We start from the raw sequence: 57,671 nt of genomic DNA on the forward strand, positions 1-57,671 counted from the left end.
ATGGCTCGATAGGCTTGATTTGATCCAGTAATAGCAAGATTGTTACGGACAAACTCAAAAGCATACACAAAACACAATGTCTTGACTTGGAACAAGGCCCAACCGGAGAAAGACGGTTGGGCAATACCTGTCCTCATGACGCCGAGCGGCGTCAGGACAAACAAACGTCCTCAAGTCGCCGATAGGCGATAGGACACCTAATATGTCTCGAGGTTTTTTCCCGGTTTGGTGGTCATAGCACAAGCGAAACACCCGGTCCCATCCCGAACCCGGCCGTTAAGCGCTGTCGCGCCAATGGTACTGCGTCTTAAGACGTGGGAGAGTAGGTCGCTGCCAAACCTGGTAAAAACCTCAAGACATCAAACTGTATCTCTCGACCACGATAAAACGCCCCACATCAAAACAATGCTGGGGCATACTATAGGCCCAACGCGATCAATATCGCCCAAAGCCAAAACAATCGCCCAATTCCACACACGGAAAACAGGCAAAATACTGTCGCGGGATGGAGCAGCCCGGTAGCTCGTCAGGCTCATAACCTGAAGGTCGTAGGTTCAAATCCTACTCCCGCAACCAACAAGAACGTACCGCCACCCTCAGGGGTGGCGTTCTTGTTTGTACCAAGCGCCAAAATCCCTGCCAATGCCCCCACCAGCGTCACGTCTGTCTCACCCCGCTTGATACCAGCGCGCACCTCGATGCGGTCAACGAGACTGCGGATGGATGTCATCGCCTCCTCGCGGGTGTCTTCGCCTGACAGCAGCAGCGCCAGTTCACTGACCTTCTTCCGGTACAGCTCCGCATAATTAGGATGAAAATCCACGACCGGTGAAATTGCCGTCCGTTTCTGCTGGGCGAGAATGTGCGCCTTGCGGTCCTCCAGCTTCGTGAGTTCTGAACGGACGGATTCTGGTGCCCCATCTCCCGAGGTTATGAAGGAGATAAGGCGAGCGATGCCGCGCTCCACGTCCGCCAACTCTTTTGTGAAATCCCGCTGTGTGCTCTGCCGGGCCTTCTTCAGGCGTCCAAGTTCGGCCTTCAGTTCGGTCGTGAACTCAGCGATCAAAGCGTCATTGCCGACAAGGATTCGACGCAAGCCGTCCAGCACGCGGTTCTCGACCTCTGCCGCGGCGATGCCAAAGGCCGCCTCGCAGGTGCCTTTCTCGCGGCGTGCCGCGCAATAGTAGCGATCCTTGCGGGCGATGGTCATATTGCCGCCGCAGCAGCCGCATTTTACCAGTCCAGTGAGCAGGCGTTTCTTTGTTTGACGCTTGTTCCCGGCGTGGCTGGCATACCGTGACTTGAGCGCTTGTGCCTTTTGCCAAGTATCGTCGTCAATGATCCGAAGATCAGGCACATCCGTGGTTATCCAGTCTCCGGCTGGGTTCACTCGCGACCGTCTTTTGCCGCTATCGGGGTCTTTTACGAAGCGTTGCCGGTTCCAGACGAGACGCCCGATATACATCTCGTTGTTAAGGATGCCGTTGCGCCGCTGTCGGCTACCGTGAATCGTCGAGGCATTCCAGTCCCCTCCGCGTGGGCTCGGAAAGCCATCCCGGTTTAACCCGGCTGCGATCTTTCGGGCTGACCGCCCCGAAACATACTCCAAGAAAATACGTGCGATGACTTCGGCTTCCGCGGGTACAATCTCACGTTCCCCAGTAGCGGCAGTGCCATCAGCCAGCAGGCGGCGCACCACACGATAGCCATAGGAATTTCCGCCGCCAGAGAGGCCTTGCTCTACACGACCGCGTAGTCCGCGCCGCGTCTTCTGGGCCAGGTCTTTCAGAAACAGGGCATTCATTGTGCCCTTAAGGCCGATGTGTAACTCGCTGACAACGCCCTCAGCCAGGGTGACGAGCTGAACGTCGGCATACTGCAACCGCTTATAGATCCCGGCGATGTCTTCCTGGTCCCGACTGACCCGGTCGAGCGCCTCAGCTATGACCGTGTCGAACCGCCCCTGACTAGCATCTGCAAGAAGCGCTTGAAGCCCCGGGCGGGTCTTCATCGAGCCGCCGCTGATGGCCGCATCCGTATAGATTTGAACGGTCGTTCCACCCGTTCCTCTGATCTGCTCTTCGCAGATGCGGATTTGGTCCTCGATCGAGGCCGGGTTCTGCAGATCCGTTGAATAGCGTGCGTAGATGGCGGCTCTCATGTGTCTGAGTCCTCATGGTCTGATGGCCGATATTGAAACGGCGCATGCTGTTTACGCAAGCTCTGAAGAGATGCCTGCAATTTGCTGCCTGCTGCGATCTGCTGCGCCTGGATGTAGTGTTTCTCGGTCGTCCGGGGATCGGCGTGGCCCAGAATAGGTGCTGCAATGCCGATATGTTTGGGATCGCTCAGGGCGACGCTGGTCACGGCGCAATCTCGAAACAGATGCGGGTTGATGTGTTTTCCAAAGGCACGTTTGGTTGTGCTGGATATGCCGGACTGCACCGCCCTGCATGTCATTGGCCGACCATAGCGGGTGATCCAGAGCCGATCCGAGATGGCGTGACCCAGAAGCAGGGGGCGAACAACCTCAAGATATCGGTCCAGAAAAGGCGCCAAAATGGCCGGGATGGGCATCTCCACCGGGCGGCGGCCCTTCATCTCAGGACCGCTGAACCGCAAGTCCCGCCCTTCTGAGTGCTTAACGAGATGTCGACCGATCTCGATCATGCTCAGGTTCCGCACGCGCATCGTTGGACAGCTGATCAACAAGCCGACCATCAGCGCATTCCTATAATCTGTAAGGATATCCTTCCTCGGGACCTCTCGCTCGATACTGGTCATGCGTGCAATGGCCCAGTCCAGGATCTCGTCGGCGGGGCGCAGTCGGCTGTGTTTGTCCCGGCTGTCCCTGGCGGTTGCCTCAAGCTTGCCAGTGAGGCGCCGCAACCACGTCCAGTCACCCTCCGGATCGAAGGCCTGCGCTACGATCTTTAATCCTCTTATGTATCCGCAAACTGTCATAGGAGAGACTTGGCTTTGCAGTTCCGAGAGGTAGGAGCGGACGGCCTCACGGGTGATCCTTGATGCCGGCTTTGCCAGGGGATCAAACCCACCGGCCCTGATCCGAGACGTCAGCCAGCGGCCATAATTGTTGCGGCATATGGTTTGGGTCGCCAGAGACCAGTGATGTCCGGGACCCATCGTGCCATCGAGCAGGTCGCCTGGTGCGAGAGCCGCCTCCCAGGCCGCGCGATCGCCGTCCGGCCAGTCTTTGAGCTTCAGTTGCCGACGTGCGGGATCCTCAAGGGGGTGTTTCATGCTGCACCCCCTTTGCGGACCTGCTGGAGCGACGCCTGGTAATGCTCTATCGAGGCTTGTTGTTCAAACTGGGCATAGGCCTTCATGGCCGTTCGCAACTCATTGTTCAGCACATGGCTCAGCGTTACGAAATCCCCGGGCTGAACCAAGCTATGGATCTTGCCGGCAATACTCCGGAAGAGATGGGCGTTAATGTCCAGCCCGATATGCTCCCGGATCGTCACTTTGATCAGGTCAGACAGGCTGTTTGGGGTTTTTGGGCCCCCGTTCTGGGCTGGAAAGAGATATGCTGAAGGGCTGCCCTCCAGCACAGGCCGTGCGGTCGCAAGATAGATCTCGACCAAGGTGTTTACCCTTGGAGGCAGAATGTAATTAAGGGCCTTCTCGTTCTTCACTTCTGTCGCGGGCACATGGATGTGGATCTCGCGCGCGCGGCCACGTCCAATCGGGCGCAGATGCCGGTCGATATGCAGCGCGGAGAGATTGCCGATGCGCATCGGGGCATTCAGCAAGATCTCGATCGCCAGTCCAGCTTGCAGTGTCAAGGCTGCTCTGCGGGGATTGCGCATCTGGTGAGCCTTTTTGACTAGTGCGGCGGGTAGATGCAGGAGCTTGGCCATGTTCTGAGGATCATCGAGCTGAAGCAGCCGCAGACGGTTCTTCTCGCGCAGACCATCCGCATCGCGACCCAGACGCTTCACCAACCCACTGAAGGCCTTCAATTGTGCCACATCGCCTTTCAAATGATGTCGGGCGACTGCCTGAAGGCACACGGCTACGCCCTTGATGGCTTCCGTCGGTTTGTCGTCGAACCGCGCCATCATCCAGCGCAGCGCGCGTTTGACGTTGTCGAAATCAACCAGCACCGCGAGACTGGTGACCTGCTCGATCGGCATGCCCGAGTGCACCAGAGCGGATGCGGCTTCGCGCAGCTGAAACCTGCGATGCTTGATGGTCGCCGGCCGCAGCGGTTTGGCCGGACTGTCGTCATCGAGAAGATCCGGCTTGGCAAGTCGATCAATCCAGCGTGCGACATCTTCTTGGAAACTCAGCGAGAACTGCTCAATAGGAATTGTCCACGGGACTTTCGTCGGCGGCAGGGGGCTCAGTGTTGCCGCGGGCCAGCCAGTGATCTCGTTGCGCATGCGGTTCCAGGCTCGTATTGCGTCAGCCACTTTGCGTCTGGGGTTCACTTGAAAACTTTCCTCGATGAGGGTGGTCAGCAGACCCTGCACCTGAGCATCGCTGACGGCTTCGGGCTCAATGCCGAGGGCGCTGCAGTATCGCGCGAGTTGTGCCAGGCGCCACCGGTCGTGCTGGTCGGGGATCTGGTCAATAAGGGTTTGCCAAGGTAGACTTGGCGAGCGCAGCCAATCGGCTCTAGCGCGGGAACACCCGACCAGTTCAAGGGCCTTGATGGCGTCGCTCTTGATGTTCGACAGGCGCTTGGGCGTGATGTTGTGGACCTTTGGCGCCACCTTGAGCAACCGGGTGTGCAGCCAGTTGATGTTTGCAGGAACACGCTCAGGGGGCCGACCCACCAGACGTGCAACTGTGCGCAGGGCGGACTTCATGTCCCGTAGGCGTGACGGCTTCAGCTCCGCAACAGAGTCCAAGCGCAGGATGGCCTCGCTGAGCATCGGTGTGGTCTCTGCGACAAAGGGGCTGGTGGTCGGGATCTTTGTTGTACTCTGTTGCATCGGGAGGCCTTTCATCTGGTCTGGTTTGGTCACGGGTGGTCTCGGGTGGACAACAGGTCCGTTTCGGGAAAGAGTAGCACAATAATCCCAGCTGGATTGTGCGGGCACGCTGTCCCGACATTCCCGTAAGGCGTTGACAGATAACGACAATGCTGGACAAATGTGGTCATCGGCTCATCCGGTCGATAACGAAGGCGTCGAGGTCGCGATGACGGATCCGCCACTGACCTCCAAGCTTCGCCGCAGGCAAATCACCAGCCTCAATCCAGCGCCGAACTGTCTTGTCAGAGACCCCGCAGAACGCCGCGACTTCCATGATGTCGAGCAGCGGCTCGCGCTTGAAGTTGGGTTTACTCGGCATGATCGTCCCCTTCGCTTGACAGAGGAGCCTGATGCTCCTCGCCCGATTGGGGAGTGGCTGCTAAAGCCTCAACGGCAGCTGCACGTGCCAACAGCCGGACCAGCCCACGCAGTGTCTCATCTGCGCGATCTGTGCTCTGTTGGTGTGAAACTTCCCGGCGCATCGGCCACTCCATGTTTTTGCTCGTCGTGGAGCAAATTTATGGCGTGACGTCCTCGTGGTCGCGGATAGACGATTTTCCGTTTTGGAAAATTGCCTATATTGCCTATCTAGGGGTCATCTGATTGTGAACCGAATAGTTCTGAGAAGCGCCTTCCGATGCGATCGATCTTCTTCTTTCGATCCTCTATGTCTCGCAATCGATCCTTTAGAGACTTGTATGATGCTCCCGTTGGTTGTGGCACGCCCGGAAGACAGAACACTTCATTGGCGACGTACATAAATGGCGTCGGCGGCGGGAACCCTTCAATTCCTTCCTCGATTTTAGGCTCCTCCCCGGTCGAACGGCGCCACCAGTAAACAAAAAACTCCACCAGGTACTCTCGAGATGTATCCACCAGAAAGGGTTCATCGCGTGGCTTGGTCGTCAGGTTTTGGACCAGAGCCTCCAGGCCGCTCCGAAGGTCATCCAGAGCGAAAAAATCGTCATTCAAAGGGTTTCCTCTCAAGGCATGCTCGACAATCAGTGTCAGTCCGGCCTCGTCTGCTTCTTGCAGCGCGGCAAGGAGTTTTTGCGTTCTCTCGGAGATCCGACGAAGCTTGGTGACTTGACCCTTGTTTACAAAGCCGCGCAAAAACTCGGCCTTTCTCTTGTAAGCGGCAAGGATCGGTTTGAGTTTTTGCCAACTCTCGGCGTCAATCTCCGGCGCCGCCTCTTTGAAGTGTTTCCTGAGGCCGCTTTGAACACGGCTTTGAAACTCTTGAGTCAAGCTGGGGAATACGTCTTGTGTCATATCAATTATACCTAGTGAACTTGGGCGTCGGGGAGAAGCCATGACTGGTCGAGGTGCTACAGCCTATTGTAACAATACCGCCTCCACTGTAATGTCATACCTGCATCAAGAGTGGGCGCTGAGCCTGCACCAACCTGCTGACCCAGCAAGGTGGTTCCCCTCTAGGGAGATGCGGCCGAAGATTAGGCAACGAAAGGGTCTCCCATGAGACACGCCATTCAATACAAGACTCGTGTCGCTAGGATGCGCACGATGCCGATCTTTGGTCTTTCTGTTAATTTTGCAGGAGGCGAAGACACATGGCACAGAACCATCCCCCGAGATTTGATCAGACCACGCGAACCTTATTCCTGAGGCTGACGATTGCGCGTGCGATGACGCCACGCATGCAGAAACGGCTTTATGCCCTACGCGAGCTTGAACGCCTGCTTGCCATCGCGGCCGACGGTCATCAACTTGGCGTGCGCGGCTTTCTTCTGAACTCTCTTGGGAAAGATTACCCCGTCAGCAAGAGGGCTATGGATCTCGAGCTACGCGGGTACGGACCTCAGCGCTTGGTCGAGGCCGCCGAACAGATAGAACTCAAACTCTGGGTGCAGCCTCATGCGCATCGCAAGGGCTAGCTACAGTGGCGCGGTCGGCGCAAGAAGAAGTGAGAAAACGATGAGACTACGAGACCTTTGGTGCGAGCAGGATGGGCCCGCGCAGCCAATCGATGAGGGCGTCTGGACACGCCAGAGAGATCGAGCGGAGATGAGAAGCATCAAGAAGAGTCTGCGGGCGCTCCGCAAATCACATGCAATGCAGACCCGACTGCACGGTGGTGCTGCGCGGGAGCGATGAACTGCGTACCAAAAAAACTAAATACAAAGGGTCTCGGAGAGTGTCCGGTCTCCTGTGTAAGCAGATGATTGCGGCGCACTGCGTGCTTGAATGCTGGTCAAGGAACCCGATCAGCAAGTGCAAATAGTAGCTTAATTTACGCCAGATCCTGTCGAACTAATGGGGAGTAGCTCAGGTTGAGCGTTTTGGCGGTGGCCCGCCTCGCGGCACGAACGGCTGCTTCTGCGGCACGTCAGCCAGTAACGCCAATCAGGCCGTGTTCTTCGACCTTGACGCTGCCGACTCTGTCGATCTGCTGGCCGCCGCCGATGCCACAATCTTTGCCGAGGTGGACGCAACGCCGAAGATCATCCGCTCTCTCGCCATCAACAAGTCGCCCGCGCTTCTCGCCGTACCCAACCCGAGCCCCCTGCACATCCAGCGTGCAGAGGTCATCGCGCAGTCGCCTGATTTCAGAAGCCGCGTGTGCAAGGCGCTGGCCGCGCGCTTCCCAAAGGATCCAGCAGCCCCACTGACCCCAGTTGAAAAGCAGATCTTCGGCGGGTTCTACAGCCACGCTGACAAAGCCCTGCTGACTGAGTTCCAGCGCGCGGACTGGCGGCGGCGTCAGGAGATTACTGCGAGCCTCACCGACGCGCGCCTGCTCCAGCTGGGTCGACGTCTTGTCGCGTTCCATGCACCTGCGCTGCTCTCTCCGGAAGAGCATGGCCAATTCGACGCGTGGCTTCGTGAGCGCAGGTCTGCGCCCAATGCGCCGGACACCGAATGGACGGGCTTGGCGAAAGCGCGGGATGCTCTGGGTGAATTGCGCGCAAAGGCAGGGGTTGATCAGGGATTGGTCGTGGAAATTGAAGCTTATCTGCAACATTTCGAACCTTGAGCGCTCTCGGGCAGAGCCGGCTTCCCGGGCAGCGCGTGGTCGTAAGGTGCAGGCAAGGCGTGATTTTCAGGATGTTGGAACAAGGCTGAAGTTGTGCCTATAGTTTCCTACTGAATAAATATGGTATGTGCCGCGCTCGGGCATAATCAGACCCCCACGGCAGAGCGGAACATCTGCTGTTGGAAAAAATATAATTTCTGGAAGGACGACACTGCATGGCGAGGTTTAATCCACATCATAACAACAGCAAACTCTATCCCGCGATGCGCGAGTTTGCGGCGGAATGTCTGTTGCGCGATGGATCACTGTTGCAGCCTGGGCTAACGCTCTGGACGTCCGAGAACCTGGAAGAGCTTGATCGTTCATTCGTCCAGAACCCAGATGCAGGTGACGGCACATACTATGTCAAACTTGGGCAGCAGGTTGGGGCTGGCTCGCCTGATAGTCGCAAACTCATGGCCGAGCTGCACTGGCTGCTGTTCGTTTTCCCCAGCGACATGAATGCCTCGACGAAAGTCGAGCGGATCAAAGAGATGTGGGCTTGGTCCGGCGAAGACCTGCCCGATGACGTCGCTTTCCTGAATCATAACATTCTCGAAGGTCTCGGCCATACGGGGCAGGCCTACAAGAACCACAGATGGCGCGAATTGAGCTTTCTGATCGGAGCGCTTCAGCTCTGGAAGAAGCTGCCGCCGGATCAACGCGAGGAAAATCTCGCGCAGTCAAACCGGTTCACCGCGTTCCTTGACGCCGCGCCGGGGGTAGAAGGGCGGCAATTGCGCCATATCCTGCCGCATCTTCTGTTTCCTGACGAATTTGAGCGCATTTCCAGCCCGCGTCACAAGCGAGAAATCCTTGAAGGCTTCGGCGTGGTCACCCGTCGGGATGCCAACAAGATGGACACGGCCTCACTCGATGCAGCCATTGAGGAGCTGCGAAAGAAGCTCGACTCTGAGCATGGCCGGGCGATCGACTTCTATGAGCCAGATATTGAAAGCAAGTGGCGGGACCGCGGGGCGACCTATCTGGTCAGTTGGAACCCCGCAAAGTGGGACTGGCAGTCCTTCGCGGAAGACCGCGCTACCACGGTTGCGGGCGAGACTGTCACGCATCCCTGGCGGACCAGCTCGAAGAAACCGAAGGTTGATGACCGGGTATACCTCCTCCGAACGGGGCAGGATCCACGCGGGGTGATCGCCCGCGGCAGGGTGGCTAAAGCGCCTTACCCCGACACCCATTGGGACAAGGCGCGCGCGGAAGCTGGCGAAACTGCTGATTTCATCGATGTTGAATTCGAGGATATCCGAGATCCAGCGCAGGATGCCTTCGTGCCGTTGGACATGTTGACCAGCAAGATCGCGGGTCAGGACTGGACCCCGCAATCCTCGGGTATCCTGATCAAACCTGCTGCGGCCCGAGCTTTGGCACGCCTATGGGAAGCGGCCGAACCGGCCGAGACGGTTATCGAGACAACAGCTAGGGTTGGCGCAGCTATGGCACAAAATCTCATTCTCTATGGCCCGCCCGGCACTGGAAAAACCTACAGCACGACAGCCGAAGCCGTCCGCCTGTGTGGTGAGCCGGTGCCAGCTGACCGCGGCGCGTTGATGGATGTGTATCAGCGCCTGTTGGCGGCGGGGCGGATCGAATTTGTGACCTTTCACCAGTCAATGGCCTATGAGGATTTCGTCGAGGGTCGGCAACCTATGACTGGGGCCGACGATGGAGAGAGCACGGCTTCAGCCGGGTTCAGGCTCGAAGCCGTGCCCGGAACATTTCGACGTATCGCAAAGCGGGCTGAGACCAGTCGAGGGCGCGCATCAACTGCAGACAGTGTCCAGATCGCCGGACGGCAGGTGTTCAAAATGTCGATCGGCGAGGCGAACAATCCAGAGGATGCCCATCTATTCGAGGATGCGATCAAGGGCGGGTACGCGGTGCTCGGATTTGAGGATATCGACTGGAGCGACGAAAAATATGCCAGCCGGGAGGCCATTCTTGATGCTTGCAAGGCGAACAGTGCGCAGAGCGGTGAGATCGATGGCCGTTCCGGCGCAGTTCAGATGCCGTTTCGGTTTCGTAACTGGATCCGCACCGGCGACGTCGTCATCGTGTCGAAGGGCAATTCTAAGTTTCGTGCGATCGGCCTGTTCACAGGCGGATACGAGTTCGCGCCGCGACCGGAAGGTGACTATGCCCATCGTCGCGCGGTTCAGTGGCTCTGGGTGGATTGCGAGGGTGTCCCGATCGATGAAATCTACTCGCGCCGGTTCATGCAGCAATCGATCTATCTACTCTATGACAGCGAACTGAACGTGCCAGCTCTCGAACGCTACATGAACAGCCAGCACGTCGAAGGGCCAGCTGATCCAGAACCCTTCGTCCTGATCATCGACGAGATCAACCGCGCCAATATCTCGAAGGTCTTCGGGGAGTTGATCACGCTGCTGGAACCCGACAAGCGACTCGGTGAGCCGAACCAGATCAAGGTGCGTTTGCCGTATTCGGGGGATGAATTTGGGGTTCCATCGAACCTGCACATCCTCGGCACGATGAACACAGCCGACCGGTCGATTGCGCTGCTGGACATGGCATTGCGGCGGCGTTTCATATTCCACGAGTTGATGCCCAAACCTTCAGTTCTCAAGGATGCGGCGAAGCGCACCGGGATCGACCTGCCGCTCTTACTGACCACGATCAATGATCGCATCGAGTACCTCTACGACCGCGAGCACCAGATCGGGCACGCCTATTTCACCGGCTGCGCAACACCCGCCGATGTCGACGAGGTCATGCGCCACAAGGTGATCCCGCTTCTGGCCGAATATTTCTTCGAGGATTGGGCCAAGATCGCTGCTGTGCTGGGCGATCTGGAAACGCATGACCACGACATCAGCGGCGGGTTTCTGAACCGCTCGGCGCTCAAAGCACCGCCGGGGCTCGATAATGGTGAGGCTCTGCCCCGGTTTCGTTGGTCGGTTCGCAGCGTGGATCAGGGTTTCGATTATGCGCGGCTGCTGGCACAATGATCCGGCGCACCCTGCGTGAATGGCAGCGCATCGGCTACGGGAACGATGATGAGGATTCGATCCCCGAGGTGCTGGCCGACAGGATCGCGACCATCGCGCAGCGGTCTGCCTTCGCGGGCCGTGGAGGTGAAGGCGTGCTGGAGCACGGCCGCAAGAGCCTGCGCGCCCGTGGCGTGGTGGGTGTCATCGCAGCGCAGGGGTGCCAGCTCGAGATTTTGCCGAAGATCGAAGGGCCAGGTGAACGCAAACCCCATGACACCGACCTGCGCACACGGCTCATCCACATGCTGGGGGTCGTGCACCACCTGCCCATCGATGCGGGGTCCATGGCGCAGCTTGGCTGGCAACGGGACACCGTATTGGAATTGCTGATCCGGCTGTTCTGTAGACGGCTTGCGGATGCTGTGCGCCAAGGCATGCCCCGGCGATATCTGGAGCATGACGATGACCTGCCTTCGCTGCGCGGGCGGCTGGACGTCACGCGGCAATTCTCGCGACACGCCGTTGCGCCCCAAAAGCTGGCTTGCCGTTTCGATGACCTATCCCCTGATATCGCACTGAACCGAGTGATGCGCGCTGCCATCACACGCCTGCAGCGCCTGGCTCAAGCACCAGACAATCAGCAGACGCTGCGCGAGCTCAGCTTCGCCTATGCCGATGTTACCGATGTGCCGGTCAAGGCTTTGCGCTGGGACCTGATCACGCTTGATCGAACCAATCAACGCTGGCGCGATCTTGTGTCCTTCGCACGGCTGTTCCTGTCGGACCGGCATCAGCAGACCAGCGCAGGATCGGTCGATGGTCACGCGCTGCTCTTCGAGATGAACACCCTGTTCGAAAACTATGTCGCCCGTCTGTTGCCCCGCGCATTAGCCGGCAGTGGTCTGCGGGTCGTAGCACAAGGCGGCCATCGAGACTGTCTGTTCGAAGGAGAGGCAGGCCGATTTCGGACGAAGCCCGATGTGATCATCCGGCAGGGTGAGCGGGTTGTGATGGTCATCGACACCAAATGGAAGCGGATGACCCCGCAGATCGACGATCCGAAACAGGGTGTCAGCCAAGGGGATGTCTATCAGCTGATGGCCTACAGCCAGCTTTACAATTGCCCGAATGTCATGCTGCTTTATCCACACCATGGTGAACTACCGCCCGATCCGATCTGCACGCTCTATGCAATCGGGGCGAAAGATTCCGAGGCGATCCTGTCCGTGGCGACATTGAACGTGACCGGCCCGTCGAGCAAACACGTGAAGGATTTGAAGTGCTTGACGAAGCAATGCCTTTCCCAATTCATGCCCGCGTGACCCATGCCCGGCCGTCCTGCCATGAACACCCGCACTTGCAGGGTTCATCGAGCCTTATAGAGAAGCTTCGCGCTGCTGCTGATTGTCCTCGGATCTATCTCCGGCTCGTGCCATTTGTCTGCAACGGCCATCCATCGCTCGATCTGCGCCTGAAGCTTGGGTTCGTTTGCATATAGGTGAAACGTATAGAGGCGGTTGACGATGTCGCGCATCAGCGAGCGCATTTCATCTTCATCGATGCGCGAGACTTCGGTCCATGAGATGCGGCGACCATCGGCATCCAGAACAAAGACGTCCGAATAGTCACCGGTCCGGGTGATGGGGGTCAGGCCGGCATGCAGCGCTTCCAGCTGCGTGTTGCGCACGCAAAGCACGGCCATGATCTTGGCCAGCTTTGTTGCAATGCGCCTCTCGTCGTGTTTCATGTGGCCAGAATAGTGCGCGCTGGGCCGTCCGGCTAAGACGATTTTGATGTGTCGAGTGTTGATTTTTGTGTCGGAGTGACCCATTCTTCTATTTAGCGCTGACCATTCTGAAATATGATAATCTTATGAAAAGTCGGCGGAATTATTGAAGCCAGTGGGGCAAGGCGTTTCGAAAAACTGGTTCAAATTCTCACAGAATTCAACACTCCTCAGCCATGAACGCCCGCGTCATGGGTAAGTGAGGCAGGATCAGTTCACTGGGAAAAGTCTGGACGGTGATCAGCCGTAGGTCAACTAGATGATACATGGGTGGCAGCGGCCAACAGTTTAGCACAGCCCATGGGACGTCTTACAAGGCCAGCCTGGACGGGGTTTTGTGTCATGGATGTCCCAGGCATGCCCGACGTGGGTGCCGATCCCGCGAGGCGTTCGCCTTTTCACAATTCAAATCAAAGCAAGGAATAGTGCAGCCGCAATCTTCGCGGGAAACGATGTGCCGTTCAGCGTTGTCCCGTGGCTGCAAAACTGATTAAGTCCTTGAGTAACGACGACGATAGAGTTCTTCCCTTAATTTGGGGGCATGCATCAAGGTTGTGACGGTTTGGATAAACGATCCCTGAGCGAGCGTGACATTTGCACGAAGTTTATCACGCCGGCCCTGCGTGCCGCCGGGTGGGACGAGATGACCCAGCTTCGCGAAGAGGTCAGCTTTACCAAGGGACGGATCATCGTGCGCGGCAGGCTGGTGAGCCGGGGTAAGGGCAAGCGGGCTGATTACATCCTGTCGGTAAAGCCGAACATCCCGTTGGCGATTATTGAAGCCAAAGAGAACAAAGAGGCAGTTGGGGCTGGGCTGCAACAGGCTCTGGACTATGCTGAAACCTTGGACATCCCGTTTGTGTTTTCGTCGAACGGCGATGGCTTTGTTTTCCATGATCGAACTGGTGCCAGCCCGACACCCGAGGTCACACTGACGCTGGATCAGTTCCCGTCGCCTGCCGAGTTGTGGGCGCGGTATCAGGCGGCAAAGGGGCTGTCGGACGTGGCTGCGGCGGTGGCTCTGCAAGATTATTTCGACGATGGCAGCGGCAAGACCCCGCGCTACTATCAGGTGAACGCCGTCAACTCTGCGATTGAGGCCATCGCTAAGGGCCAGGACCGCGTGCTGCTGGTGATGGCTACCGGCACCGGCAAAACCTACACGGCGTTCCAGATCATCTGGCGCCTTTGGAAGGCGGGTCAGAAGAAGCGCATCCTGTTTCTGGCGGACCGGAATGTGCTGATTGACCAGACCATGGTGAACGACTTCCGGCCCTTCGCGGGCAATATGGCAAAGCTGTCGACCCAGTCCAAGACCATTGAGCGGGCTGATGGCACATCAACCGATCTGACGCTGGCCTTGGATAAGAAGCGGCGTATCGACACATCCTATGAGATTTACCTCGGACTCTATCAGGCCATCACCGGCCCCGATGAAAGTCAGAAGCTCTACCGCGAGTTCTCACCAGACTTTTTCGATCTGATTGTGATTGACGAGTGCCATCGGGGCAGCGCCGCCGACGATTCCGCTTGGCGCGAAATTCTGGCGCATTTCTCAACGGCGACGCAGATCGGTCTGACGGCCACGCCAAAGGAAACCGAATACGCTTCGAACATCGATTATTTCGGCGCGCCGGTTTACAGTTATTCGCTCAAGCAGGGCATCCGCGACGGCTTCCTTGCACCCTACAAGGTGATCAAGGTTCACATTGACCGCGATGTGCAGGGCTATCGGCCCGTCCAAGGTCAGTTGGATCGCGACGGTGAAGAAGTTGAAGATCGCATCTACAACACCAAAGATTTCGACCGGACATTGGTGCTCGACGATCGCACCAAACTGGTGGCCCAGAAGATCACGGAGTTCCTCAAACAAAGCGGCGACAGGATGGCCAAGACCATCGTCTTTTGTGTCGATCAGGAGCACGCCGCCCGCATGCGTCAGGCGCTGATCAATGAGAATGCCGATTTGGTGGCGCAGAACCATCGCTATGTCATGCGGATCACGGGCAATGACAAAGACGGCCTCGATCAGCTTGGGAACTTCATCGACCCCGAGGCCGCCTATCCGGTAATCGTGACGACCTCGCGCCTTTTGTCCACCGGAGTTGATGCCCAGACATGCCGGCTGATCGTGTTGGACCGCGAAGTGGGGTCGATGACCGAATTTAAGCAAATCGTCGGTCGCGGCACCCGGGTGCATGAAGACACGCAGAAGCTTTACTTCACCGTGATGGATTTTCGCGGATCAACCAGCCATTTCGCCGATCCTGACTTCGACGGTGAGCCGGTGCAGATCTATGAACCCGGTGCGAATGATCCCGTCACGCCACCCGATGATGCGCCGCAAACGGGCGAGGATGGCCAGCCTCTTGCCCCCACGCCCGGCGATGATGAAACGGTGCTGACCAATCCGGATGATCCGATGGGGGCGGCCATGAGTGGTAACCCCAGCCGCAAGATTTATGTCGACGGCGTTGGCGCGTTGATCGTGGCGGAACGTGTCGAATATCTAGATGAAAGCGGAAAACTGGTCACCGAGTCATTGCGGGACTACACCCGCAAGGCCTTGCAAAAGCAATTCGTCAGCCTCGATGCTTTCCTGAAGCGCTGGAACAGTGAGCAGCGCAAAGCGGCGGTGGTTGAGGAATTGGAAGCCGAAGGCTTGCCGCTGGATATGATCGCCGCCGAACTTGGCCGCGACCTCGATCCCTTTGACCTGATCTGCCACATCGCCTTTGACGCCAAACCGCTGACCCGCCAAGAACGTGCGGATAACGTCAAGAAGCGCGATGTCTTCACCAAATTCGGCCCCCAGGCCCGCGCCGTCCTCGAAGCGCTTCTGGCCAAATACGCCGATGAAGGGGTATTGAACCTCGACGACCTCGGCGTGCTGAAAATCTCCCCCTTCAGCGGCATGGGAAGCGTGGTTGAACTCATCCGCGCTTTCGGGGGAAAACCGGAATTCGAACAGGCCGTCCGTGACCTGCAATCTGCCATTTACGAAGAAAGCGCCTAACAAATGTCCGTCCGCACCCTCGTCAAATCCATCCAAGACATCATGCGCAAGGACACTGGGGTTGATGGTGATGCGCAGCGCATCAGCCAGCTGTGCTGGATGTTCTTCCTGAAAATCATCGACGATCAGGATCAGGAACTGGAGCTGACCAAAGACAATTACACCTCGCCTATCCCGCCTGATCTGCAATGGCGCGCTTGGGCGGCCGACCCCGAAGGCATCACCGGCGATGCGCTGTTGGATTTCGTCAACCTGAACCTGTTCCCGAAACTCAAGTCCCTGCCGCCCGCCGCTGGCCCCCGTGCCAAGGTCGTGCGCGATGTATTTGAGGACGCGAACAATTACATGAAGAAAGGGACCCTCCTTCGCCAAGTTATCAACAAGATCAACGAGGTCGATTTCAACAACCTGACCGAACGCCAGCACTTTGGCGACATCTACGAGCAGATTCTGAACGACCTGCAGAACGCCGGTAACGCGGGCGAATACTACACCCCCCGCGCCGTCACCGCCTTTATGGTCCAGCAGATCGACCCTAAGCCGGGCGAGACCCTGTTCGACCCCGCCTGCGGCACTGGTGGTTTTTTGACCTGCGCCATGCGCCACATGCGCGACGCTTACGTCAAGCGCCCCGAACATGAGGCGCTGATGCAGGCCTCGCTTCGCGCGGTGGAAAAGAAGCCGCTGCCCCACATGCTGTGCGTCACCAACATGCTGCTGAACGGGGTCGAGGAGCCGAACTTCGTCCGCCACGACAACACCCTTGCGCGTCCGCTGGTCAGCTGGACCAAGGATGAACGTGTCGACATCGTCCTGACCAACCCCCCCTTCGGCGGAAAAGAAGAGGATGGGATCGAATCCAACTTCCCCACATTCCGGACCCGCGAAACCGCCGATCTGTTCCTCGCCTTGATCATCCGCCTGCTCAAGCCCGGTGGCCGCGCCGCCGTGGTGCTGCCAGACGGCTCGCTATTCGGCGAGGGGATCAAGACCCGGCTCAAGGAACACCTGATGGAGGAATGCAACCTGCACACCATCGTGCGGCTGCCCAACTCGGTCTTCAAACCCTATGCCTCTATCGGCACCAACTTGCTATTCTTTGAAAAGGGCACGCCCACCCGCGACATCTGGTATTGGGAACACCGCGTGCCCGAGGGGCAAAAGGCCTATTCGATGACCAAACCGATCCGGCTGGATCACCTGAATGACTGCGCCGCATGGTGGGGCGGGGCCGCGCGGGCTGGCAGGGTGGAAGGCCCGCAGGCGTGGAAGGTGACGGCGGAGGAGGTCAAGGCCCGCAGCTATAACCTTGATATCAAGAACCCCCATACTGTCGCCGAGGATCATGGCGACCCCGAAACCCTGCTGGCTGATTTGGCAAAGGCCGAGGCACAGGTGACGTCCCTGCGCGATCAGCTGAAGGCGATCCTGACCGAGGCGTTGGTGCGATGAAGGACACCCCCCTAACCGCCGCCCGCCTGCTGGCGCTGTATGATCAGGTGGCCGGGGCCGAGGACGCCATCCCCCGCCTGCGCCGCTTTGTGCTGGACCTTGCAGTGCGGGGCAAACTGGTGCCGCAGGATGCAGGGGAACACGTGCCTGCGGAACGGGTAGCCGCGCCAAAAGGGGCGACGCCGTATGATCTGCCGAGTAACTGGCGCTGGATGCAGATCGGCGATCAGTTGGACCTTCTGAACGGAATGGCATTCAAGCCAACCGACTGGAAAACAACCGGTCTTCGCATTGTTCGCATTCAGAATTTGAACAACGAGAGCGCACCGTTCAATTTTTGCGACCCTGAGATGGCCCGAGATCGCTCCATCATCGATGATGGTTCATTCTTGATCAGTTGGTCGGGGACCCCCGGCACGTCCTTCGGAGCATTCATCTGGAATCGCGGGCGCGCGGTGTTGAACCAGCATATCTTCCGCTGTGACTTCAAAACACCGGCATTTGATCAGGCCTATCTTCGTCTGGCTATCAACGGGCGCTTGGACGAGATGATCGCGAAAGCCCACGGCGGTGTTGGACTTCAGCATATTACCAAAGGGAAGTTGGAAAGCATGCTGATCGCCCTCCCACCCCTCGCCGAGCAGCGGCGGATTGTGGGGCGGGTGGAGGAGCTTATGGCGCTGTGTGATCAGTTGCAGGCGGCGCGGGCGGGGGAAAGGGCGGTGCGCGACCGTCTGACCACCGCCACCCTGTCGCGCCTGACCGACCCCGATCAGTCTGCCGAAGCCGCCCCCCAAAACGCCCGCTTCGCCCTGCACTCCCTGCCCACCCTCACCACCCACCCCGCCCAAATCAAAACCCTCCGCCAAACCATCCTGAACCTCGCCGTGCGAGGAAAGTTGGTGGAGCAAGACCCGACCGACGAACCGGCGGCGGAGTTGTTGAAGCGGATTGCTATAGAGCGGAACGTCGCCGCTAAGGCGAAGAAGGTGCGGCGAAACGGTGTGCAAGAGGTATCAAGCCTGAGTTCCGATGTGCCGCTTCCAGATGGCTGGCTTTGGACCGATGTTGATGAAATTGCCCTTTCAATGAGGTATGGCACATCCACCAAATGCGAATATGCGACGAAGGGTGTCCCAGTCCTACGAATTCCCAACGTTTCTGGCGGACAGATTTCGTTGGCTGATATGAAGTTCGGCCCGCTATCACCATCTGAGATTTCAGATTTGGCGTTGTCGGCTGGCGACATCCTGATGATCCGCTCAAATGGCAGTCTTGATATCGTCGGGCGCTCTGCGGTTGTGACACCAGAAGCTACTGGGATGGCTTTCGCCGGTTATTTGGTGAGACTCCGTCTAAGCTCGGCAAATCTGAGCGCGACTTACTTGTGGTTGGTTTTGAATTCATCCGACATTCGGAATCAAATTGAAAAGCCAATCCGCTCCGCAGTTGGCTTGAAAAACGTCAACCTCACAGAGTTTGGCGCATTGACCATCCCCCTCCCACCCCTAGCCGAACAACACCGCATCGTGGCCCGCGTCGATGCCCTGATGGCGCTTTGCGATCAGCTGGAATCCAGCCTCACCACCGCCACCACCACCCGCTCCCGCCTGCTCGAAGCCCTCTTGCACGAGGCATTAAACGGGGCGCTTGGCGCTCAAGCCGAGGCCGCCGCATGACAGCACCTCCTTGCCTTGATACGGTTTTTCCGTTCCGCTTGTGACCATCATTTGAAGAAAGACTTTGCCTAGCCATGCTGACCCCAACAGACCGACTGACGACAAAAGTTCTGGATGCCGCGCGGCGAAAGCTGTTGGAAACCGGCACCCGAAACCGGTTAATCCACGTTAACCGCGCGAACCAGCGGGCCAATACGCTGAACATCATCAACGAGCGGTCGGATGATACCTTTGGCATCCTACGCGATCAGGCCAAGCGGATGCGGTTCAAGCCAACGGGCAAGGATCGCAAGCCCGGCGAAGATGAAGAGGCCAGCCAGTTCACCCTGTTGCCGATGGAGATGGAGGGGGCGGGTTCCGCAGGCCCCGAGCGGTTCACCGACCAGTTCCTTGAAACCCCGCTTGGCCCCGAAGCGCAGGCCCGCCGATTGTTGCGGCTGGCCTCTGACGCCCGCACCGCCGAAGAAGAGCAGGGTTTGAACATCCTTTACCTTGCCATCGGGTTCCTGAAATGGCGTGAAAGCAGCAGTTCGGATGTGTGGCGGGAGGCCCCTTTGGTGCTGCTGCCGGTGGAATTGGTGCGCAATGAGCGGACCTCGACCTATGACATCCGCGCGCGGGAGGATGACATCACCACCAACCTGCCACTGCAAGAACGGTTGCGCACCGATTTCGGTATTGTGCTGCCCGAGATTGACGAGGCCGAAGGTTGGACGCCGTCAGGGTATTTTGCCCAAGTGGCGGATGCGGTGTCGGGCCAACCGGGGTGGACGGTTGATGCCGATGGGATGCAGCTTGGGTTTTTCTCCTTCGCCAAGCTGTTGATGCACCGGGATTTGGACCCTGCTGCATGGCCGGACGGCGGGCTGACGGAAAGTGCGCTGCTGGGGGGGCTTTTGGCTGAAGGGTTCGATGGGGGCACGTCGATTTTCGGGCCAGAGGACAAGCTGGATGTGCTGCTGGACCCGGCGGATATCATTCAGGTGGTCGATGCGGATGCGTCGCAAACCAAGGTGATCGAAGAGGTGCGGCGGGGGGCGAACCTTGTGGTTCAGGGGCCGCCGGGAACTGGCAAATCGCAGACCATCACCAACCTGATCGCCGCCGCCGCGCATGACGGCAAAACGGTGCTGTTCGTGGCCGAAAAGATGGCGGCGTTGTCGGTTGTGCATCACCGGCTGGTGAAGGCGGGTCTGCGCGATGTCTGTCTGGAACTGCATTCGCGCAGTGCAAACAAAAAGGCGCTGGCGCAAGAGCTTGGCCGGACGTTGAGCGCCAGTGCGGCGGCAGTGCCTGGGGTGTCCGATGCCTCGGATCTGCGTCAGAACCGGGACAAGTTGAACAGGATTTCAGACCTGCTGCACAAGCCCGTGGGCGCATCGGGTGACACGCCATTCCGGGCCATGTCCGAGATTATTGGCCTGATTGGGAAGGGCGCGCAGCCGCCATCCATCCCCCTGGAAGGGCTTGAACGGCTGGGTGCGCCCGAGCGTCAGGCCGCACTGGCGGCCATCGCCCGGTTTGTCGAGGCGCTGAGGGATGTTGGCGCGCCAGATAGCCATCCCTATCGCGGTGTCTCCAACTACGACCTTCAGCCAACCGATCTGTCGCGCTTGGGCGGTGAACTAGCCGCCGCAAGCACCGCGCTGACACATCTTTCGGCAGAGGCGGCGCGCCTTGCACCAACCCTGCTGCGGCCTGCGCCTTTGTCACTGACGGATGCCACGGCACTGGTGGCTAGTTTGGACATCTTGTCCTCCGCCCCTGAGCATGCACAGCTTTTCGTCACACAAAGTTTGCTTGATCGCGTCGACCAGCCCCGCCTGAGTGAGGCTTTGACGTCGGGTATCGAATGGGCAGAGGCGCGCCATGAGGCCGAAGGCCGGTTTGCGGCAACTGCGTGGTCGGCGGAGGTTGCATCGCTGCGGACCGCCATTGCAGGTGGGCAATCATCCTTCTTTGCGCGAATTTTCGGGCCATACCGCAAGGCATCGGCCGTTCTGGCAGGGCTGTTGTCGGGGCCGCTTCCTAAGCCCGCCGCGGAGCGTTTGGCGCTCGTTGACCAACTGGTTGACGTGCAGGCTCGCAGGCAGCGCCTTGCCGATGAGGAGGCGTGGCTGCAATCGGCTTTGGGCGAGAATTGGCGTGGTGAGCGCACGGACTTTGCCGGGATCAAGACGACCTCAACCTGGCTTGCAACGGCAAAGGCGGCCGGTTTTGGCTCGGCGCCCGACCTTCTCGCCGCTCTGACGAAAATCCAAGCGCCATCGCAAGCGGCGCTTACCTTGGCCACACTGGCGCGGGACGCGCAAGAAAAGGCGGAAAAACCGATTGCCCGGTTGGGGCTTGATCTTGAACAGGCTGGGTTTTCGTCTGAATTGGAAAAGGCCGACCTGACCGAGCTGGCAGCCGCATTTGAACAAATGCGAGCGGATAGTGGGCGCTATGTCGACTGGGCGGCCCTTGCCCGCGCGACGGCGCAGACGGTGGAAAACGGGGCAGGAGGCGTGATTGACGCGGTTGCAGATGGTCGGGTTGAACCCGCTGCCGCCGGGGACGAGTTTACCTATGCCTGTGCCGAGGCGCGCTGGAATACAGCGCGCAGGGTGCTGCCCGAACTTGGGCAACTTGCCGGTTTGGACCGGCATGAGCTTGTGCAGATGTTTCAGAAAAATGAACGCGCGCGCCTGAATGAGGCCCAAGCGCTGATCCTTGCGCGACATTTTGCCCAGATCCCCAAGGGCAGCATGGGGGAAATGGGCGTAATTCGCGGTGAGATTGGTCGCAAAAGCCGGCATAAGCCGATCCGCTGGGTGATGAAAAACGCGGGCTCGATGGTGCAGCGTATCAAGCCCGTCATGCTGATGAGCCCGATTTCCGTGGCGCAGTTTCTGCCGCCCGGCACGGTGACCTTTGATTTGCTGGTGATTGATGAGGCGTCGCAGATCCGGCCTGAGGATGCGTTGGGCGTGATTGCCCGCGCGGGCCAGATCGTGGTGGTTGGGGACCAAAAGCAACTGCCGCCGACGTCGTTCTTTGATCGTCTTGTGGACGATGTCGAAGACAACGAAGAGGACGACGAAATGCCCGCAGGCGCAACGGCGGCAGATATGGAAAGTATCCTGTCGCTTTGCGAAGCCCGTGGCTTGCGGTCGCGCATGCTGGAATGGCATTATCGGTCCCGCGATCCGTCCTTGATCCGGGTGTCGAACGCGGAATTCTATGATGACAATCTGGTTCTGCCGCCATCGCCACTGCAGCTCGATCCCAATTATGGGATGAAGTTCCGGCGCGTGCCGGGCGTTTATGCCCGCGGGAAAACTACGTCAGCCCGGGCTGGAACCAACAAGATCGAGGCGCAGCATGTGGTCAAAGCCGTTGCTGAACATGCCCGCAAAAGCCCTGACCTGTCGCTTGGCGTTGTGGCCTTTTCCAAAGCGCAGTCTGATACATTGACCGAGGCGTTGGAATATGAACGCCGCCACGATCCGGTTCTGGACGCGTTCCTGCGCGAAGGTCGGGCCGAGGATGTTTTCGTGAAGAACATCGAAAACGTGCAAGGCGATGAGCGTGATGTGATCCTGATTTCGGTCGGCTACGGTCCGCAAGAGCCAAACGGCCGGTTGGCGGCCATGTCTTTTGGTCCGGTGAATGGTGAAGGCGGTGAACGCCGCTTGAACGTGTTGTTTTCGCGGGCAAGGGTGCGTTGCGAGATTTTCGCCTCATTCGATCCTGGTGATATCGACCCAAGCCGGTCATCGCGCGTGGGGCCGCGCGTGTTGAAACGCTTCCTTGATTTCGCGAAAACCGGGATCATTGAAGAGCAGGTGGCAACGGGTCTTGATTCGGATAGCCCTTTTGAAGAGGATGTCGCCCGCGTCATTCGTGAGCTTGGTTATGAGGCCGACCCGCAGGTTGGCACCGCAGGTTTCCGTATCGACATCGGGGTGCGCCATCCGGACCGTCCAGGGCAGTATATCGTCGCGGTTGAATGCGATGGGGCCGCCTATCACTCAGCACTTTGGGCGCGCGAGCGTGACCGCTTGCGGCAGGATGTGCTCGAAGGCCTTGGCTGGCGTTTCCACCGGATCTGGAGCACGGATTGGTTCCATCGCCGTGACCATGAGATCCGCCGTCTTGCCGAAGCCCTTATGGCCGCGAAGGAAACGGCCGCTGATGGCATCGTTGTGCGGGGCGCGAATACGGGCGGACTTCTGCAAGTGGTTGATGTGGAGCAGAATACTCCGGGACCGATCGAAATCGGCCATCTGGAACTAACAGCCCCACCCTATCAGCGTGTGGGCTTGTCGGTCAGAAGCACCGTCGAACCACATGAGGCGCCTCAGGGGCAGATCGGCGATCTGATCATCAAGATTGTCGAGATTGAAGGTCCGATTCATGTCGATGAAATTGCAAGACGGGTCGCGACAGCTTTTGGTAAGCTCAAGGCGGGTAGCCGGATCGTTGATGCGACAATGCGTGCTTTGAAGGCGGTGCAGAGACGCAGCGACAATCGTCTGACAACGGTGGGACATTTTGTCATGACCGCAGATCAAGCCACTGCTCCGCCGGTTCGAGACCGGAGGGCCGAGACGGGCGGTGTGCTGAAGGCGGAATATCTGCCTCCCATGGAAATTTCCGCTGCAGTTGCGCGGATAAGCGCAGAAAGCGGCATCATGCCACCCGAAGAAATGACGAAAGCCGTGGCGCGTTTACTTGGTTTTCAGCGTGTTGGGCCGGATTTGTCGGAGGGTATCATGGCGGTCGTGGTGAAAGACTGAGGGTAGAACAGGAACTTGGAGCAAGAATGACGCACTCGGCCCAAGGACGAAGCCGCGGCATTGGTGCTTACCGCTGACGGCGTGAGACGCCCATAACGGTGTGTATTTTGCGATCTGACTGATCTGCCTGACGACTGGGGTCTTCTCAATCATCAGACAGGAGTTTCCCATGACAGAGGAGAGAGTAACCCCGCTGCGTCAGCGGATGATCGAAGACATGCGCATCCGTGGGATGGGCGACAAGGCACAGAAGTCGCACATCCGGGCGATCAAGGATTTCGCGGCCTTTTTTGGGCGACCACCCGACACGGCCACGCCGGATGACCTGCGCGGTTATCAGCTCCATATGACAGACACAACCGCCTCTACACTTTCCCCATATGTCTATCCAAGACCCCCGCGGCTTCCTCCTTGGGAGGTTTTCTAACGCGGGTCGTGGTAGCGCCAGTGCGCAGCGTATCGCCGCGACCCACATCAGAAAACCTTCACCAAAGCCGACACTCGTCAGTAGTCATCATTCTGCAGCGCAACCTCCTCAAAGTAGACCTTTGCACGCTGAATCTGCAGTTGTGAAGCAAGACTTCTCAGACTACCCTAACCAATGGGAACCTGAGAATTTTTTCAACGCCGTAGGAAACGAGTACTCTTGAACAATTGCCCTCACGCAGGATCAATTTCGGTTTTTCAAACCCTATGTTTGTTGGATAGTTACTTTCCCGAGTTTGCACAGGGTGTTGCAGACGGCCGATATGCTTTTTGGTTGGGGTCCGGAATATCGCGCTCGCGGTTCCCTATGCTCGGCGACCTTGTGATCAAAGTGTTGGAGTACCTAAGGTCGCGTATCAATCATGACAACCCCAACTGCCCTTTCAAGGAAGCCCTTGAGAGAGCTTTCAATATTGCGGGGCTCAACGATGACGAACGAAATCAAGTCACCTTGGATACAGTAGTTGCGGAGTGGCAGATAGCAGGCATTTTGAAGCAAAGACTTTCAAATCTATATGCTCAATTCCTTAACATCGATGTTGCAGGTGAAGCCGATGACCTACTTGTATGGAACGGCATCGACGTAGTCAGCACTTATGCAGATCCAAACGTAGAGCCCTCCGCAGAACACTTTGCTTTGGCCGCTCTCATAAAAGAAGGCATGGTTTCTGAACTTGCATCAGCGAACTGGGACGCATTGGTTGAGAAAGCGGTGCAACTAACAAGCGCAGGTGCTTGTGCGATCGATGTATGCGTTAGGTCCCAAGATCTGCAAGCAGGTGAGTTCCGTGCGAAACTCTTAAAGTTTCATGGATGTGCAGTTCGGGCCGCTCAGGATGAGGAAACCTATCGTAAGCACATTGTCGGCAGACAAGTTCAAATCGATACTTGGCGCGACGAACCTAGAAACCAGGGCATGGTCCAGCATTTGGTAACGACGATTATGGAGAACCCAACCCTTATGCTAGGATTGTCCGCACAAGACTTCAACATTCGCGGTCTCTTTTCGCAAGCGCAGAATCAACTGGCTTGGGACTGGCCCGGGGAGCGCCCAGCTTGCGTTTTCTCGAATGACGAGATTGGAGAAGATCAGCGCGCGCTTTTAGCTAACGTGTTTCGGCAGCACTACACTGGGCAAACACGGAGTGAAATCCAAAGCCATGTGCTTGTCCGATCTTATGCATCCCAACTGCTGCCCGCGCTTCTTTTGTACGGTTTGGCGAGAAAGCTCACCCGAATTTCTTCGATGCTACCTATGGATATTCCTGAAGAATTAAGAGAGTGGGTTAAGGCGAAGATTCATGATTTGAGAAATTCAATTGCAGCAGGTTGCACCACAGATACCCTCAGTTTTATTTTGCATTTGATGCGCCAGATAACTAAGTGCAAAAGCCTTTTGATTGAGGGGCGATCACCTGAAGACCCAGCATGTTTTGAGCCAATTACTGAAACTGCCGTAAGAAACATTGAAGACTCGCAGATTATGAGGAATAGCGGATTGCCCGAAGCAGCTATCGCGGCTGCGATCTTGAGTTCCGGCTCTGCAAATGGTCTCTGGGAAATCGCTACGACGCCTGGAGACGGGATTGGTACTGGTATGATTGCTCTGGTTAAGGGCGACCGCAGAACACCGTTGTATGTCGTGACAGATGCGAGTGCAGAACATCATTTGTTCGCGTCTGGCCATCTACAGGAATCGAGGGATGCCATTGTCGTACACGCGAAACCAATACATGATAGGTTGCAGAGGTCCCCGAGCCGATCCTTTGCAGGAACGTCAGCAGACCGCATCAGGCGTACTAGTATTCGGACATTGCTCGACGATGTAACAAATGGAGAAGGGTTAACCGAAAGATTTACTTTGGAAGCGATGCCATGACCATTTTGGGACCAGTCGAAAAGGTGGTTGCACTGCTCGAACAGAATGGGTACCGCCGCCTGCCCACACCCTTGGCTATCAACCGGATCAAGTTTGACTTTCCCGCTGTTTTGGACAAGCAAGGGGTATCAAACGACTTGATACTGGTCGTAGATACCGCAATGCGCGAAGATCAAGATATAGTTGTCAACGTCCTGGGTGTTGCGCGAGCGCTAGATGTTTCACGAGCAAGCAATTCGATCACCACAGTTATCGTCGGTCCACGCCCATCGGTTCGTCACTTAGATGAACTAAAGTCCGTCTGCCGCGTGTTGCCTGTAGGTTCGATTGCTGATGAATCTGGCGGAAACAACTTGTCAAACTGGTTGGCAGTGTTGCTTCCTTTGGGCGAATTCGACACTGCCCAGGCTCTTGGCGATCCGGCTATTGCTCTGGACACAAAAATTGAACAACTACCCTTAGAAGTGCGGAAACTAACTAAGGCAGCCAAACAAGGCCGGAAGTCGGTAGAAGCCATGGCGCGCGATCTCGTAAGCGACGCCTTAGAACCAATCTGGGAGGAGCAAAAGTGACTTCTCGCATAACGAAGCTTCGTGCGTCAGATTTTAGGAGCCTGAACGGTCTCATCGATTTAGATCTGGATGCATCGGTCGTACTAATCCATGGGCCGAACGGCAGCGGCAAAACCAGCTTTCTGTCTGCGTTAGAATTCGCTCTGACCGGAAGCGTGGACGCAATGAGCCGCGTCGAGAGGAACTACAAGCAAGATCTCGTTCATTATGATGCCACGATGGCTAGTGTTTCCGTCGAATGCCGACATCAAGATACCTACAGCAACCCTGCCAACCTGACGATTTCATCATCTGGTGCCGTCGAAGGCACCCATCTATTAGATTCAGTTCATTCGCGGTTCTTCTCCGAGCGGTCGTTTCTTGCTCAAGCAACACTAAGTCGTTTGCTTGAAATCTATGAGATAAGTGACACTAGAGATGGTGAAAACGCACTGACCAGATTCGTAAAGGAAATCTTGGGCTTAGAAGTCCTGGACAATGTAATTGAGGGATTGAAACCTACCGGACACAAAGCCCGCCTTAGAAAATCTGTGCCGGAGTTTTCCGATGCCGAAGATGAGGTGGAAAGGCTTTTAGTAAGCAAAGAACGACAGCAAAAAACGCTAGACGAACTTCTAAACGCCAGCATCACTGCATCTAACAGTCTCAAGGAGAGTTTGGAGGCGTTCAATCTCGATAAAGATATGGAGCTACAAGCCCTCCTGCATACTCTTGAAAATTCCCTGAGCCAGGAAAACGAGTTCACGCGCCTTTTGGAAATTGACCGTGAGCTTATATCAGCCCGATCATTGCTAGGGCGTCTTTCCAAGATCAGTGTTGCTGCCATCGCAGAGGCAGAACAAATACTTATGAATGCAAGAGCCGAACTTGATGAATGGAAGACCACTCATGAGCCGCGATTTCAGCAATTAGTAGAGCTTGTGACTTCATTTCTGGTTAACTCACCGAGCCCAGCTCGCGTTGGACGAGAGACCTTCCGTGCGGCTTCTCTAAACGAGATTTCTGCTGAACTTTCAAGGGTCGAAGCCAGATTGGCGAGGGATGAGATTGCCCGTGCGGAGACCGTTTCGGCGCAATCTTCACTAAACAAAGCTACTGAAAGGTCAGCACGACTAGGTGACAGGCTGGAAGGCCTTTCTTCGAGCACAAGCGACTTAGCAAGGGCCTTGTCCGCTGTCTCGCCATTTGTAAAAGACGATGAATGCCCGGTTTGCCATAGAGACTTTCGCGAGATTTCAAAGGGTCCTCTACAGTCGCATCTTTCCGCGCACATTTCAGTCCTAACTTCCGCTGCTTCTGAGCTTCAATCGGTATCGATGGAGCGGCAGAAAGCGCGAAGCGAGGTTAAGAAGGCAACCGATCTTCTAGAGGCACACACGGCTAATACACTCTCAATCGTCGATAGGAATTCACTGGTGTCGCGTGCAGGGCGATTAAGAGATGCCAAAAGCCAACTCGAAGATGCGGAGAACGTTGCCAAAGCCGGAGATCATTGCAATGAACGAGTCAGAGACGCGTCAGAAAAACTTTCGGAGCTTCGACAAGATCTTGAAACGGTCGAAGGCATCAGACGGTCTAGCCAAAAATTTGTCACTGATTTGAAGCTGTCGGGCATAGACCCTGAAGACTCTACGCCCAGCATTTTGGAGCTCTGCAAACGGGCAGTGGATGAACAGCTAAGTAAGATGAGGAGCAGAGAAGAGCATCGCCAGAATGCAATGAGATATACACAAGAAATGCAAAGCTTGGCTGACAGGATAAACGCTGAAAAGGCCAGTTTGGAGCAGATCAAGAAGCGAGTTGAGAAGGCCCAAGCCTCCTTTAAGGAGGTCGATGTTCTACGCCAGAACTTCAAGCGCCTTTCTGATAGTGCTATCGCCGTAAGGACTGAGATCGTTCAACAGGTCTTTAACGAGTCCCTAAACTCAATCTGGAAAGACCTTTTTGTTCGCCTGGCTCCGGAGGAGCCTTTCGTTCCGGTTTTTGCGCTTCCTGACACAGCTTCTGGACCGGTAAAGGCTGAGCTAAAAACAAGCTACCGAGGGAAGAGCGACGGCGGAAATCCCAAGGCGATGTTGAGTGCGGGAAACCTCAATACAGCGGCACTCACGTTGTTTCTTTCGCTTCACCTTTCCGCCCCACCAACGCTGCCTTGGCTGGTTCTGGATGACCCAGTTCAAAACATGGATGACATTCACATTGCCCAGTTTGCGGGTCTCCTGAAGACCTTAACTAGGCAAAAGAAACGACAGGTCATTATCGCTGTTCACGAGAAGCCACTCTTTGACTATTTGGCTCTCGAACTTAGTCCTGCATCCGAAAGCGACAGCTTGATCACCGTAGAGCTTGCCCGAGGTGCTACAGGACAAACCACCTACAGCACACATCTAATGACTTGGGACCCAAAGCGATTGTTTTACGCAGCAGGATAGATGTCCGCTTTTTAAGGGAGATTTGACTGGCCCGGAAGCAGCCCGCGTCGTTGTAATTGCTAGAGCGGGTTAAGCCTCGAGCCCGGCCAGAAATCCCTCGTAAACCGCTTCTTCTGCGGTGCGTGGTGAGAGGCAGTCTCCAGCACGCGATATGCGTATGTTGAGGCCGCTCAATGTATCTTCAAGGCGCGTGTCAGGCAGATAGGGTCCGGAAATCACTAGATCATCCACGCCCTCAAACAATATCGGCGCGCCGGTCACACTTTGGCTGAAATAGGCGGTATCTGCATCCATCCCGAAAGCCCTCGCGTAGGGAATAACCTCGACTCCGAGCGCATGCAGCCGGCCCGCCCAGTAATCGCGCACATAAGTCGGCAGGTTTTGCCCGGCGCAAACCCCATCAACCGCCAAGCGCACGTGGTGCCCTTTGGCGGCTAAATGCGCAGCGGTGCCGATGCCCACCCAATCGCAACGCCAATCCGCGATCACAACTCGTCCACGAACCTGCGCAGTGCCTTGCAATACCTCTACGGCAAGGACCGGGGACCGATCGTCCTCAATTTCTATTTCCAACGGGGCTGGGCGGGCTCCTGTGGCGAGGATGAGCGCGTCCGGTGCCTCAGCCTCGATCATTGCACGATCAACAAACTGGCGCATGCGAATTTCTACGTTTGCCGAGGCCAGTTCCATTTCAAGGTTGGTTATCAGCCCACCGAACTCGGCCCGCTCTGGTAACCGCTGGGCCAACAGCGCTTGTCCTCCTAGCATCGGCGCAGCCTCCATCAAGAGCACATTGTGACCACGCTGTGCTGCGGTGACGGCGGCGCGCATGCCCGCCGGGCCGCCTCCGACCACCAGTATTCGACCTGGTATTCGGGCTGGCTCTGCTAGAGCCGGGGCGAAGCGCGCCTCACGGCCAGAAAGCGGACTTTGAATGCAGGAAATGCCAACGCCCTTATGGAGATGTCCAATACAGGCCTGATTACAGCCGATGCAGGCTTTGATACTCTCGCCTCTCCCACTTCGGGCCTTGGAAGCCAGTTCCGGGTCGGTGATCATTGCACGAGTCATACCGCAGATATCAGCATAGTTGCCGGCCAGCACTTGTTCGGCTTCCTGGGGTTGATTGATGCGTCCGGCCACTAATATCGGCAAGCTGGTGGCTGCGCGCAGACGTCCGGCGTGAGAGGCTAGGTAGGCCGAAGCGATCTCCATCGGTGGGACCACGTGGATCGAGCCACCGAGTCCAGCCATGGACCCGGCGGTAACGTTGAGATAATCGATCGCTCCGGTTTTAGCCAAGTAAGAGCAAGCGGATTCAATCACGTCGGGCTCAGTGCCATCCGCTTCAAAGTCCTCGGCCGAAATGCGCAGTCCGATAACCATGCCAATCCGTATTTTGCGGCGCACCTCCGCCAAGCTTTCGCACAAAAAGCGCATCCGGTTATCAAGCGTACCACCATAGGCATCGGTGCGCCGATTGGCATCAGGATTTAGAAACTGGGCGAAGAGCAACCCGTGGCTCGCCATCAGTTCAACCCCATCATAGCCGGCCTCGGCATAGCGCTGAGCGCCGGTGCCGATGGTGCTGACCAGTTCTTCTATCAGTTCGGTAGACATCTGCCTTGGTACGGTCTGATAGCGCCGATCAGGCACGGGGGAGGGAGCAAAGGCTACGCCGCGATGACCCTCGCGCATCCGATGGGAAACCCGTCCAGAATGCGAGAGTTGGCCGATGATGCGCGCGCCATGGCCCTGAACCACTTTTGCTAGTCTTGCATAGGCCGGTATGGCGGAGTCTTCCACAAGATGCAGTTCGCGCGGTGCGGCAAAGGCGCTCTCGTGAAAGCGCGCTGCTTCAGTGATAATTAGCCCCGCACCGCCACGCGCACGGGCCTCATGATAGGCCACCAAGGCGCCGCCAGGTAGATTGTTCTCCGCCAGAAAGGTTTGATGCCCTGTCGATGCAATGCGGTTCCGGATTTCGAAACCCCCTAGCGTCAGTGGGGCGAATAGCCTTGGATAAAAAGGGGCATTGGGCATTGGGGGTCTCAGACTCTGCATGACTAAAAGGCAACATGCTGGAACGTAGATCTTCAGGTGGGCTACGTCGGCTTAAACGGTCCGAGCAGAGCGTTTCTCGCGCCACGCGATCGCTGCTTTCAAGCCTTCCTCTCTGCGGATCCGGTTGAATGCCTCTCGTTCCGGACCACCGTTCGCCTCTATATAGATATCCAGCTCGAGGGCCTGCCGAAGGGCGGCACGCATGCCCATCACTTCGTAGCTGCGATTTATGGCCTGTTTGGACATCCTCACAGAAGCGCCAGCAGCGCTTGAAATCGCACTGGCGAGACTAAGGGCCGCTTCTTCAAGCTCGGCATGCGGGACGACGCGGTTGAGCAGGCCGATCTCATAGGCGCGTTGGCTGGTGAGCTTGTCTAGGCCCGTGAGCACAATCTCTTTAGCCATCTTAGGCCCTGTGAGCCAAGGTAATAGCAGTGCCACCACACCCGAGCCAAACTTGACTTCTGGTTCACCGAGCATGGCAGTATCGCTAGCAACAGTCAGATCGCAGGCCATCGCCAACTCGAAGCCACCGCCTAGGCAATGGCCGTGCACCGACGCTACAGTGGGCTTCGGGCAATCCCAGAACCGCATGATGAGATCGAAATCCACCTGAAGGAACTGTCGCCATTGTGCTAGGGTCACTTCACCGCGTGCGGCGGATTCCTTGAGGTCGAAGCCGGCGGAAAAGGCGCGTCCGTGTCCCGACAGCAAAATTACATTTACCTCCGGGTCGGCCTCAGCGAGGTCCAAAGCCCGATCCAGCTCCGTCAGCATCGTGCCGTTAATGGCGTTCAGAACTTCAGGGCGATTAAGACTGATCTCGGCTATTCGGTTGCAAGTCTCATAGGTAATGGCGGTGAACGCAGGTGCGTCGATCAATTGACTTTCCTTCTGATAAGGGAGCCGAGGTCCGCAAGTGCGGGCCTCGGGGTGTAAGTTGTTAGCCGAGCAGGAATTTCTGCCAGCGTTCTTCCCATTCCGTCCAGTAGCGCGCCACTTCCTTGTCGTTGAACAAGATGGTGTCCTTGGCATTATCTGGGTGGGTCACCATAAACTGGGCCTGCTGCTCATCCGCAGTTGCAGCTGCTGAGGCGAGTGACGGACCATAAGTGCCCAACGGTACCAGTCGCTCTTGGGCTTCCTGAGTGATGCAGTAGTTGATGAGTTCCATCGCCACGTCTCGATAGGGCGTACCTTTAGGCACCACGTAGGCGTTGCCCCACGCGATTGCGTCCTTGAAGGTCATCGATACGGGGCTGCCCTCTGCCATCGCATCGAAGATCCGCCCACTCCAGGCTAGGGCCATAGTGACTTCTCCGGTTGAGAGCAGCTGCGGCGGCTGCGCGCCGGAATTCCACCAGACCGCAATATGCGGACGGATCTCCTCGAGTTTGGCCAAAGCCATCTCAATCTTCTCGTCTGTAGCTGGATATATCTCGTCGCGTGGAACACCAGCTGCTGAAAGTGCAGCTTCGTAGTTATAGTACATTCGGGTGTAGAGGCTGCGCGGGCCGGGGAAATCCTTGACGTTCCAGAAGTCTTCCCATGATTGGGGCTCTTGGCCTGAGGGGAAGGCATCAGTGTTGAAAGCCAGCACAGATGCGCCGGTGCTGGTGTAGACACCGTATTCAGTGCGCCAGCTCGGATCAAGGTGATCAGCCTTGACGATCGAGTAATCGATCGGCTCTAGGACCCCGGCCTCGGAGCCTTGATAGATGAATTGACCACCCACATTAACCAAGTCCCATTCGACTGCGTTGGCCTCCACCATCGCCTTGATCTTTGCGTAGTTGGTGGGGGATACGTTCAAGATCTCCTGCCCAGTCATCTCGCTGAACGGGGTCATGAAGGCCTTCTCCTCAGTTTCCGACAGCGCGCCGCCGAAGGAGCAGAAGATAAAGGGCCGGTTTTGGGCCATGGCGCGTTGCGCCTGACCAAGCGACGTGGCGCTCAGCAGACCCATCGCCGTAGCGGACTTGAGTAGTTCTCTTCGGTTGAACATAAGTTTCCCTCCTCTGTTCTAGTTGGCCGCCTCGTCCTTTGCGGGAAGCAGGCGGGAGTCCTCCGGTGCCCAGGTGACCCGGATGACATCCCCTGGTTGGTGCGCCGGGGATTTCATTGCGCGCAGCCAGCCTTCTTGGCCGTCTGCAAAGCGCAGTTTCGTGGCGGTAAGCTCGCCTAGATAAACGACCTCTTCCACCACCACGCGAAGGCTGTTGTCGTCTGTTTGCGAGACGCGCAGCACTTCGGGCCGTATCAGAAGCTGCGCCTCGCCAGGCGTAGTTTCCGCTTGGCCTTTCGCCGGTGCGGAAAATCTGCCTTCGTAGCCGCGGATACTGTAAGCGATGCTGTCCTTCTCGGCGCCCAGCACTTTCACGGGCAGAAGATTGGATTCGCCTAGAAAACGAGCGATGTAGGCGCTGTCAGGTTTGTCGTAGAGCTCGCCAGGCGTGCCAATCTGGACGATCCGACCATTGCGCATAATCGCCACACGGTCGGACATCACGAGCGCCTCCTCTTGGTCGTGCGTCACGTAGATAGTTGTGCGTGGCGATTTCGTATGGAGACGGCGAATTTCGAGCTGAACATGCTTGCGCAATTGCCGGTCGAGCGCCCCGAGCGGTTCGTCCATCAGCAAAAGATCCGGCTCGATGACCATCGCACGCGCCAATGCAACACGCTGTTGCTGACCGCCAGAAAGCTGGTCTATGGCGCGCTCGCCGTAGCCGTCGAGTTGGACCATCTCGAGCGCTTCGGTGACTTGACGCTGGAGTTCCATGCCCTTCACACCGCGGACTTTTAGGCCGTAGGCTACGTTTTCAGCCACGCTCATATGCGGAAAGAGTGCATAATTCTGGAATACCATTCCGATGTTGCGCGCGCGGGGGGGCAGGGCCGTGACATCCTGTCCACCCAAAATCAGACGACCTCCGTCCGGGTCAAGAAAGCCAGCGACGATGTTGAGCAAAGTCGTCTTGCCCGAGCCGCTCGGGCCCAGCAGGGTCAGGAACTCCCCCGGTTTAATCTCTAGACTGAGTGGGCGCAGAGCCTTTATTTCTCCGAAGGATTTGCAGATTTGTTCGAAGCGAACTCCATGTGTTTCTCTAGCGGCCATGCTTATTGGCTCCCTTCTGCGGAGGAGTTGCGTTTGCGGGCGCTCAGCCGCGTTAGGATGAACAGCACGACGGTGAACGTGAGAATTAGGGTGGAGCCAACGGCAGCGACTGGAGTGAATTCCACCCGGATTTGTTCCCAAAGCTTGACCGGCAGTGTTTTGGCGCCGTAGCCAGCGATGAACAAAGAGATTACCACCTCGTCGAACGAAAGAACGAAGGCAAAAGCCCCACCGCTAGCAACGCCCGGCCAGATCGCGGGTAAGGTTACTGTGCGAAAAACATAGCCCGGGCGAGCACCCAGGCCTGAGGCGGCCCTTGCGAGATTGGGGTCAAGCCTTTGAAGGGAAACGCTCACATTGAGCAGCACAAAGGGTACGCAGATCAGTGCATGGCTAAGCGCAAGCCCCGGAACCGTCCCGTAAAGGCCGACGCTGCGGGTTACATAGTAGAGCGCGATACTGATCATGATTACGGGTACGATCAGCGGCGATAGTACCGCCCCAATGACTATTGGGCGTATCCGCTTGGGCAGGCGCTCCACACCCAGAGCCGTTAGGGTGCCAATGACCAGCGCGATTGCCGTGGTAAGCAGTGCCACCCGGACGCTATTGAAGAGCGAGGTCATCCAACCGCGGTCTTCAAGGAAGGCGGCATACCATTGCAGGCTTAGCTCCTCAGGCGGGATTTTTATGAAGGATGCTTGGTTGAATGAAGCCGGGACCACTGCGAAGATCGGCATCACCAAGAAGGCGAGCACTATGGCGCCGAAGATCTGAGTGAGAGCCTGCGGAGAGGGTTTGTACCGTTTCATTTAACCACCACCGAAGAGCCGAGAGAGACGAAGCGCGCGGTCACCGCCAGAACAACAAGCACAATAACCAACAGGATCACTGAGGCCGCCGCCGCCAGCGGCCAGACCAGCCGTTCATTAACAAAACTGTCGATCAGCATTGCCGCCGTGAGGTTGTGTGGTCCTCCAAGCAGGGCTGGGGTGATGTAGAAACCCAGCGCCAGCAGAAAAACAAAGGTCGCCCCAGCGGTGACGCCGGGCAGGGTGAGGGGCAGGAAAATCTTGAAAAAGGTTGTGTGCCCTGAGGCACCAAGGCTGTCGCTTGCCAAAAGTAGCCGCTGGTCGATCTTGAGCATCGAGGAATAGATCGGCAGTACCGCGTAAGGCAGCAGGACGTGTACCATTCCGATGTAGACGCCGAAATCATTGAAAAGCAACTTAAGTGGCTGGTCGGTGACGCCGAGGGTAATCAGAAAATTGTTGACCGGCCCGCTGCGCTCTAGCAGCAGCATCCAGCTAAAGGTTCGCACCAGTATACTGATCCAAAAAGGCACGAGGATGCAGTAGAGTGCTATGCTGAACCAAAACCCTTTCACTCGCGTGAGCAGCCAGGCGGCAGGATAAGCGAGGATGGTGCAGATGATCGTGACGAAGACGGCCAGCTTGAGAGTGTTGAAGAAAACAATGCGGAACACTTCGCTTGTCAAAATTTCTTGGTAAGCGGCAAAGGCACCGCCCTCGGCCTGAAAACTCAGGAGAATAAGTTGACCTAACGGCCAGACGAACCAAACCCCAAGAAAGATCAATGCTGGGAGAAAAAGCAAAAATGTCATCGCAGCCCGGCCGAGTCTTTGGTCGTGTCCCCGCCAGGCCTGCGTGGTTTCAACCCGGGTCATGTTTCAAATGCCTCCGAGTAAATGCGCATGCCGTGCTTGCGGATGCGGCCACCCACTACGCTTCTTTGTATCTCCGAGGTGCCCTCCCATATCCGGTCCACCCTGATATCGCGGTAGAGGCGTTCCACAGGGTTCTCGCGCATATAGCCGCGCCCCCCGAGTATCTGCACCGCCTTGTCAATTACGCGCCCAGAAGCCTCTGAGCAGAACAGTTTGAGCGCGCTGGCATGGGCGTGCACGCGTGAGCGGCCCGCACCCGCGTCAATTTCTGCGGCAACTCGATACAGCATCGACTTGGCGGCGAAGATATCTACCGCCATGTCCGCCAGCATAAATTCGATCCCTTGGAAATCACGAATTGCGCGGTCGAATTGGTGGCGTGAGGTCGCGAACTCATTCGCGATTTCTGCCGCGCGGGTGGCCGCGCCGATGGAATGCGCCGCGATCTGAAGTCGGGCTTCTACAAACCAGTCCTTCGTCAGTTCGAACCCTTGGCCGATCTCGCCAAGTTGGCGATCAGCCGCTACGGGCGTTTCATCGAAAATAAGCTCTGCATGGTCAAATGCGAAATTGTGCATGAACTTGGGAGAGCGCACATGGGTCATGTTGAGCACCGGCTTGTCCACGAGGAAGAGGGTCGGCTTGTCCGGATCATCATCCACATGAGCGTGCACGATGATAAAATCGCTGGCATTGTAGGAGGTGACGAACCATTTCTCGCCGCTCAAATACCATTGCCCGTCGCGCATCACGGCTTTGGTTTTGACCCGACGGGGGTCGGAGCCGGCATCCGCCTCGGTGATGGCAAAGCAACCGCGCCGCTCGCCGCGGGCAGAGGGGATGAGATAGTCATTGATTTGTGCTTGTGTGCCGAACTTGAGACTCACGGGTGGGCGCCAGACGCAGCTCCATAAACCGTTTGTTGCTCTGCCGAGCTGTTCCTCGACCAAGGTTTGCTCAACCATCGTAAGTCCCAGCCCGCCATGCTCGTGGCCGAGATTGATGCCGGCCAGTCCCCAGTCGCGCACTGCTTGACGGACGTCGGCACGCTTATTCTCGGGCAACTCACCATGCTCATCCGTCACCTGCTCAAGCGGCTGCAAGACTTGCTCCACGAAATCCCGACCCAATTTCGAAAGTGCCTTTTGGCGGGGGTTGAACTCGAAATCCATGAGTGGTTGTCCTTGTCAGATGTTAGGCGCGCGCGTGGCACGAACGTTCAAAAGAGCATCAACGGCGCGTATCCCGTCCGCCCTTGCGAAAAGAGGGTTCACATCCATCTCGGCAATCAAGTCGCCTAGGTCGGCGGCAAGCTGCGAGAAGCGCGAGAAGGCAAGAGCGATAGCGTCCAGGTCGGCGGAGGGGATGCCACGGCCGCCACCCAGCTGTCGGCGGATTCGCAGTCCGTCGATCATGCTGCGCGCCTCGGCATGGTCAAAGGGCGGCAACGCAACCACCCGGTCCTCGAGCGCCTCGATCCAGATGCCGCCAGCGGCCACCATCACGAACGGGCCGAATGTCTCGTCTTGCACCAACCCAAATGCGAGCTCAATGCCACTCGGCACCATTTCCTCGAGAACCGCTTGCGGTCCCAATCGCGTGGCGATTTCATGATAGGCGACTTCGACACTATGCATGTCTGTTAGTCCGAGAAACACCCCGCCGACATCACTCTTGTGCTTGATGCCGAGTGCCGCCGTCTTGAGTACGAGGGGCAAGCCGACTTCGGGTACGGCGTTGCGCAGCGCCTCAAGCGTGTCCACTTCGATAACGCGCGGCGTGGCAATGCCGTAATCCGCAAGAAGCGCCAGTGCTTCCGCTTCGCTCAAATCATTGGGTTCCGACAACCGGGTGCGCCAGCGGCTGACGATTTCTGGTGAGGTGGCTGGGGGAGATCCCCGGGATACCTTTTGACGGTCGCGGAAGGCGAACAATTCGCGAATAGCCTTGAGCCCTTCCTGCGAGCCCTCAATCACTGGCAGCCCGGCCTCAACGGCTTCGAGTGCAATTGTGCCGTGCCGCACCCCGGCATAGTTAGAGACGATAATTGCGGGCTTATTGCTGCTCTTACTGACCCGGCGCAGTGCAGACAGAAAGCCGGTGGCTACGTAAGAGCCGTCGCGAATGTCCTGGAACAGCGCAAGTGCCCCAGTGGCTGGGTCGTCAATCAGCGCCGTCATGCAGTTCTCTACTTTGCGCTCGAACTCATGCCCGGAACCCCATACATCAAGCGGGTTTTCAGGCTTGAGGCCGCTGTCCAGGTTGGCGCTCAGCTTGGTTTTGGTGGTCTCTGAAATGTTGGCGTAGCGTACACCCTCACGCTCAGCCAGATCCACTACCATCTCCCGCTCGCCGCCGGAATCGTGAACCCCAGCAAGCAGGCCGTCGGGGAGGTGCGCTGGATCAACCTTGGAGAAAAGCTGCAAGCAAGCACCGAACTCGTCGAGGGTGGCAGTTTCCACCACGCCGTAGCTGTGGAAGACCGCCTCATAGGCCGCCGCGTTGCCTGCGATGGCCCCGCTGTGGCTGGAGGCGAAATGCGCGCTTAGCTCGGTCTTGCCGACCTTGAGTACCACAACTGGGACGGATCGTTCTCTCGCGCGTTCCAACGCGGTAATGAACCGGGCGGGGTCACGCGCAGTTTCCTGAAACAGGCCGATCACTTTCGTCTCGGGCTGCTCCAGCGCCCAGAGCATGTAATCTTCACTGCGCGTGGCTAGTTCTCGTCCTGTCGATACGCAGAACGAAAAGCGCAACCTAGAGTGATTGTAGGCAAGTGCGCTGAAGGCGGAGCCTGATTGCAGGATCAGCGCGATATTACCCGGCTTCAGAGGGACCGGTGAGGCATAACCATTGAGCCGCAACCCAATTTTAGGGTTTAAGAGCCCCATGCTGTTGGGACCGCATATGTGCAATCCTGCTTCTCGGGCCATGTCCGAGAGGCGATATAACAACTTGTCATCGCCCTGGTCCGACATGTCGCAACCGGTGAAAATGGTAGCGGCGCGCACGCCTTTTTCGATGGCCTCATGCAGGGCCTGCTCTACGCGCTGATCGGCCAACCCGATCACTACATGTTCCACCGCTCCGGGAATGCTGGCGATATCTGGGAAGCAGGGTAGCCCTGAAATCATAGATTCTTTGGGGTTTACCGGGTATAATGCGCCGAGATACCCATCCACCGCTGCAGTGCTCACCATGATATTACCGAGGGTTTGCGGACGGTTTGATGCGCCGATGAAAGCAACAGAGGTTGGTCGTAACAGCGGGTCTAAAGGGTGCGGATGACCTGCAAGCGGCGCCGATGCTGAACCTATCGCATTTACATTGTAGAGATTTGAAGACTCTTGCATCAATGGGCCTTTCCGGGTCCAATTGTCGTCTGTCCTAGGATTGAGGTTACGGGGGAGATTTTAATCTGTAACGTCACGAATACTCATTGCCCTATTACTCTGAGTTATGGGGTCAACTGGTCCGACCGAGGTTGTCATGTCGTTAAGAGCGAAAGTGCCGAGCGCTGGTGCGCTGTTCGTCTTTGAGGCGGCAGCTCGAAAGTTGAGCTTTTCGGAAGCCAGTCGGGAGTTCAACGTTACCCAACCTGCGGTGAGCAAGACGATCCGCCAACTTGAAGAGCAGCTCGGCGTGCCTCTGTTTAATCGCACTTCGGGCGGTGTGGAATTGACACGTCATGGCCAGATTTTAGCCGACGCAGTTTCTGGTGGCTTCCGTCAGGTGGAAGCAGCGTTGGATGAGATCGAGCGAATGCGCGAAAGCCCGACTTCGGTTACCGTTTCTGTAACTTCTGCGTTCGCGTTGCACTGGTTCATGCCGCGGTTGGATTGTTACCGTCAGGCACTTCCTGATATCCCAATTCGATTTCAGATCATACATGGGGAGCCAATTGGTCCATTAAATGGGGCTGATCTTGGGGTGCGCCACGACGAGGAAAAGAAACAGGCGTTCGACCGATGGTTCCTCCAGGAAGAGGTCGTGATTCCTGTGGCAAGTCCAGGGTATGTGGCGGCTCATGGGGTGCTGGATGGCTGCAATACTCTGAAGGGCCACACGCTTGGACATCTCAACGAGCCACTGCGACTGCCTTGGCGTAAGTACCTGGCGGAGATGGGATATGCTCCACCCGGCGACGCCTCCGAAATGCTATTCTCAGACTACGCGCTATTGTTGCAGGCTGTGATCAAGGGGCAGTGCATTGGTCTCGGTTGGCGCTATGTAATCGCCCATGAGCTGGAGCAAAAAGGCTTGGTTCGCGCGGCTTCCAGGGAATACGTGACCGGGATGAACTATTACATCGTCACCCCTTCGGACCGTCCGTTGCGACCAGAAGTGGCCGCGGTGCGGGATTGGTTGCTGACGGAAGTTGGCTCCGACTTGCAGTAGCCCCTAACGACCAATGCGAAAATCCGCACATATCGCTTGATATTTTCAGTGAAACGTAAAAAAGCTGCATTTCATTGCTAGAGGTGGTCGCGGAAATTCGGACCAGTTGTTAAGGTGGATCGCATGACGAGAGAGACGATCCGAAATGGCAAAGAGAAAGACGCATACGCCTGATTTCAAGGCGAAGGTCGCGCTTGAAGCGATCCGCGAAGAGATGACGCTGGCCGAGCTGTCGAAGAAGTATGGCGTGCATCCGAACCAGATCAGCACATGGAAGCGGGCGGCGATTGAGAACATGGCCACGGCGTTCACCCGGCGGGGTGCTGATCCCGGGAAGGTTAACGAGGCGGAGATCGAGAAGCTGCATTCGAAGATCGGGCAGCTGGTGGTGGAACGGGATTTTTTAGCAAATGCCTCGGTTCAGCTGCTCGGGACGCGAGGCAAAAAATGGTGAGCAAGGATCATGAGCTGAGCCAGCGGCGGCAATGCGCGCTGCTGCAATTGTCGCGCTCTACGCTGTATTATCGTCCCAAGGGTGAAAGCGCTGAGAACCTACGTTTCATGGAGATCATCGACAAGCAGTTTCTGGAGACCCCGTGGTATGGCTCTCGCCAGATGGCGCGTCACATGAAGCGGCAGGGTCACAAGTGCGGCCGTCATCGTGTGCGGCGCCTGATGCGTCTGATGCGGTTGGTGCCGATCTACCAGGAGCCCAACACCAGCAAGAAACGCCCGGCGCACAAGATCTACCCCTACCTGCTCAAGGGGCTGGCGATCACCCGACCCAATCAGGTCTGGTGCGCCGATATCACCTATATCCGGATGGAGCGGGGGTTCCTGTATCTGGTCGCCATCATGGATTGGTATAGCCGCAAGGTTCTGGCCTGGCGTCTGTCGAACACCTTGGAGGCAGACTTCTGTGTCGCGGCGCTGAAAGAGGCGCTGGCCACCTATGGCCCGCCAGAGATCTTCAACACCGATCAGGGATCGCAGTTCACCAGCAGCGACTGGATCGATGAACTGAAGGAGGCCAAGGTGAAGATATCGATGGATGGCAAGGGCCGCTGGATCGACAATCGCATGATCGAGCGCCTTTGGCGGTCGCTGAAATACGAGTGCGTTTACCTGCGTGCCTTCGAGACCGGGTCACAAGCCAGGGAGGGTATCGGTCGATGGCTGGCCTATTACAACGCCGAGCGGCCCCACTCGACCCATGGCATCTTGACCCCGGATGAGGTCCATGCAAACCGAACTGAACCCATGAGAATTGCAGCCTGATAGGAAACCCTGATCCACCTTAACAACTGGTCCGAATTTCCGCGACCACCTCTGCTCTCTTGAACACTTCGGATCATCAGGTAGTTTCATCTCGCTTGACCGTGCTTTAGCAGGCTGCTGGAAAAGGCCGGTCTCGACGCGGTTTCGAGAACATGTTTCACTTCCGGCACTTTAGCGGCGGTGTCCCCTGTGCGTATTCATTGAGATAAAGGGTACGAGTAGCCCATACTTGAAGATGAGTTGTAGGGAATCTGACCAAAGATCAGACTGAGATGAAAATTGCCTTCGTTGTACGAACTTGTGCAAAGCCCCCTCCCGCAACCATAAATACTATACTTTGCATAACCTCCTGTTCAAGGGAGGTTTTTGGCTGTCCGGACTTCCCCGCACCCCCAAGGCTCAACGCCAGAATACCCGCAAGCGCGCCGTGAAGGTCCAGCCGTGGCTCCATGCGCTTGCCGCCCGTGGGCACAGGCGTGACCACGATCTTCTCGATCAGCCCACGGATCGCCTCGCGGGCCTCGCCCGCGCCATCCGGCGCGAACAGCTGCTTGATGAGCGCCTTGATGCGGACATGATAGGTCTCGGCCATCTTGGGGTGAATGCGCAGGGCGGTGTCCTTGGCGGGGGTCGCGGCAAGGTCGGCCTCCAGCTGCTTTTGTTGTGCCTCCAGCTGCGCCATGCGGTCCTTGATGCGCTCGGCGGGTAATCCCTCATTTTTAACGGGGTGCGGTCGTAGAATTCACGCGGCCATTTTCAGCTTCTGAACGGGCAAAGCCCAGGGATACCCCGCCGACGCCCATGATCGGGCTTTCGTTGTTGCAAGTCCAGAGCCATTGCGTTGCGTGATCTTGGGCCTAGTCGATGGTTTCGATGATGTATCGGTCCAGCCATTCATGCCGGACGGTGCGGTTGTAGCGCTCGATGTAGGCGTTTTGCCGCGGCTGACCGGGTTGGATGGTGATGCTCCGTTTTTCGGCCCATATCAGCAGCTTGCCACTGATGTATCCCGTGCCGTTGTCGACCCTGATTGTGCCGGGTTTGCCGCGCCATTCGATGATCTTGTCCAGGCTGCAAATCACCCGTTCTGCGGGCAAGGAGAAGTCGATCTCGATACCCAGCCCTTCAGGTTGCGAAGGTGCAGGAAACACAGCCCAAAACCCCAGGTCTTGCGGGCATCCGTCAGCCCGACCAGCAGATCGGCGATCTCTTCGTTCTCGGCCCGCAGCTTCGGGCCATAGCAAAAGCAGGTCTCGCTGACCCCGAAGGCTCGGCAAGCGAGGGCGATGCTTGCCCCACGTCGTGACACGGCATTCTCGGCCATCTCGCGGCGTTGAGATGGCCCAGTCACTTTTTCCAAGGGCTTCGAGTAAATTCGCCTGCATGCTCAGATCCGCATACATCCGCTTCAGGCGACGGTTCTCGTCTTCCATCGCTTTCATCTGGCTGATCAGCGATGCATCCATGCCGCCATACTTCACCCGTCACTTGTAGAACGACGCATTGCTCATCCCGTGCTCGCGGCACAACTCGGCCACCGGCACACCACCTTCCGCCTGACGCAGGATCGCAATGATCTGCACCTCCTTGCGCAGCGATACATCCATCTCTCAAGCTGAGTGGGCGTGGGCGCCTTCGACATGGGTCTGTCAGGAAGGTAAGGATTGGGTGGGCGACGAGTTCCATCTATATACTGATTTTCTTGTGGTTTCAGAGCTATACCAGATATCGTGCGAGTGAGAAGCTTGTTTGCTTTGAGGAGCAGTGACCCAAACTGAACGGCGGCGGCATGACTGATCTGACCGGGGTGGTGAGATCCACAGCTGCGGGAACGTTATGAGGCTCGTTCTCGACTGCCCGGGCGCATTCGCCTTTTTAACACATCGGATTCTATTGTATTTGATAGCAGTACGGACAGAAACCGAAGACTATCAACCAAAGGACTCTCATTATGAGTGAGGGGCGACCGAGGGGTAGGTCACGATTTGTGCAACAGAGCCCGGTTGAAATGCCATACCTAGAGCAAGATTGGCAATTCCTTCGACGAGTGTAGTAGAAACAAATGCCTCTCTGTGACCTTTCAATTTAACTGACTAATACATAAGTTTTAAAATATTGCTTGAATTATAGGTACTGCGTATCTTTAGTCAGAATTCATACTCGCCAGCTTCCAGTTAGGACAGGACTACCAATCTGGTTGCCTGCACATCGTTGCGGGGAGGTAAATGGAGCACTGACAACGGGGTGCAGCTCCATCCCGCATAGCTAGACACACTAGGAGGACTGCCAAAGTGCAAAAGATCGGATTGATTGGTGTTGGTCTGATGGGGCATGGCATCGGGAAGAATATTGCAGCCAAAGGCTGGGAACTCCATTTCCTGTACCATGTCGGCAACCAGCCAACGGACGACCTGATCGACCTGGGTGCAACCCGTCATGACACGGCGGCGGATCTTGCGAAGGCGTGCGACATCCTGATTCTGTGTGTGACCGGCAGCCCGCAGGTCGAGGACGTGCTGATCGGCTCTGGTGCCGTGCTTGAAGCCCTGCGGCCCGGCACGATCGTCGTCGACTGTTCCACCGCGATCCCCAGTTCCACCCGCGCCCTTGCCGCAAAGGTCCGCAAGGTCGGTTCCGAACTGGTAGATGCAGCAATGACCCGAACGCCAAAGGAAGCCGAAGAAGGTCGCCTCAACCTGCTGGTCGGAGGCGAGAGCGACCCAATTGCCAAGGTACGGCCAGTGCTGGAGACGTTTGCGGAGAACATTTTTGTCGCTGGCGGCCCCGGCAGCGGCCACCAGTTGAAGCTGATCCACAACATCATCTCGCTCGGCACTGTCACCCTGATCGCCGAAGTTGCCGCCTGTGCGATTTCGGACGGGATGGACGTCGAAGCAATGGTGGACTGCCTGCGCAAGGGCGGCGCCGGTGGTGCGGCTCTTGAACGGGTCGCACCCTACATTCTTGAAGGCAATTCCGATCTGCTGCGGTTCACCATCGCGAACGCCTACAAGGACGCCAGCTACTACACCGAGATGGCAAACGAACTGGGCGCCACCCGACAAGTGGCTGATGCGGTTCACAAAACACTGGGCAATCTGGTCGAAAAAGGCGCAGGCGATGCCTTTGTGCCTGAACAGGTAAAGCTGCTCCAATCACCCCAAGCTTGAAGCCTGTCCGGGTGCCCTGACGCCAATCAAACATTTAGCAACTCTTGAACGCGGTGTTGATTTGCCCGATTTGTTTCGGAGCGCCACTACCGCATTGTTCACCCCTCCCTTGGGCGTCAACTTGTTCGCTGCGGCACAGGTCGCCGAGATTCCCTTACAAAGGTTGTTCAAATCCCTGATCATTCCGGTATCGACAGTGATCGCGGCGCTCTTGGTCATAACTGACGTTCCGCAAGTGTCATTGTTTCTGCGGGACATTTTGAACTGACCTGCCGCTGCCACAATCACTGAATTCAGTTCAAACTCTTTGCGTCGACATTATTACTCAGGCAATCTGCATAATAGTTAAGATTATGCAGATTGTTTGAAGCAAGAGCCCGCCATAGACTACAGTGAACTCACCAAAACATCCGCTGAGATACTGACAACATTCGAGAAAGCACAACAATGATCGAACCTTATGTAGAATTGGCAGTGCACGACAGTATCGCCACCATCACGCTGAACAACCCGCCACTGAACGTGTTCAAGATCGAGATGACCGGACAGCTTGATCGCATTCTTGAAGGTCTGCGCCGGAATGACGAGGTGCGTGCCATCGTTCTGAAGGGCGCTGGCCGCGCCTTCTGCGCCGGGTCTGATATTTCCGAGTTCGACGCCTTTCACGAACCGGGCAAGGTCGTTGAATTGAAATTGCTGCGACAGAACGCGGTTTTTGAGAAACTGGCCACTTTCCCCAAACCCGTCGTGGCAGCGATCCACGGTCTCGCCTATGGCGGGGGGGTGGAAATAGCCATGTGCTGCGACCTGATCGTCGCCGAAGAGGACTGCCGCTTTGCCATGCCGGAAATGCGCCTTGGGGTATTCCCCAGCAGCGGTGGCCCCTATCGGACCGTGCGCCGCATCGGTCCTGCCAGGACGAAACAACTGATCTTCCTGACTGAGCCAGTGGATGCCCAAACTGCATTCGCCTGGGGTCTGATTGATCGTGTTGTGCCGAAAGACGATGTTGTCAATTCGGCACAGGCCCTTGCGGCGGAGATGTCGAAGCGCCCGTCCCAGGCGCTTAGCCTGTGCAAAGCCCTGATCGGAGAGGCTACGCGGTTGTCTACCGCCGAGTTGATCTCCCGCTCGCTCGACGCCAGCGACCAGGTCTTTGCCTCCGCCGACTGCGAGGAGGGCGTGCGCGCCTTCTTTGCCAAGCAAGAGCCCAACTTCGGAATGAACTGAAGCCGCCGAAATCGGCAGGCATACTCACCATGTTTGCGCAGCGCAGGCAGCGTGCGACCGAGTGATCGCCGCCAGAAAGGAACTCATGATGAACGAGATCAACAACAGCACATCCAAACCACAGAACCTGATCTGCAATAGCTGGGTTCCGGCTCAATCCGGCAGGGTTCTTCCGGTCGTATCTCCGATCGATGGGGCGACATTCGCGGAGATCCCGGATAGTGACGCTGCGGATGTCGATCTTGCCATCGCCGCAGCTCGGGAAGCGTTCGAGACCGGTCCATGGTCAAAACTGACGGCTGTTGAACGCGGACGGCTGATGTTGAAGCTCTCCCTGCGTATTCTCGAAGAAAAGGAAGCCTTGGCGCAGATTGAGACGAAAGACAACGGCAAGCCGATCAAGCAGTCGCGCACCGACATGATCATGGCGGCCCGCTATTTCGAGTTCTATGGCAGCGCTGCTGACAAGCTGCATGGCGAAGTCATTCCGTTCATGAACAATTATGACGTCGCGATGTACCGCGAGCCGCATGGCGTCGTCGCGGTGATCTTGCCTTGGAACTATCCGGCGCAGCAGGTCGGCCGGTCAATCGCCCCCGCGCTTGCGATGGGTAACACGGTTGTCCTGAAACCTTCCGAGGATGCCTGCCTGAGCGCCTTGCGGATTGCAGAGCTTGCCGTCGAAGTCGGATTCCCCGCGGGGGTCTTCAACGTTGTAACCGGGCGCGGAGAAACCGCCGGCAAGGCCCTGACCGAACATCGCGGCGTGGACTTTATCTCCTTCACCGGTTCGCCCGAAGTTGGAACACTGATCCAGATCGCTGCGGCAAAGAACTATGTCGGTTGTACGTTGGAGCTTGGCGGCAAATCTCCGCAGATCGTATTCGAAGATGCCGATCTTGACGCCGCAATCCCGGTGTTGGTGACCGCCCTGATCCAGAACGCTGGCCAAACCTGTTCGGCAGGCAGTCGTGTTTTGATCCATCGCCCCATCTTCGATCAGGTCGTCGCGGAACTGAAATTGCGGTTCGAGGCGATTGAAGTCGGACTGTCGGGCGAAGACGATGTGATGGGCCCCCTGATTTCCGCCAAACAGAAGCAGCGTGTCGAGCGCTATATCGCGGAGTCGGATCAGCCCATTATCGCCAAGGGCCGGATCGGGTCCAACACACCAAGTGACGGCTTTTACGTCGCGCCGGTTCTGTTCGGCCCCTGCAACCCCAACTCGCGTATCGCTCAGGAAGAGGTCTTCGGCCCGGTCCTGTGTGTGATTCCGTTCAAAGACGAGGCGGAAGCTATCGCCATCGCAAACGGGACAGATTATGGGCTTGTCGCTTCGGTCTGGACACGCGACGGCGCCCGCCAGAAGAGGGTGGCAAAGGCGTTGCTTTGCGGGCAGGTCTTTGTGAACAATTATGGTGCGGCGGGCGGCGTCGAACTGCCGTTCGGCGGTGTTCGCAAATCGGGTCACGGGCGGGAAAAGGGTGTGATAGCCTTGCATGAGTTCTCGCGTATCAAGACTGTCGTGAACTATTTCGGCTGACGCACGCGCCGCAGGCAACACCGTTCAGTGAAGGGAGCGTCACATGAAAATTGCTGTAATGGGGGCAGGTGCGGTTGGCTGCTACTATGGTGCCATGTTCGCGCTCGCCGGACATGAGGTCGTGCTGATCGGGCGGGCACCCTTCGTCGATGCCGTGTCGCAAAGTGGACTGACCCTCGAGAAGGGCGGTGAACGTCTTGTCGCCAAGGTGAGGGCCAGCACTGATCCTTCGATGATCCGCGGCGCTGACATCGTGATGGTCTGTGTAAAGTCCGGCGATACCAGAGAGGCCGGGCAGCAAATCGCACCTCATCTGGCGCTAGGTTGCATCGTGCTCAGCCTGCAGAACGGTGTGTCGAATGCCGAAACCCTCGGGCAGATTACCGGGCGTCCGGTACTGCCCGTCGTAGTCTATGTCGCCAGCCACATGATTGGCCCAGGGGTTGTGCGTCACGAAGGGCGCGGCGATCTGGAACTGTCGGGGCAAGGTGCGGAGGTAGTCGCCGACATCTTCAACGTGGCCGGTGTCGAGACGCGCGTGTCTGACGATGTCATGGCTTCGCTCTGGGCGAAGCTGGTGGTGAATTGCGCCATCAATCCGCTGTCGGCCATCACCGGGTTGCCCTATGGCAAGATCGCGGCGCAGGAGGGTATGCCGGAACTGATGCGGGATATTGCCCGCGAAGCCCTTTCCGTCGCGCAGGCGGAGGGCGTTTCCGTGCCAGACGCAGTTTTCGAAACAATCCGAACCATACCCGTCACAATGGCCGGTCAGCACTCCTCGACGGCGCAGGACCTAGGACGCGGCAAACCGACCGAAATCGACTACCTCAATGGGGAAATCGTGAGTCGAGCCGCTAAACTGGGCATCGACGTACCGATCAATCGCACCCTGACCTTGCTAGTGAAAAGCGCCGAGCGCGGGAGCACCGTTGATGGTAAAACGAACAGTATTGGACAATAATATGCTGAACATACAACATATTTCCGCGTTTTCGAGCGGACAGGATGGCGGGAACCCGGCGGGTGTCGTGATCTGTGACACCCTGCCTGAACCTGCCGTAATGCAGAAAGTTGCGGCGGAAGTCGGCTATTCGGAAACCGTCTTTGCCGCGCCCGAGGGCGATGCGTGGCGGGTCCGATATTTTGCTCCCGAGGTCGAAGTGGATTTCTGCGGCCATGCAACGATTGCACTTGGCGCGGCCCTGGCACGCCATGTTAGGCCGGGGCTGTTCACGCTCGACATCAATCGCGCGCGCATAACCGTCGAGGGCCATTCGTCCGACGCCAGCTGGGGGGCAGCCTTCCAATCGCCGCCGACGTGCAGCGGACCTGTGGCCGCTGCTGTCCTGGCGGAAACCCTGGATATCTTTGGCCTGTCGCGCGACAGTCTCGACCCGCGCATTCCCCCCGCCGTGGCCCATGGCGGCGGCGATCACCTGATCCTTGCGCTGAAAGACCGCGAGGCCCTGCGCGAGATGAAGTATGACTTTGCCCGGGGGCAGGCTCTGGCGACCCGCGAAGGTTATATCACTTTTAATCTGGTCTACGCCGAGACGGCGCAACTGTTCCACGCGCGCAATCCGTTCCCGCTTGGTGGCGTTTATGAAGATCCTGCGACGGGGGCCGCCGCCGCGGCTCTGGCAGGATACCTGCGCGACATCGACTGGCCGCATCAGGGCCGCGTAACCATCCGCCAAGGCGAGGATATGGGCGTGCCTTCGCGGCTGATCACCGAGATCACGCCGGAACGGGGTGCCAGCATACGCGTTACGGGAGAGGCCCGTACCGTCCGTGAATCGCAAGAGATCGAGATTTGAGACATGACGACACCTGAACAGAAACTGGAAGCACTCGGCCTGACCTTACCGCAAGCGCCTGACCCACTGGCCGTTTACCGACCAGTGCGAAAGATCGGAAACACGCTTTACCTGTCTGGCCAGATTCCGCGCAATCCCGATGGGACATTTATCACCGGTCGTCTCGGGGACGATGCAACGGTCGAACAAGGCTACGCGGCGGCGCGCAATGTCGGGCTGCAACTCTTGTCGGTGGTCAAGTCGGTCGCCGGGGATCTGTCGGCTGTCGAGGCGGTGGCCAAGGTTACCGGTATGGTCAACGCGACACCGGATTTCATCGATCACGCCAAGGTCGTCAACGGCTGTTCCGAACTTTTCATCGAGGTTCTGGGCGAAGCAGGATATCACGCGCGCGCGGCCGTCGGCATGGGTTCACTTCCGCTTGGGGTCATGGTCGAGATCGAAGCTATCTTCATCGTCAAGGAATGAGTGCGCTGGAAGCGATCAGGGCGCCGCTGTTCGTGCCTGCAGATCGATCCGAGCGTTTCGCAAAGGCCGCCGCGTCGGGGACCGATGCGATTATCCTCGATCTTGAGGACGCGGTAGCCGACGGTGCCAAGGATGCTGCCCGCGCCGCATTGCGTCGCGATTTCATCGAACTGCCAGTGATCGTGCGCATCAACGCAATCGGGAGCACCGCGTTTGAATCCGATCTGGCTGCGGTAGCGACCTTGCGCCCCGACGCAATTATGCTGCCCAAGGCCGAGGGTGCCGATCAGATTGGGTCACTGACCGATGTGCTGCCGTATCCGGTCATCGCGCTGATCGAATCCGCACGGGCCCTCGCCAATGCGCGCGCGATCGCCGCGGCAAAGGGCGTGGCGCTGCTAGCCTTTGGATCGATCGATTTGCGCCGATCTGCGCTGCGCCCATACCCGCGTGGTATTGGCTCCTGCGCGTTTCGAACTCGTTTTCGCGTCGCGTCTAACGGGCATTGCCGCACCGCTCGACGGGGTGACTGTGCTGCCTTATGATCTGTCGGCCACATCTGGCGACGCCTCGCATGCCCGCGCGATCCTAAGCCGGGTGGATCATCCCGCGCCGTAGTGGCGAAGAGTATAGCAAATCGAGATATTTCATGACACGCCCCACTTTCGCCGCATGGCTCTCCGACACCAACGATGTAACCCAGACATTTCTCGCGGCCGGACAAATTCCGGGGCTGATCAACTTGGCGGGCGGCCTGCCAGATCCGGCCACATGGCCTGTCAATGATTTGTCAAAACTGGCAGAAAAGGCCGTAGCTAACCACCCGAGCGAGGCGCTGGCCTATGCCCCGATCAGCGGATTGCCAATTTTGCGCGACCTGATCGCAACGCGGTTTTCCGCACCGGGATTGACGTTGACCCGCGACAATGTGCTTATCACCACAGGCGGCATGCAGGCGCTTGACCTGATCGGAAAGGTTCTGCTGGAAGAGGGCAGCCTCGTTGCAGCGCAAAGCCCGGCCTATCTGGGTGCGTTTGACGCGTGGCGGCCGCGCTTGCCCCGGTATCGTCTGATGGTGTTGGAAGCGGGAGATTTTGACCCTGCCGCGGCTTTTGCGGGTGCGCAATTCGCCTATACGGTGCCGAATTTTTCAAACCCCTCCGGTCGGCTTGTCGATTTGACCCAACGGCAGGTATTGGTCGAGGCGGCGCACCAGACCGGCACCTGGCTGGTCGAAGATGATCCCTACGGAACGCTTTATTACGATGGAGCACCCCTGCCACGGATGCTGACGCTCTCAGCGCAGCACGGCAGCGGCCCCTATGACGGCCCGGTCATCTACCTGGGCACGCTGTCAAAAGAGCTTGCGCCCGGTTTCCGGATCGGCTGGGTTATCGCGGTACCCGAAATGATCGCGGCGCTTGTATCGGCAAAGCAGGGATCGGATATGAGTACCTCCGGCCTCTGCCAGCGGATCGCCTATGACGCCATCTCCACCGGTCTGACGGATCGGGTCTTGCCGGGAATCCTCGATCTCTACCGTGCCCGCCGCGACGCGCTGTGTACCGCGATGGAAACGCACCTTGCTGACCTCTTCGACTGGGAGGTGCCGTCAGGTGGTATGTTCGTCTGGGCCACGGCGCGCGATCCGCGCCTGAATACCGATGATTTGCTGCGTGTGGCGATGGCGCATGGCGTCTGCGTTTCGCCGTCGAGCGTCTTCGATCCTGAGGGGATGAACCGCCGTTCCATCCGGGTGAATTTCACACTGAACAACCTTGAAACGATGATCGAAGGCGTCCGGCGTCTTGCCGTAGCGGCAAAATCGGTACTGTCTAAGACGGGTTAACACTCGGCACCGGCCCGGAGCACACCGGATTAGAGCCGCGCTGCCGCCTGCCTGCTCCGGCGCAAGGAAATCGTAAAGGACCGGACCAGCAATAGGGCCGTGACCAAGTAGATCACCAGCGCGATCAGACTTCGCACGAGGATGTCGAAGTTTCCTCCTGAGATCGACAATGCCCGCCTGAGATCGTTTTCCATGTCCGCCCCCAGAAGCAGGCGTAGCACGACCGGAACCAGTGAGATGTCCAGCTTGCGCAGAGCATAGCCACAAGCACCGAAACCGATCATCACGAACAGATCAAATGCCGAGTGGCTGATCGAGTAGATGCCGATAAAGCTGACCATGACGACGAGAGGCATGAGCAGCCAATGTGGCAGACTCAGCATGCGGGTAAAAAGCCCGACCATCGGCACGTTCAGAATAAGCAGCATGACATTGGCGAGATAAAGTGCCGCGATCAGCCCCCAGACAAGATCCGGTAGCCTTTCGAAAAGAAGCGGTCTGGGTTGGATGCTGAGCGATACAAGCAGAACTTGCATGACCGCCGTGGTACCGCTTCCGGGCACGCCAAGTGTCAGCATCGGAATCAGTGTCCCGGCCGATGCCGCGTTGTTGCCTGCCTCGGGCGCGCCGATGCCACGCGCATCGGCGATGCTGTCGGCCAGATGGGCCTCCGTGATCTTGTTCATCGCCACATTCCCTTTCCTTGCCCGTTGGCCCAGGCAAGCGGCGGTGCGGTCACGACTTCAGAGTGCCGTCCATCGTCGTGATGCACGCACCGCCCACAAAGACTCCGTGATCGGAATCGATCCGGATTGAGACGAAGCCGTCGCGCCCGGTCATTCGCCCCTGCCGCGCGATGTAAGAATCGCCCTGCCCGATCTGGGAAGCCTTCAGCCGGAAACTCGCCACGCACCCATTGCCGCTGCCGCAGACGGGATCCTCGTTTACGCCGGTCGATGTCGGGAAGGACCGTGTTTCGATCCCCGTATCGCTGACCGCGTATAAGCATACGCCGATGGCCCCGAGGCGGCGCTCGAAATCGGCGCAACTGGCCAGGTCCGGCGCGATCCCGCGCAGGGAAACGACGTCGGAGATTTCAGCGGCGATCCAGACGGCCCCCACGTCCACCACTGCAGGTGCCGGGTCGGCCAGCACCTTGTGGCCAAGGATGGCGTTCAGTTCGTCGATCTCTTCGCCAGTCAGCAGACGGTGTTCCGCCGGTGGCAGTTCAAAGGTCAGACGCCGTTCGTCTCCGGCAGCCTCGACCGAGATCGGAACGAGGCCCTTGGCACATTCCTGGACCAGCTTCCCTTCCGTGGGGGTGAACAATCCGGCCTCCAGGACCGCATGTGCCGTCACGAGGGTCGGATGGCCTGCAAAGGGAAGTTCGGTTGTCGGGGCGAAAATGCGGAGCTTGTAATCCGCTCCGGCGTCGGTTGAACGCATGACAAAGGTGGTCTCGGACAGATTGATCCAGCGGGCGATGGCCTGCATCTCATCATCCTTCAGCCCCTCACCGTCCAGGACAACCGCGACCGGGTTTCCAAGGAAATGTTCCTTCGAAAAGACATCGACGACCTTGTAATTTCTGTTCATGGATTATTGCACCCGATATTGCCTGACCCGTTGAAGGCGAACGCAGAATACGCTCAATCCCGTCGCGGCACCTCTTTGATGACATCCGTAACCGACCCGTCGCGATACTCCGACACCGCCACGATCCGCCCGTCTGCCGGATGGATCGCCGCGCGGGTCGCCACCGCCGCCGCGTCGCGCTGCAAGTCAGCGATGTTGCGCAGGGGCAACCCCGCGTGGCCCAACCGTTCCACCAGATCACCGCGCCGCGGGTTCACAGCGATCCCGGCCTCGGTCACCAGAACGTCGACGGTTTCTCCGGGCGTGGTCACCGTGCCGACGCGGTCAACGACCTTGGCAAAGCCTGCCGCCGTCAGCCGTGTGGTGATGATGGTCAGTTTGGCGCCCGCAGCGGTATCAGCGTGCCCGCCCGAGCCACCATTGATCATCCCATCTGAACGGGTGGTGACATTGACATTGAAATCCAAGTCGATCTCAGTCGCGCCCAGTACGACGGTATCCAGCAGATCAACCACCGCGCCGCGTGGGCCGGGGCAGGCATAGACCGACGCCGACATCCCCAGATGGCGCGGATTGCTGGCATAGGATTGCACGGCGGCAAGATCGAAGCACTGCACATCGAGCAGCGCTTCGAACAACTCAGCCTCGAGCACCTTGACGTGGAATCCGGTGATACCGCCTGCTGCGAAACTGCCCTTTATCCCGGCTTTGGTCATGTAGCGCGCGAGTTCATCCGCTGTGGCGATGGAGATACCACCGGCACCGTTTTGCAACGAAAAGCCGGGGATCAGTAGCCTGCTCGCCTCAATGACGGCGGCCGTGCGCCGCGCGATTTCCAGCCCGATAGGTTCGGTGGTGGGGCGCGTGATGCCCGACAGGATACCTGCTGCATCGCCGATGCTTTTCACCGGGACCACCCAATCGATGGATTGCTGATCGATCTCGATCTGCGGGACCGGGAAGGGCACCAACGTATCGGTCACGGCGACCACGAGGCGGGCCTTGACGATATCAGCCTTGGGATAGCCTAGGGCGCCACAGGCCCGCGGTCCGATTGAACCAGAGATATTGCCAAGCGGATCGGCGGCGGGGGCCGCGACAAACGCCACATCAATAGGCAATTCGCCCGCCGCAATGGCCCGGGCGCGTCCGCCATGGGTCCGCAGGATCGCCGGTCTTGGCAGAGCCCCAACCGAGATCGCTTCGGCGACCGGGCCTGAAATGAAGCCCGCAGAAACCCCGGTGACAGTGCCGCGTTCGATATGGCCCACCAACGGTTCATGCACCGGAAAGATCGACGAGGCCGCAACGTGGAGATCCTTGAGCCCCCGCCGCTCGGCCACCGCCAGCACCATATTCAGCACCGCATCGCCGTTGCGCAAGTGATGGTGAAAGGACAGCGTCGCGCCGTCACGCAGGTCGCATGCATCAAAAGCGGCCTCCAGATCGGCCAACAGCTTGCTGCCCACCCGCTCTGACATACTGGCGCGATAGAGGCGGATCGTGCCATAACCCTCAAGCACGGCGGGGAAGTTTTCTCGGTTCATGGGCTCGCTCACACTCTTCAGGCCCTTTCTGCGCGGCCAGCCCCAAAGGCGCTGCCAGGGCGTTGCGACAGACGCTCGCCGTTGAATTTGATCGGGTTCGACAAGAGGCGCATATCAGGACGCATCTCGTGGGGGACGTCCGAGATCATGCCAACCTCTTCAATAAACGGATTTTCCAATGCATCGCGCACACTGAGAACCGGTGCGACGGGTAGCAGGCCGCGGAATGTTTCAAGCCAATGTTCCGCCGGGGCTTTGGCGAACTCGGCGTCCAGAACCTCGGTCAGCGCATCGCGGTTCGTTGAGCGCGTGTGCTGATTGACAAAGCGCGGGTCCGACTTCAGGTCATTGCGGCCCAATTTATCCACCATCAACTCCCAGAACCGCTCGGTCATGCACATCACATAGATCCAGCCATCCTGCGCCGTGAACGTCTGCACCGGCGAGACCGACATATGCGATCCGCGCGCCACGCGGCTGCTTTCCAATCCCTCGTTGAGATACCAGGTCCCGGCATAGCCCAGCTGATGCAGCGCCACGTCGAACAGACTGACATCGACATCGCATCCCTCTCCGGTCTGCCCGGCCTTCCGCAGCGCCGCCAGGAGCCCCAGAACTCCAACCGTTCCGGTCATGAAGTCGATGATAGACACGCCAAAGCGAGTGGGGTCTGCGGACGGGTCGCCGGTCAGGTGCATCAGCCCCGCTTCGGCCTGCATCAGAAAATCATATCCCGGCCAGTTGGCACGGGAATTATTCCGCCCATAGGCCGAGATATGCAGGCAGACGATGTCCTTCTTGGCAGCTTTCAGAGTCGCATAGTCGATGCCAAGTTTTCCTGGCTGATCGCCACGCAAGTTGTTCATCACCGCATCGGCCGAGCGCGCGATCGCCAGAAAGGCTTCGCGCCCTTCTTCACTCTTCAGATCGAGCGCGATGCTGTTCTTGTTGGTGTTCCAGCCCTGAAACACCAGGCTGTCGTTGTCACCCAGAAAGTACGGGCCCATTTTGCGTGCTGGATCGCCACCCGAGGCGGTGTTTTCCACCTTGAACACAGTCGCGCCCATATCGGCCAGATACATCGAACCATAGGGGCCGGCTGCAAAGTGCTCGACAGTTACGATCTTCAGGCCTTCCAAAGGTTTCATGCCAGCTCTCCCTTTCATCTTCCTGCTGTGCATGAACGGCATTCAGGCGCACGGCCGCAGGCTGCTGTCCCCTGACGTTCGCCAAGGGATTCCTATCTTCGTGGATGGGATTCGTTGTCTTGCAGACAAGATAGATCAGAGGTGGTTGTTCAATCTATCTTATTAAACTGAAAGATTAATCAGTTATTGTGACGTGAATCCGAGGGACGTCGGGCTGGCAAATCTGGCATCCTCTGGCTCGTTTACCGTTGATTATACAAGCCACGGACTACTCACATTCAGCCGATCAGGGCCAGATGTGCCGGGTTTCGGTAACGATAACGCCATACAGGGATTTGGCGAAGTTGGGTGCGTCCGCGAGTAGCTCCTGACCCTCCTTGCTCGCAAATGCGGCATCATGGTCTTCGACGGAGTCAAACCACAGTTCAGAAAAACCGTCCCAACCAGCTTCCGGGAAAGAGTCGCGATCAATCAGATTGGTGGTATAGCGGCGGAGTCCGGGAAGCTTCTTGCAAAGTTCCGCGTGCGTTCCAAGCCAGTGCTCATGAAATTGCTCCAGAGTCAGATCATCGCGCTTGATCAGATAGCCGATACGCTTCGCATACGACATTGCGTCCTCCTTACTTGATTAGAGTTCTGTTCAGGAGCGCATCGTGAGCGTCGCAGACTCCGTATCTTGAAGCGTAGACGAACCGAGCTTATTCATTCAATCTTGTAAAACTGACCTATTTTGCAGATTATCTAAATTAACATGACGCGCTTGCCTAGCGGTGCGTTGCCACCCGTCAACTTGCCCATGGAGAACGCTGTTGTCCGTCAATCTCAAACTCTTGCACACCTTCGCTCAGGTGGCCCAGTTGCGCAGTTTCACCCGGGCCGCCGAAGAACTTGGCCGCACGCCATCGGCGATCAGCATGCAGATTGCCGAGCTTGAAGATCAGATCGGCCTAAAATTGCTGGAGCGCACAACGCGCAGTGTAACCCCGACGCCGGATGGGGCACTCCTGCTTGAACGGGTCCAGAACTCGATTCGGAGCCTCGAGGACGGAATCTCCGAGGCGCGCGATGCAGCCGAACGCAGAATGGGGCGCGTCGTTTTCGGATGCGCTCCTACATTGGCTGCAGGGACTCTCGCACCCGTATTGACACAGTTTCGGTCCCGTTTTCCGAAAGTGGCACTTCAGGTTCGAGAGGTCACATCGAACGATCTGCTGAACGCCGTTCGGCAACGGGAAATCGATTTTGGCATAACCCCCTTTGTGCAAGCCAAATCGGACCTGGTGTTCAAGCGCCTGCTGCGCGAACCACTCGTGGCTCTGGCCTCTCATGATCATTTCGAGGACCTTCCGGAAACGCTTTCCCGTGATTTACTGTCTCGTTTGCCACTGCTCGTTATGCAAGGAATGCCGGTCATTGTGCTGCAAGATGAGCGGGAGACGCCTGCGATGCTGACGGAATATCTCGAACGGTCCGGACGATCGCTGAACATTGCTTGCAGTGTGCGCCAAGCGGCTACTTTGGTGGACTTGGCGACATCCGGGTTGGGGATAGGCCTAGTTCCGAAGTTGGCGGTTCCGGCTCAGATGCCGGAGCACGTTCGGGTCTTGTCACTGTCCGAACCGGAGGTCGTTCGGGACATAGGAATTGCGACACTCAAGGGCGA

At 57.7% G+C, this 57,671-nt stretch carries 41 protein-coding genes, 1 tRNA gene, 1 rRNA gene, 4 pseudogenes and 1 riboswitch (1 of these 48 running past the window's edge); of the genes and pseudogenes, 26 read left to right on the forward strand and 21 right to left on the reverse strand.

The genetic code is table 11. The features are described 5' to 3' along the window. The first annotated feature begins 224 nt into the window (after positions 1 to 224). Positions 225 to 339, forward strand: a 5S ribosomal RNA gene (gene rrf / locus VR71_RS12245). A gap of 160 nt (positions 340 to 499) precedes the next feature. After that, a tRNA-Met gene (locus tag VR71_RS12250) sits at positions 500 to 576 on the forward strand. On the opposite strand, the gene VR71_RS25015 is transcribed toward VR71_RS12250, so the two are convergent. From VR71_RS25015 to VR71_RS12275, 5 genes are all read right to left on the reverse strand, one after another. Next, a complete protein-coding gene (locus VR71_RS25015) occupies positions 533 to 2,161 on the reverse strand; it encodes a recombinase family protein (RefSeq protein WP_296430375.1) in 1,629 nt (542 codons plus the stop codon). The genes VR71_RS12250 and VR71_RS25015 overlap by 44 nt on opposite strands. Then, on the reverse strand, positions 2,158 to 2,784 hold the full coding sequence (locus tag VR71_RS25020; protein ID WP_296430340.1) for a site-specific integrase: 627 nt from the start codon (positions 2,782 to 2,784) through the stop codon (positions 2,158 to 2,160). The genes VR71_RS25015 and VR71_RS25020 overlap by 4 nt, the downstream gene beginning before the upstream one ends. Before the next feature lie 473 nt (positions 2,785 to 3,257). Beyond that, the gene (locus tag VR71_RS12260; RefSeq protein ID WP_296430342.1) at positions 3,258 to 4,994 is read right to left on the reverse strand and encodes a hypothetical protein; all 1,737 of its coding nucleotides are present in this window, start codon (positions 4,992 to 4,994) and stop codon (positions 3,258 to 3,260) included. Positions 4,995 to 5,127: 133 nt separating this feature from the next. Further along, on the reverse strand, positions 5,128 to 5,322 hold the full coding sequence (locus VR71_RS12265) for a helix-turn-helix domain-containing protein (RefSeq protein ID WP_045684340.1): 195 nt from the start codon (positions 5,320 to 5,322) through the stop codon (positions 5,128 to 5,130). A gap of 269 nt (positions 5,323 to 5,591) precedes the next feature. After that, entirely contained in the window at positions 5,592 to 6,275 is a 684-nt protein-coding gene (locus VR71_RS12275) for a hypothetical protein (RefSeq protein WP_045684344.1), read from the reverse strand. Positions 6,276 to 6,372: 97 nt separating this feature from the next. Beyond that, a riboswitch (SAM-I-IV-variant riboswitch) is annotated at positions 6,373 to 6,479 on the forward strand. 95 nt (positions 6,480 to 6,574) lie between these two features. Here VR71_RS12275 and VR71_RS12280 point away from each other — a divergent pair. The 4 genes and pseudogenes from VR71_RS12280 (at position 6,575) to VR71_RS12295 (ending at position 12,331) form a co-directional block, all read left to right on the forward strand. Then, entirely contained in the window at positions 6,575 to 6,898 is a 324-nt protein-coding gene (locus VR71_RS12280) for a hypothetical protein (protein ID WP_045684347.1), read from the forward strand. A 470-nt stretch (positions 6,899 to 7,368) separates the two neighbouring features. Then, positions 7,369 to 7,998, forward strand: a pseudogene (locus tag VR71_RS12285) (exodeoxyribonuclease I); the annotation flags it as partial. Between the two features lie 215 nt (positions 7,999 to 8,213). Continuing rightward, positions 8,214 to 11,027, forward strand: a complete 2,814-nt coding sequence (locus VR71_RS12290; protein WP_045684349.1) for an AAA family ATPase — start codon at positions 8,214 to 8,216, stop codon at positions 11,025 to 11,027. Then, on the forward strand, positions 11,024 to 12,331 hold the full coding sequence (locus VR71_RS12295; RefSeq protein WP_045684351.1) for an McrC family protein: 1,308 nt from the start codon (positions 11,024 to 11,026) through the stop codon (positions 12,329 to 12,331). The genes VR71_RS12290 and VR71_RS12295 overlap by 4 nt, the downstream gene beginning before the upstream one ends. 44 nt (positions 12,332 to 12,375) lie before the next feature. Here VR71_RS12295 and VR71_RS12300 read toward each other — a convergent pair whose 3' ends face one another. Further along, positions 12,376 to 12,756, reverse strand: a complete 381-nt coding sequence (locus VR71_RS12300) for a hypothetical protein (protein WP_045684417.1) — start codon at positions 12,754 to 12,756, stop codon at positions 12,376 to 12,378. Positions 12,757 to 13,357: 601 nt separating this feature from the next. Between VR71_RS12300 and hsdR the strand changes: the two genes are divergently transcribed. The 8 genes and pseudogenes from hsdR (at position 13,358) to VR71_RS12340 (ending at position 29,092) form a co-directional block, all read left to right on the forward strand. Continuing rightward, positions 13,358 to 15,811: an EcoAI/FtnUII family type I restriction enzme subunit R gene (gene hsdR, locus VR71_RS12305; RefSeq protein WP_045684353.1), complete on the forward strand. Its 2,454-nt coding sequence runs from the start codon at positions 13,358 to 13,360 to the stop codon at positions 15,809 to 15,811. A 3-nt stretch (positions 15,812 to 15,814) separates the two neighbouring features. Further along, on the forward strand, positions 15,815 to 17,263 hold the full coding sequence (locus tag VR71_RS12310; protein ID WP_045684355.1) for a class I SAM-dependent DNA methyltransferase: 1,449 nt from the start codon (positions 15,815 to 15,817) through the stop codon (positions 17,261 to 17,263). Continuing rightward, a complete protein-coding gene (locus tag VR71_RS12315) occupies positions 17,260 to 18,942 on the forward strand; it encodes a restriction endonuclease subunit S (protein ID WP_296430347.1) in 1,683 nt (560 codons plus the stop codon). The genes VR71_RS12310 and VR71_RS12315 overlap by 4 nt, the downstream gene beginning before the upstream one ends. 74 nt (positions 18,943 to 19,016) lie before the next feature. Beyond that, positions 19,017 to 23,723, forward strand: a complete 4,707-nt coding sequence (locus VR71_RS12320; RefSeq protein ID WP_045684357.1) for a DUF3320 domain-containing protein — start codon at positions 19,017 to 19,019, stop codon at positions 23,721 to 23,723. 169 nt (positions 23,724 to 23,892) lie between these two features. Then, positions 23,893 to 24,099 (forward strand): annotated as a pseudogene (locus VR71_RS12325) (phage integrase N-terminal SAM-like domain-containing protein); the annotation flags it as partial. A 417-nt stretch (positions 24,100 to 24,516) separates the two neighbouring features. After that, positions 24,517 to 26,088, forward strand: coding sequence for an SIR2 family protein (locus VR71_RS12330; protein WP_045684364.1), 1,572 nt, complete (start codon positions 24,517 to 24,519; stop codon positions 26,086 to 26,088). Then, the gene (locus tag VR71_RS12335; RefSeq protein WP_045684366.1) at positions 26,085 to 26,660 is read left to right on the forward strand and encodes a hypothetical protein; all 576 of its coding nucleotides are present in this window, start codon (positions 26,085 to 26,087) and stop codon (positions 26,658 to 26,660) included. Before VR71_RS12330 ends, VR71_RS12335 begins: the two co-directional genes overlap by 4 nt. Then, positions 26,657 to 29,092, forward strand: a complete 2,436-nt coding sequence (locus VR71_RS12340) for an AAA family ATPase (RefSeq protein ID WP_045684368.1) — start codon at positions 26,657 to 26,659, stop codon at positions 29,090 to 29,092. Before VR71_RS12335 ends, VR71_RS12340 begins: the two co-directional genes overlap by 4 nt. A gap of 69 nt (positions 29,093 to 29,161) precedes the next feature. Here VR71_RS12340 and VR71_RS12345 read toward each other — a convergent pair whose 3' ends face one another. From VR71_RS12345 to VR71_RS12380, 8 genes are all read right to left on the reverse strand, one after another. Further along, positions 29,162 to 31,135 carry an FAD-dependent oxidoreductase gene (locus tag VR71_RS12345; protein ID WP_045684370.1) on the reverse strand — a complete coding sequence of 658 codons (1,974 nt, stop codon included), beginning with the start codon at positions 31,133 to 31,135 and terminating at the stop codon, positions 29,162 to 29,164. A gap of 72 nt (positions 31,136 to 31,207) precedes the next feature. Further along, positions 31,208 to 32,038: an enoyl-CoA hydratase/isomerase family protein gene (locus VR71_RS12350; protein ID WP_296430350.1), complete on the reverse strand. Its 831-nt coding sequence runs from the start codon at positions 32,036 to 32,038 to the stop codon at positions 31,208 to 31,210. Between the two features lie 61 nt (positions 32,039 to 32,099). Next, the gene (locus VR71_RS12355; protein ID WP_045684371.1) at positions 32,100 to 33,161 is read right to left on the reverse strand and encodes an ABC transporter substrate-binding protein; all 1,062 of its coding nucleotides are present in this window, start codon (positions 33,159 to 33,161) and stop codon (positions 32,100 to 32,102) included. A gap of 18 nt (positions 33,162 to 33,179) precedes the next feature. Continuing rightward, entirely contained in the window at positions 33,180 to 34,274 is a 1,095-nt protein-coding gene (locus tag VR71_RS12360; RefSeq protein ID WP_045684372.1) for an ABC transporter ATP-binding protein, read from the reverse strand. Between the two features lie 2 nt (positions 34,275 to 34,276). Further along, entirely contained in the window at positions 34,277 to 35,086 is an 810-nt protein-coding gene (locus tag VR71_RS12365; protein ID WP_045684374.1) for an ABC transporter permease, read from the reverse strand. Further along, positions 35,083 to 35,961, reverse strand: a complete 879-nt coding sequence (locus tag VR71_RS12370) for an ABC transporter permease (protein ID WP_045684376.1) — start codon at positions 35,959 to 35,961, stop codon at positions 35,083 to 35,085. The genes VR71_RS12365 and VR71_RS12370 overlap by 4 nt, the downstream gene beginning before the upstream one ends. Further along, positions 35,958 to 37,133, reverse strand: a complete 1,176-nt coding sequence (locus VR71_RS12375; RefSeq protein ID WP_045684378.1) for an acyl-CoA dehydrogenase family protein — start codon at positions 37,131 to 37,133, stop codon at positions 35,958 to 35,960. Before VR71_RS12375 ends, VR71_RS12370 begins: the two co-directional genes overlap by 4 nt. A 15-nt stretch (positions 37,134 to 37,148) precedes the next feature. Next, complete coding sequence (locus VR71_RS12380; RefSeq protein ID WP_296430352.1) at positions 37,149 to 39,314, reverse strand: acetate--CoA ligase family protein; 2,166 nt, start codon at positions 39,312 to 39,314, stop codon at positions 37,149 to 37,151. 136 nt (positions 39,315 to 39,450) lie between these two features. On the opposite strand from VR71_RS12380, the gene VR71_RS12385 reads away from it, so the two are divergent. Together VR71_RS12385 and VR71_RS12395 are read left to right on the forward strand one after the other, a co-directional pair. After that, on the forward strand, positions 39,451 to 40,359 hold the full coding sequence (locus tag VR71_RS12385; RefSeq protein ID WP_045684425.1) for a LysR substrate-binding domain-containing protein: 909 nt from the start codon (positions 39,451 to 39,453) through the stop codon (positions 40,357 to 40,359). 145 nt (positions 40,360 to 40,504) lie between these two features. Next, positions 40,505 to 41,637, forward strand: a protein-coding gene (locus VR71_RS12395; protein ID WP_296430358.1) for an IS3 family transposase whose coding sequence is annotated in 2 segments (ribosomal slippage) — positions 40,505 to 40,784 and positions 40,784 to 41,637 — 1,134 coding nt in all. Because the reading frame shifts where the segments join, the coding sequence is not laid out codon by codon here. 262 nt (positions 41,638 to 41,899) lie between these two features. Here the strand turns inward: VR71_RS12395 and VR71_RS12400 are convergent. Continuing rightward, positions 41,900 to 42,319, reverse strand: coding sequence for a hypothetical protein (locus VR71_RS12400; RefSeq protein ID WP_045684385.1), 420 nt, complete (start codon positions 42,317 to 42,319; stop codon positions 41,900 to 41,902). 60 nt (positions 42,320 to 42,379) lie between these two features. Further along, positions 42,380 to 43,244, reverse strand: a pseudogene (locus VR71_RS25025) (transposase). 684 nt (positions 43,245 to 43,928) lie between these two features. Here VR71_RS25025 and VR71_RS12410 point away from each other — a divergent pair. The 9 genes from VR71_RS12410 (at position 43,929) to VR71_RS12450 (ending at position 51,717) form a co-directional block, all read left to right on the forward strand. Continuing rightward, positions 43,929 to 44,807, forward strand: a complete 879-nt coding sequence (locus tag VR71_RS12410) for an NAD(P)-dependent oxidoreductase (RefSeq protein WP_045684386.1) — start codon at positions 43,929 to 43,931, stop codon at positions 44,805 to 44,807. A 94-nt stretch (positions 44,808 to 44,901) separates the two neighbouring features. After that, positions 44,902 to 45,075 carry a hypothetical protein gene (locus VR71_RS25565; protein WP_367118655.1) on the forward strand — a complete coding sequence of 58 codons (174 nt, stop codon included), beginning with the start codon at positions 44,902 to 44,904 and terminating at the stop codon, positions 45,073 to 45,075. 179 nt (positions 45,076 to 45,254) lie between these two features. Further along, the gene (locus VR71_RS12420; protein ID WP_045684390.1) at positions 45,255 to 46,037 is read left to right on the forward strand and encodes an enoyl-CoA hydratase/isomerase family protein; all 783 of its coding nucleotides are present in this window, start codon (positions 45,255 to 45,257) and stop codon (positions 46,035 to 46,037) included. Positions 46,038 to 46,125: 88 nt separating this feature from the next. Continuing rightward, positions 46,126 to 47,580, forward strand: a complete 1,455-nt coding sequence (locus VR71_RS12425; RefSeq protein ID WP_296430361.1) for an aldehyde dehydrogenase family protein — start codon at positions 46,126 to 46,128, stop codon at positions 47,578 to 47,580. Between the two features lie 43 nt (positions 47,581 to 47,623). Beyond that, positions 47,624 to 48,544 (forward strand): 2-dehydropantoate 2-reductase, encoded by a 921-nt coding sequence (locus tag VR71_RS12430; RefSeq protein ID WP_045684394.1) that lies wholly within the window; start codon positions 47,624 to 47,626, stop codon positions 48,542 to 48,544. Position 48,545: 1 nt separating this feature from the next. Then, on the forward strand, positions 48,546 to 49,400 hold the full coding sequence (locus VR71_RS12435) for a PhzF family phenazine biosynthesis protein (RefSeq protein ID WP_296430364.1): 855 nt from the start codon (positions 48,546 to 48,548) through the stop codon (positions 49,398 to 49,400). Positions 49,401 to 49,403: 3 nt separating this feature from the next. After that, positions 49,404 to 49,868, forward strand: a complete 465-nt coding sequence (locus tag VR71_RS12440; RefSeq protein ID WP_045684396.1) for a RidA family protein — start codon at positions 49,404 to 49,406, stop codon at positions 49,866 to 49,868. Next, complete coding sequence (locus tag VR71_RS12445; protein ID WP_296430365.1) at positions 49,865 to 50,413, forward strand: aldolase/citrate lyase family protein; 549 nt, start codon at positions 49,865 to 49,867, stop codon at positions 50,411 to 50,413. Before VR71_RS12440 ends, VR71_RS12445 begins: the two co-directional genes overlap by 4 nt. 104 nt (positions 50,414 to 50,517) lie before the next feature. Then, the gene (locus VR71_RS12450) at positions 50,518 to 51,717 is read left to right on the forward strand and encodes a PLP-dependent aminotransferase family protein (RefSeq protein ID WP_045684398.1); all 1,200 of its coding nucleotides are present in this window, start codon (positions 50,518 to 50,520) and stop codon (positions 51,715 to 51,717) included. A 29-nt stretch (positions 51,718 to 51,746) separates the two neighbouring features. Here VR71_RS12450 and VR71_RS12455 read toward each other — a convergent pair. The 5 genes and pseudogenes from VR71_RS12455 to VR71_RS12475 form a co-directional block, all read right to left on the reverse strand. Next, positions 51,747 to 52,361 (reverse strand): annotated as a pseudogene (locus VR71_RS12455) (tripartite tricarboxylate transporter permease); the annotation flags it as partial. A 91-nt stretch (positions 52,362 to 52,452) separates the two neighbouring features. After that, positions 52,453 to 53,313: a PhzF family phenazine biosynthesis protein gene (locus VR71_RS12460; RefSeq protein WP_045684400.1), complete on the reverse strand. Its 861-nt coding sequence runs from the start codon at positions 53,311 to 53,313 to the stop codon at positions 52,453 to 52,455. 53 nt (positions 53,314 to 53,366) lie between these two features. Next, positions 53,367 to 54,860, reverse strand: coding sequence for a citrate lyase subunit alpha (gene citF / locus VR71_RS12465; protein ID WP_045684402.1), 1,494 nt, complete (start codon positions 54,858 to 54,860; stop codon positions 53,367 to 53,369). A 17-nt stretch (positions 54,861 to 54,877) separates the two neighbouring features. Next, the gene (locus tag VR71_RS12470; RefSeq protein WP_045684405.1) at positions 54,878 to 56,008 is read right to left on the reverse strand and encodes a CoA transferase; all 1,131 of its coding nucleotides are present in this window, start codon (positions 56,006 to 56,008) and stop codon (positions 54,878 to 54,880) included. A gap of 286 nt (positions 56,009 to 56,294) precedes the next feature. Further along, complete coding sequence (locus tag VR71_RS12475; protein ID WP_045684408.1) at positions 56,295 to 56,618, reverse strand: EthD family reductase; 324 nt, start codon at positions 56,616 to 56,618, stop codon at positions 56,295 to 56,297. 199 nt (positions 56,619 to 56,817) lie between these two features. Here VR71_RS12475 and VR71_RS12480 point away from each other — a divergent pair, with 199 nt between their 5' ends. Then, positions 56,818 to 57,671, forward strand: partial view of a LysR family transcriptional regulator gene (locus VR71_RS12480; protein ID WP_045684410.1) — the 5' portion only. It continues 97 nt past the right edge of the window; the window shows 854 of its 951 coding nt (coding positions 1-854); its start codon is at positions 56,818 to 56,820; its stop codon lies beyond the right edge, outside the window.

This window comes from Roseovarius sp. BRH_c41 (genome assembly GCF_000961715.1).
In the GTDB taxonomy this organism is placed as follows: domain Bacteria; phylum Pseudomonadota; class Alphaproteobacteria; order Rhodobacterales; family Rhodobacteraceae; genus Roseovarius.

Bases quoted from the DNA above. Each gene is read 5' to 3' on its own strand.
- VR71_RS25015 (WP_296430375.1), bottom strand. From the start codon at position 2,161: ATGAGAGCCGCCATCTACGCACGCTATTCAACGGATCTGCAGAACCCG.
- VR71_RS25020 (WP_296430340.1), bottom strand. From the start codon at position 2,784: ATGACCAGTATCGAGCGAGAGGTCCCGAGGAAGGATATCCTTACAGAT.
- VR71_RS12265 (WP_045684340.1), bottom strand. From the start codon at position 5,322: ATGCCGAGTAAACCCAACTTCAAGCGCGAGCCGCTGCTCGACATCATG.
- VR71_RS12275 (WP_045684344.1), bottom strand. From the start codon at position 6,275: ATGACACAAGACGTATTCCCCAGCTTGACTCAAGAGTTTCAAAGCCGT.
- VR71_RS12280 (WP_045684347.1), top strand. From the start codon at position 6,575: ATGGCACAGAACCATCCCCCGAGATTTGATCAGACCACGCGAACCTTA.
- VR71_RS12290 (WP_045684349.1), top strand. From the start codon at position 8,214: ATGGCGAGGTTTAATCCACATCATAACAACAGCAAACTCTATCCCGCG.
- VR71_RS12295 (WP_045684351.1), top strand. From the start codon at position 11,024: ATGATCCGGCGCACCCTGCGTGAATGGCAGCGCATCGGCTACGGGAAC.
- VR71_RS12300 (WP_045684417.1), bottom strand. From the start codon at position 12,756: ATGAAACACGACGAGAGGCGCATTGCAACAAAGCTGGCCAAGATCATG.
- VR71_RS12310 (WP_045684355.1), top strand. From the start codon at position 15,815: ATGTCCGTCCGCACCCTCGTCAAATCCATCCAAGACATCATGCGCAAG.
- VR71_RS12315 (WP_296430347.1), top strand. From the start codon at position 17,260: ATGAAGGACACCCCCCTAACCGCCGCCCGCCTGCTGGCGCTGTATGAT.
- VR71_RS12320 (WP_045684357.1), top strand. From the start codon at position 19,017: ATGCTGACCCCAACAGACCGACTGACGACAAAAGTTCTGGATGCCGCG.
- VR71_RS12330 (WP_045684364.1), top strand. From the start codon at position 24,517: ATGCTCGGCGACCTTGTGATCAAAGTGTTGGAGTACCTAAGGTCGCGT.
- VR71_RS12335 (WP_045684366.1), top strand. From the start codon at position 26,085: ATGACCATTTTGGGACCAGTCGAAAAGGTGGTTGCACTGCTCGAACAG.
- VR71_RS12345 (WP_045684370.1), bottom strand. From the start codon at position 31,135: ATGCCCAATGCCCCTTTTTATCCAAGGCTATTCGCCCCACTGACGCTA.
- VR71_RS12355 (WP_045684371.1), bottom strand. From the start codon at position 33,161: ATGTTCAACCGAAGAGAACTACTCAAGTCCGCTACGGCGATGGGTCTG.
- VR71_RS12360 (WP_045684372.1), bottom strand. From the start codon at position 34,274: ATGGCCGCTAGAGAAACACATGGAGTTCGCTTCGAACAAATCTGCAAA.
- VR71_RS12365 (WP_045684374.1), bottom strand. From the start codon at position 35,086: ATGAAACGGTACAAACCCTCTCCGCAGGCTCTCACTCAGATCTTCGGC.
- VR71_RS12370 (WP_045684376.1), bottom strand. From the start codon at position 35,961: ATGACCCGGGTTGAAACCACGCAGGCCTGGCGGGGACACGACCAAAGA.
- VR71_RS12375 (WP_045684378.1), bottom strand. From the start codon at position 37,133: ATGGATTTCGAGTTCAACCCCCGCCAAAAGGCACTTTCGAAATTGGGT.
- VR71_RS12380 (WP_296430352.1), bottom strand. From the start codon at position 39,314: ATGCAAGAGTCTTCAAATCTCTACAATGTAAATGCGATAGGTTCAGCA.
- VR71_RS12385 (WP_045684425.1), top strand. From the start codon at position 39,451: ATGTCGTTAAGAGCGAAAGTGCCGAGCGCTGGTGCGCTGTTCGTCTTT.
- VR71_RS12400 (WP_045684385.1), bottom strand. From the start codon at position 42,319: ATGGCGCAGCTGGAGGCACAACAAAAGCAGCTGGAGGCCGACCTTGCC.
- VR71_RS12420 (WP_045684390.1), top strand. From the start codon at position 45,255: ATGATCGAACCTTATGTAGAATTGGCAGTGCACGACAGTATCGCCACC.
- VR71_RS12425 (WP_296430361.1), top strand. From the start codon at position 46,126: ATGAACGAGATCAACAACAGCACATCCAAACCACAGAACCTGATCTGC.
- VR71_RS12430 (WP_045684394.1), top strand. From the start codon at position 47,624: ATGAAAATTGCTGTAATGGGGGCAGGTGCGGTTGGCTGCTACTATGGT.
- VR71_RS12435 (WP_296430364.1), top strand. From the start codon at position 48,546: ATGCTGAACATACAACATATTTCCGCGTTTTCGAGCGGACAGGATGGC.
- VR71_RS12440 (WP_045684396.1), top strand. From the start codon at position 49,404: ATGACGACACCTGAACAGAAACTGGAAGCACTCGGCCTGACCTTACCG.
- VR71_RS12445 (WP_296430365.1), top strand. From the start codon at position 49,865: ATGAGTGCGCTGGAAGCGATCAGGGCGCCGCTGTTCGTGCCTGCAGAT.
- VR71_RS12450 (WP_045684398.1), top strand. From the start codon at position 50,518: ATGACACGCCCCACTTTCGCCGCATGGCTCTCCGACACCAACGATGTA.
- VR71_RS12460 (WP_045684400.1), bottom strand. From the start codon at position 53,313: ATGAACAGAAATTACAAGGTCGTCGATGTCTTTTCGAAGGAACATTTC.
- citF (WP_045684402.1), bottom strand. From the start codon at position 54,860: ATGAACCGAGAAAACTTCCCCGCCGTGCTTGAGGGTTATGGCACGATC.
- VR71_RS12470 (WP_045684405.1), bottom strand. From the start codon at position 56,008: ATGAAACCTTTGGAAGGCCTGAAGATCGTAACTGTCGAGCACTTTGCA.
- VR71_RS12475 (WP_045684408.1), bottom strand. From the start codon at position 56,618: ATGTCGTATGCGAAGCGTATCGGCTATCTGATCAAGCGCGATGATCTG.